The sequence below is a fragment of the Leucobacter faecis genome (genome assembly GCF_054456695.2).
In genome coordinates, this window is the sequence record NZ_JBTJER020000009.1 from 1 (window position 1) to 57,671 (window position 57,671).

Below are 57,671 nucleotides of genomic sequence, written 5' to 3' on the forward strand. Positions count from 1 at the left end.
TGTTTACCGCAAGCTAATTCAGCCGGCCCGCTCTGCGGCCCGGCTTCGTTGCGGCGACAAGAGATAACATTACGCAGATTAGCCCCCACGGTCAAGCCAGGCCCGAGCATCGGCGTGTCGCCTTGATCCCCGGGCCCAATCCCCTGCGCTTAGTAGGCGGGACGCTTGGCTATCGCGAGTTCGATCAGCTCGGTGATGAGCTCCGTGTAGCCGAGCCCCGATTCCTGCCACAGACGCGGGTACATAGAGATGGGGGTAAACCCGGGCAGCGTATTGATCTCATTCAGTACTGGGCCGTCTTCGGTCAGGAAGAAATCGATCCGGGAAAGACCTGCGCACTGAGCCACCTCAAAGGAACGAACGGCCGCCGCGCGAATCGCCTCGTATTCAGCGTCGGTCACCCGTGCCGGCAGCTCGAGCTCAATGCCCGCAGCGCCCAGGTACTTGGCTTCGAAGTCGTAGAACTCGCGGCCAGTGAACACGATCTCGCCGATCACTGAACTGGTGCGTGGGCGTGCCCCGTCGCGGCCTTCGAGCACCGCGATCTCGACCTCCCGCCCCGTCACACCCGACTCAATAAGCACGGTGCGATCCTCAGCGAAAGCCACTTCTAGCGCCGCCGCGATCTCGCCTGGCTCAGTAACTCGGCTCACACCCACCGAAGAACCTGCCCGCGCAGGCTTGACGAACAACGGGTAACTGAGACCCTCGTCGAGACGCGTAACGACAGACGCGTCGCGTTCGACCTCGTCAAGTGTCACGGTGCGCCAGGGGGCAACAGCAATGCCCGCCGCGGCGAGCACCGTCTTCACCGCGTGCTTGTCCATGCATAGCGCCGAGCCCAGCACCCCACTGCCCACATAGGGCATGTCGACAAGATCGAGCATGCCCTGCACCGTGCCGTCTTCACCGTAGGGCCCGTGAAGCATGGGCAGCACAGCGTCAACATGACCGAGCGTCTGCAGTGATCCGTCTTCAAAGATCACCGTCATGGCACGGGTGTCGAGCGATGCAGGCCACAGCACACGCGTGCCGTTATCGGTCACCTCGGGCAGCGCGCCGGCTTCGAGTGCATACGAAGCGAGGTCTTCCTCTTGCATCAGCACCGTCGCACCGCGCTTCGTTAGCCCCACGAGAACCACATCGAAGAGCGTACGATCAATCGCGCGCAGCACGCCGGCCGCGGTCACACAGCTGATGCCGTGTTCGCTCGATCGGCCACCAAACAGCAGCACCACACGGCGCTTAGACGCTGCCTGAGTCTCAGTCGAATCGCTCACTAGTGAGTTCCCTTCATACGGTTGACGAGCCGCTGCCAGCGACCCGGTGTCTGCTGGCCGAGCTTGAGCTCGGGCTGCGGCACGCTGTCTTCTGTCGCGAGGTGCGGTCCAAGATTCTTTGGCGCCATCGTGCCCTCGAGCACCATGCGCACCTGCTCGACAATGGGCATCACGATGTCGCGTTCGTGGGCGAGCTCGAGTACGGGCGCCGCGGAGGTGATTCCCTCGGCCACCTGATTCATCTGCTCGCGGGTCTCCTCCTGCGAGTACCCCTGGCCGATGAGCCGGCCGGCAGTGTTGTTGCGTGACAGCGGTGACTGGCACGTTGCGATGAGGTCGCCGAGGCCGGCGAGACCCGACATCGTTGCTGCGTCGGCGCCCGAAGCGATCGCAAATTCGGTCATCTCGGCGAGCCCGCGGGTGATGATCGCGGCCTTCGTGTTCTCGCCGTAACCCACACCATCGACAATGCCAATCGCGAGCGCAATCAAATTCTTGAGCACGCCGCCCAGCTCTGTGCCCACGACGTCGGTGTTCACATAGGTGCGAAAGTACGGCGCCGATGCTGCGGTCGCAATCTCCTGCGCGACCGAGAGATCAGCGCACGAGGCCACCGCGCCCGTGGGCTGCTCTTTGGCGATCTCGAGAGCAATATTCGGGCCAGATACGACCGCAATTCGATCCGGATCAAGATCGAGCGTGTCACTGATGACCTGAGACATGCGCATGGTGGTCGTCTTCTCGACGCCCTTCACCAGGCTCACCAGCACGCTGCGGCCGTCAAGGAACGGCTCGAGATCGAGCAGGTTTTGCCGCATCGTCTGGCTTGGCACCGCAAGAAACACGAGGCGTGCACCCCGCAGCGCCTCTGCGAGGTCGCTTGTCGCCTTGAGTGATTTGGGCAGGTTGATGCCGGGCAGGTACTGGCTATTGCGCTTGGCTACCTGGATCTCGTTTGCGACCTCGGGGCGCCTCGCCCACATGGTGACATCGCAGCCTGCGTCGCTGAGTACCTTCGCAAAGGTCGTGCCCCAGCTGCCCGATCCGATCACGGCGACCTTGCGACCGCGGTTACGCGCGGCGCGTTTGGCCACCACTGGATTCGGCTTTGTTGTCAAAATCGCCCCGTCTCGCTTTGCTGATGCTTATTTGGGTCCCAGCGTTCGGTGGGAGGTGTTTCGTCACGGAGCCCCGCGAGCAGCGCGGTGATCGCGTTCATCAGCTCGGTCGTTGCCGCGTTGACGGTCTTCTGGTCGATGGTGCCCGCGAGGTATTTGCTCAGATCGAGCGGCTCGCCGACTGCGACATGAATGGTTTTGCGCGGAAACGGGTGAATCTTCTTGCCGTATCGCGGCATCAGATTCTGTGTACCCCAGTGGGCGACGGGGATCAACGGGATGCCCGACTCGAGTGCGAGCCGCACCGCACCGCTCTTGCCGCGCATGGGCCACAGGTCTGGGTCGCGCGTGAGTGTGCCCTCGGGGTACACAATGACGCCCGAGTCGTTCTTGATCAGCGCACCTGCCCCGCCCATCGCACCGCCGCGACCGGATGCGCGCGCGGCGCCCTCGCGTTCAACGGGCACCTGCCCCGAGGCGCGCAGCAACCAGCCAAATACGGGTACCTTGAACAGGCTGGCCTTGGCCATGAAGCGGGGAAGACGGCCCAGGTGCCAGACCGCGGCGCCCATCGCGACGGGGTCGATCTCGCTGTAGTGGTTGGGCGCCAAAATGAAAGGGCCCGTCTGCGGCAGCTTCGACTGCGGCGTAAACCGGTACCGCACCATGAGCGACCACGCGGGCAGCGTGACACCCGCGAGTACCCAGAAGACTGATGGCCTTCGCTTTTCAGCTGAGGGCCGGCTGCGCAGCTTCACCGTTTCAAACATATTTCAATTATCGTGCACGAGCGCGCGCCGGTGCTGCATGCGTTCCCGGCGCGCGCGTCGCAACTAGCCCTCGTAGACGAAATCCGCGCCGAGCAGGCGCAACTTCTCGATGAAGTTCTCGTAGCCGCGGGAGATGATGCCAAGGTTCGTTACCTTGGTCTGTCCCTCGGCCGTGAGACCAGCGATGAGGTAACTAAACCCACCGCGCAGGTCGGGCACCTGAATCTCTGCCCCCTTCAACGGGGTCGGACCAGAAATCACGGCTGCCTGTTCAAACTCGCGCCGCTTCACGCGACGAGCGCCGTCGTGTAGCCCATCCTTGAACACCTCGATGTTGGCGCCCATCTGGTTGAGCGCATCGGTGAATCCAAAGCGGTTCTCGTAGACCGTCTCGTGAATCGTCGACACGCCCTCCGCCTGGGTCAGGGCAACCACGAGGGGCTGCTGCCAGTCGGTCATGAAGCCGGGGTGCACGTCGGTCTCAATGCGCACGGGCTTCAAATCGCCGCCCGGGTGCCAGAACCGAATACCGTCGTCGTGCACATCGAAGTCGCCGCCGACCTTACGGAAGACGTTGAGGAAGGTCATCATCTCTTCCTGCTGCGCGCCGCCCACAAACACGTCGCCGCGCGTAGCGAGCGCGGCAGAAGCCCAGCTCGCTGCTTCATTGCGGTCAAACAGCGCACGGTGGTCGTACCCGCGCAGCTCCTCGACGCCCTCGATGAAAATCACGCGGTTCGGCTCAACCGTGATGATCGCACCCATTTTCTGCAGAATGCAAATCAGGTCGATGATCTCGGGTTCGATGGCCGCGTTACGCAGCTCGGTCTGCCCCTTTGCGAGCACGCTCGTCAGCAGCACCTGCTCGGTCGCACCGACCGAGGGGTAAGGCAGCTCAATGTTTGCGCCGTGCAGCCCGTCGGGCGCCGTGAGGCTGATGCCGCTCGGCAGCTTCTCGACGACCGCACCAAACTTGCGCAGCGCCTCAAGGTGAAAATCGATGGGGCGATCGCCGATCCGGCAGCCGCCAAGATCGGGGATGAAAGCCTCGCCGAGCCTGTGCAGCAGCGGGCCGCAGAACAGGATCGGAATGCGTGACGAGCCAGCGTGTGCGTCGATGTCGGCGTGGTGTGCCTGCTCGACGTTCGATGGATCGAGGCGCCATTCGCCCCCGTCAGTGCCGCGCGTAATCTGCACACCGTGCAGCGCGAGCAGGCCCGCCACGACACGAATATCAGACACATTGGGCACGTTACGAAGCACACTCGCGCTCGTACCGAGCAGCGCCGCCACCATTGCCTTGGGGGCGAGGTTCTTCGCTCCTCGCACCTCGATGCGGCCCTTCAGCGGCCGCCCACCGTTGATGAGAATCTCATCAGAGGTGAGACCTACCCGGGCGCCCGCTTTCTGGGCGTCCATCTTTAGGCCTTCGGTTTCGTTGTCAGTCACGCGGCCTCCACCGGGGTTGTCGTCGGCATCCACTTCGGGCGGCGGCTCTCAAATTCTGAGATCGCGCCCTCATTGCGAAGCGTCAGAGAAATGTCGTCGAGCCCCTCTAGCAGGCGCCAGCGAGTGTACTCGTCGACCTGGAACGGCACGGAAAGATCTCCTGCCGTCACCGTGCAGTCTTCAAGACTGACGGTCAGTTTCATACCCGGATCGGCATCGATCGCGGCCCATAGCTTTTCTACGTCGGCCTCGGTGACCTCTGCGGCAAGCAGGCCTTGCTTGCCCGAGTTGCCACGGAAGATGTCTGCAAAGCGCGGCGAGATCACGACCTTGAACCCGTAGTCACGCAGCGCCCACACGGCGTGCTCACGCGACGATCCGGTACCGAAGTCGGGGCCGGCCACGAGAATCTCTGCCCCAGCGAACTGGGGCTGGTTGAGCACAAAGCTCTCGTCCTGGCGCCAGTGATAGAACAAAGCGTCATCAAAACCGGTCTTGGTGACGCGCTTCAAGAACACCGCGGGGATGATCTGGTCGGTGTCGACGTTGGAGCGCTTCAGCGGTACGGCAACGCCGGTCTGAGTCGTAAACTTTTCCATAGCCTTAGGCTCCAATCTTCTCGTCGGTAACTGACTGGGTGGCTGCGCTATTGGCTGCGGCGTCTGCCTGCAGGTCCCAGGGGCTCGACAGCGTACCCCTGATGGCGGTTGCGGCAGCAACGAGCGGCGACACGAGATGCGTGCGGCCCCCCTTGCCCTGGCGTCCCTCGAAGTTACGGTTCGAGGTCGACGCGCAGCGCTCCCCCGGCTCGAGCTGGTCGGGGTTCATGCCAAGGCACATTGAGCAGCCGGCAAAACGCCACTCGCCACCAAACTCCTCGACGATCTTGTCGATCCCCTCGGCCTCGGCTTCAAGTCGCACGCGGGCGGAGCCGGGCACCACCATGAGGCGTACGCCCTCTGCCTTCTTCTTGCCCTTGATGATCTCAGCGAACTCGCGCAGGTCATCGAGACGGCTGTTGGTGCACGAGCCCATAAACACGGCGTCGACGGGAATCTGCTTCATCGGCGTACCCGCGACGAGGTCCATGTACTCGAGCGCCCGCTCTGCCGCGGCGCGCTCGTTCGGGTCGGCAATCTGCGCCGGATCCGGCACATTCTCGCTCAGCAGCACGCCCTGGCCCGGGTTCGTGCCCCAGGTGACAAACGGCTCGAGCTCACTCGCGTCGATAAAGATCTCTTTATCGAACACGGCACCTTCGTCGGTGGGCAGTGTCTTCCAGTATTCGACCGCCGCGTCCCAGTCAGCGCCCTTGGGGGCGTGGTCGCGGCCCTTCACGTACTCGAACGTGGTCTCGTCTGGCGCGACCATACCTGCGCGCGCGCCCGCTTCGATCGACATGTTGCACATCGTCATGCGGCCATCCATCGACAGCGCGCGAATGGCCGAGCCGCGGTACTCGAGCACGTAGCCCTGGCCGCCACCGGTGCCAATCTTTGCGATCACGGCGAGAATAATGTCTTTCGCCGTGACGCCAGGGCGTAGCTCGCCCTCGACGTTAATCGCCATCGTCTTGAACGGCTTGAGCGGCAGAGTCTGGGTCGCCATGACGTGCTCGACCTCGCTCGTGCCGATACCGAACGCGAGTGCGCCAAACGCGCCGTGAGTCGAGGTGTGGCTATCGCCGCACACGACCGTGATGCCGGGCATAGAAAGTCCCAGCTGCGGACCCACCACGTGCACGATGCCCTGCTCTTTGTCACCGAGCGGGTGCGCGCGCACACCAAACTCTTTGACGTTGTTGCGCAGGGTCTCAATCTGCAGCCGGCTCGTCGGGTCTTCGATCTGCTTTGTGATGTTGAGGGTCGGAGTGTTGTGATCCTCGGTTGCGATCATCAGGTCGACGCGCCTCAGCGGGCGATCTGCCACCCGCAGGCCGTCGAAAGCCTGCGGGCTCGTAACCTCGTGAATCAGGTGCAGATCAATGTAGATCAGATCGGGCTGACCGCCTTCACCCTTCACGACGACGTGGTCATCCCACAGCTTCTCAGCGAGGGTGCGGGGGGCAGTCGTTGCCCCCATGGTCTGAACGTTTTGCTCACTCATGCGTGTCTAATCTTTCGGTTGGTGCGTTTCTTCTAACGCTGCGCTGCGCGAAATTATTTCGGCCCCGTTGCGCGGTGATATCGGCCATGAGAGAACTCCGCGACGGGTGACCGAATGGGTTAGGCCCCGTCGCGGCAGTGAAGAAGCACGAGCCACGATCGCATGGTTAGGAGTCTAGCACCGGGTGCATTCGGAGACGGTCAGGCTAGCCTTCGTCTGTCGCTTGCGTGTCGCTGTGCTTATCGCCTTGCGTTTCTGCGGCACCGAAATGCAGCCGCTCGCCACGAGCCTTCGCGTCGCGGCTCGCCTTCACAACGCTGGCAATCGTCGCGATGCCCATCGCACCCAGAATCACGCCCAGTGACATCCAGGTACTAATGTCGGGCACCCACAAGACGGGCTCGCCGCCGTTAATAAACGGCACGTCATTCTCGTGCAGCGCATGGAACACGAGCTTCACGCCAATGAACGCGAGAATGAAGGCGATGCCGTACTTGAGGTACACGAGGCGCTCAAGCAGGCCGCCGAGCAAGAAGTAGAGCTGGCGCAGCCCCATCAACGCAAACACGTTTGCGGTGAACACAATGAACGGGCTCTGCGTAATACCGAAGATCGCGGGAATCGAGTCAAGCGCAAACAGCAGGTCGGTAGTGCCCAGCGACACGAGCACGAGAAAGAAAGGGGTCCACATGCGCTTGCCATCGACGGTGGTGCGCAGCTTGCCCCCGTCGTACTCGTCGGTGATGGGCATGACCTTCTTGGCCTGACGAACCACCCAGCTATCGCCACCGTGGTCATCGCCACCGGGCTTGACCTGCTGCCAGGCCGTCCAAATCAGCCACGCGCCGAAGATAAAGAAGACCCAGATGAAGCGTTCGATCAGTGCGGCGCCAGCCAAGATAAACAGGCCCCTAAACACCAGCGCAAGCACAATACCGATCATCAGGGCACGCTGCTGGTAGGCGCTCGGCACTTTGAATGCCGCAAGAATCAGCACAAAAACGAACAGGTTGTCGATCGACAGGCTGTACTCGGTAAGCCAACCAGCGAGAAACTCTGAGCCGTGTTGTACGTCTCCAATAATGAACATCGCACCCGCGAACACGAGGGCCAGCAGCACGTAGAACCCGACCCACAGGCTGGCCTCGCGCATAGAGGGAACGTGCGGACGGCGCACAATGAGCAGCAGGTCGACGAGCAAGATGCCCACGAGCACGATCATTGAACCGATCTCGAACCAGAGCGGTAGAACTGAAGTCACTTGGAGTGTTACTTTCTCTCGGTGTGGGTACGCCACATACCGAAAGTCTCTCCCCCGGCCAGGTCGCGGCTCGATCGCGGGCCTCGTGGCCCACGCAAGATCCGGATCAGGCCGTGCCCACACCGGCAGTGCGATCGGCGCGCTGCGTATTGACGACGTGAGCAAAGACGGGATACTCCCCTTCGCGTCGCCCAGTATACGCCGCGGGGCTAGTGAGCCGCAGTGTTTTAAGAATTTTTTGGCGTGGCGCGCGATATGCTGTGACGCATCTTTTCACCACGATTCCATGGGAGACCACGTGAACCGCAATCAGCAGGCGTCAATTGAACGCAGCGCCCAGCGCGGGCCCGGGCCCGCCTCGCGCACCCTCGCCGGCTTCATTTTTGCCAGCCGATGGCTTCAAGCACCGCTCTACCTTGGCTTGATCATCGCGCAGGCAATCTATGTCGTGCTGTTCTTTGTTGAGCTCTGGCATCTGCTCGAGAACGTGGTCCTCTCTGGCAAGATCTCTGAGACGGAAGTCATGCTCAGCGTGCTCGCGCTCATTGACATCGTGATGATCGCAAACCTGCTCATCATGGTGATCATTGGCGGCTACGAGACCTTCGTCTCGAAGATTCGGGTCAGTGGGCACCATGACGAACCCGACTGGTTGTCACACGTCAACGCGAACCTGCTCAAGGTCAAGCTCGCAATTTCGATCATCTCAATCTCGTCGATTCACCTGCTCAAGACGTTTATTGAGGTGGGACGCATGGACGACGGCGTAGTGCTCGCGGCCGACGGTCGCGTGCTCTACTCGTCGACCGGCGTCTTCTGGGAGGTCATGATTCACCTCGCATTTATCGTTTCGGCGCTTGCACTCGCGTGGATCGACAAGATGAGCCACCACGGTGACGGGGGCCACAGTGACCAGGTCACGGCCGCTGCCGTCGAATCCGAGCTGATGGGGCAACCGACCACGACCGTCACGGAGTCGGCTAAGCCCGGCGAAGCAGTCGACGGTTTCGTGACGGTAAGGCTCCCGGCAGGTGCGAAACTCCCCGAGGGCGCCGAAATCGTGTCTGAGACCAAGAACCGCTAAGCTGGTTCTCGGCCGATGAAAATCGGCCGCACGCGCGAGTGGCGGAATTGGCAGACGCGCTGGATTTAGGTTCCAGTGTCTTCGGACGTGGGGGTTCAAGTCCCCCCTCGCGCACACGTTGAAAACAAAGGGCAGTAGCTTCACGGAGCTACTGCCCTTTCGCGTTGCTGCACCCTACTTTGCACCCTGCATCTGCGGAGCGCGGGGGCTGCCGCTCTCCGGTCGCGTCGGCTTCGCCGCTACTCCTACCAAACCCAGCAAACCGGCGGCTCCACCCCCCCCTCGCCCCACCGTCTCCACCCATAATTCTGCGCGACGTGCCCCCACCACCCGTCATTCCGCGCGACGGAGGACACGTGGAATCCAAGGCCGGTGCGTGGCTCGGGCTAATGTTGTACATATGCGGCACATCGATGAGGACACTCCTAGACAACAATGCGGCGACCCACAACAGGCTCGACAAGGTTCCAAGAAGAAGCTGATTACTTTAGCAGTAGCTTCAGGAGCCCTCCTCGCCATCGGAGGCATCGCTGCCGCGGCATTCGCATTTGTCGAATCGGTGAGAGCAGAACAAGCAGAGCAGACACGGGTCGCCAACGTACTTCGAGCGCACGAGTTCAACGATTTGGCCAGAAGTTGTGAGATCTCATACAGCACCTTCGAGGTAATGGACGACGGTGAATCGGTCAGATTTGCATCAGCCGGACTCCTCGGACCAGAATCTGCGGCACTGAAGGACGTCTATTGTTTCCTCGATGAGCTCGACGCCACCGAAGCGTTAATCAGCAAGCTCGAAGCCACGAGAGCGTTAGACGGCAATCGCGAGGAAGTCTGGTCAGATTTTCAAGCCTCATGGACTTATCACCCTAACGACGGGCTCACCATCCTCATAGAACGAACAGACATTCCTGACGCAGCAGAGCACTAAACGTGAACGTTCAACAGCAACCCCCCCAGGTGTCCTACCGTGATCATTAGCGCGGAACTTTCCTCGTATCGGCGCAGCCCCCACTCAGTCAGGTCCTCTGCGTCCAAGTTTGCTCGTTAACTCGTGGTCGCGCGATTGACCGTTTAGGAAGTGGTCGCCACATCGATCGAACTCGCTGCTGGTCGGTAGCTCCTCGCGGAGAAGTCGCTCGTCTCCCATGCTCCATGCACTCACACCACAGCGGTTGCGAAGAGCCAAGAGCCGAAGCGACGTGAAGCTGTGAGCTGACCTCGACAAGTAGATTCTCGAGGTCAGGACGCAGGACAAGATGGCCGAGTTTTCTATTCGAGTACAGGGCGGTACTACGTCATGGTAGCAATCTTGCGCTTTGGGTCTCGACTAGTTTCTACCTCGTGCCTAAGAAGTGTCAGCCGAAGTAGAGAACGGCGCTCCACACCGGTCACCATGTACAGTTCTTGTCTATTCTTCTAGACCTGGTAATGCGGTCGCCGTTCTGCCTGCTCTGCAGCATGCTTCCGAAGCGCAGATAGCACTGCTCCACGAATGATTGCCCACAGAACCCACAGGGTGATGATCACACCAAACAACCAGAAAGCAATTTGTCCGATGAGCGCAATGATGAAGTCGTTCATAGAATGACACTATCCTCCGCCCGTCGCACTCCGGCCGAGGATCATGCGGCTCGCACTTACGATGTGGCGTCGACATGGGATTGACGAACAAGCTCACATCTTCGCCCGAGTATTTTATGCACGCGGGATGACGTGGGCGACGCCCCACCTGTCATTCTGCGCGACGTAGGGAACGCAGATTCCAGGGACTGCGCTCGGCGCAAACCCGCCGGGTCACATAGTGTGGCCCCGCTCGAGAGCGGGGCCACATGCGCTCACACTTGGGGGGATGGCGAGCACTCGCTCAGCCTACGTCAGCTCAGGTGTTCATGTGTCAGGTCTGGTACCAAACCTTCACCCGGTAGGCTCTCGCTCGCCTGACACGACTGACACGTCTGCGGCTTGGGCTGGGGCTGGGGCTGGGGCTGGGGCGCGATCTTGATCCGGGATTGCAATTGAACGAATACGGTCGGTGAGATACGACAGCACTGTGGCGGTCGTGACGCCGATCACCAGCACTCCACCGACCATGAGACCGATCGCGATGACGCGACCGAGCAGCGTGACAGGCGCGTAGTCGCCGTAGCCTACGGTCGAGATCGTGACGAACCCCCACCACACGGCATCTTCGAAGTTCACGATCGTCGCGCCCGGTGCACCCTTCTCAACCGCCCACACGAAGTACGAGTTCACGTACACGTAGATGAATGCGAAGAGCACGGTAATGAGCCCGTATCTGACACGCATGCGCGTGGCGTTCGCGCCCGCAAACACCGGCATGCGCCAGATCGTGACCAGAATCAAGAAGGGCCGAAACGCAGGCAGCACGATGCTCAGCAGGTCGAGCCCGCGGGTCGCAAAGAACTGACGCACGTGGCCGCGCGCGAGGTACATACGAATGAAATAGTCGGCCACAAACCACACCCACAGCACGACGACCGTGGCGGCCCCAAGCTCCCGCAAACGCGGTTCAGGGTGCGGGTCGACCCAACTCATGGTGAAGCACGCGAAGAAGACGAGCGATCCCGCAAACAGCGGCCACGCGGTGCGCCGCTCCCAGCGCTGCACGCGCGCGAGACCGTTGGGCCAGGTAACAGCTGTGTCAGGCATGGGTCAACTCTATTGGTTCTACACAAACGCACCGGAGGGGCGCGCGATCTGCGCCACCCCGCGCAACAGCGCTGCCGACACTACGCCGCTCGAAGCAGGCGAGGTGGCGAGCGGCTTGTTCGTGATCGAGAAGTCGTACTCCCCCGCGGCGCCCGTGGCCGTGATGCGGTGGCTCGTGAGCTCTGCGGTCGGGTCTGCGACCAGCCGCACCCGCACCGTGTCCCACAGCCCAGTTGCCGCGGCCAACGCTACGCCCACGTTGAGCGACGCCGGAAACCGCGCGATCGCGTCTTGCACGCTGCCCTCAAACAGCGTGAAGGCCCCCTCTGCGTCACGCAGCCGCTCTGCCTCCGCCACGGTCATCCACGGCTGCACGAGCGTGCGGGCACGCTTCGTTGAGGTGAGCGTGACGGCCTCGAGCCCGCCGTCGCGAGCGGCGGCCCCCAAGAGGTCGAGCCCGCCAATCGCGCCGGCCGTGAGATAGCAGCGGCCCGGGCCTTTCTCGATGAGCCGGGCCCGCAGATCCGGATCAGCGAGCGCCCCCAGCGACGCGGGCAATAACGCGACACCGGCCGCAATGATCTGCGGCCCCGCCACGCGCAGCGCCTCGCCGGTCGCGCACTCGACGATCAGGTCGCTCTCTGCGAGCGCCTCTGTGAGATGCAGGGGCCGGATCCCGGCAGCCCAGGCGCTCGCGGGCGTGCGCACGATCGCCCCCACGAGCGTCACGCCGGGGATCTCGGCGCGCGCGATGGCCCCTGCCACGCGCGCGCCGATCGCCCCGTAACCCAACACCGAGACGCGAAGATCCTGAGCTGTCATACCCCCAGCCTAGGCTGCTTCGTGAGTCGTCTCGTTCGTCGAGCTCCCAGTACGTTAGGCGACGTCTTCGTCCACCCAGTCCATCGACTTGGTGACCGCCTTGCGCCACAGCCGCAGCTCGCGGTCGCGGTCCTCTGCCACCATCGCGGGTTCCCAGCGGCGCTCCTCTTGCCAGTTCGCGCGCAGGTCGTCGAGACCGCTCCAGAAGCCGACCGCAAGACCTGCGGCATAAGCGGCGCCGAGTGCCGTCGTCTCGGCCACGACCGGGCGCACCACGGGCACACCCAGCACGTCTGCCTGAAACTGCATCAGCGCGTCATTTGCGACCATGCCGCCATCGACCTTGAGCTCGGTGAGTTCGACGCCCGCGTCGGCGTTGACCGCGTCGAGCACGTCGCGGGTCTGAAACGCGACCGCTTCGAGCGCGGCGCGCGCGATATGGCCCTTGTTGACGTAGCGGGTGAGCCCAACGATCGCGCCGCGGGCGTCGGGTCGCCAGTACGGCGCGAAGAGCCCCGAGAATGCGGGCACGAAGTACACGCCGCCGTTGTTCTCGACCGAGCTTGCGAGCTGCTCGACCTCAGGTGCGCTGTCGATAATGCCGAGCTGGTCGCGCAACCACTGAATCAGCGACCCGGTGACGGCGATCGAACCCTCGAGCGCGTAATGCGTGGGACCGTCGCCGAGCTTGAACCCGACGGTCGTGAGCAGCCCGTTCTTTGAGTGCACAATCTCTTCACCGGTGTTGAAGATCAAGAAGCAGCCGGTGCCGTAAGTGTTCTTGCTCTCGCCCGAACGAAACGCGGCCTGCCCGAACGTGGCCGCCTGCTGGTCACCGAGAATGCCCGCGATGGGTGTCTCGCGCAAGAGCGACGTGTCTTCGGCGTGACCATACACCTCAGACGATGATTTGATCTCGGGCAGCATCGAACGCGGCACACCAAACGCCTCGAGAATATCGTCGCGCCACGTAAGCGTGGCGAGGTCCATGAACAGGGTGCGCGACGCGTTCGTCACGTCGGTGACGTGCACGCCGCCGTCGACACCGCCCGTGAGGTTCCACACTACCCAGCTGTCGGTGGTGCCAAACATGAGGTGGCCCGCATCGGCCGCCTCGCGGGCACCCTCAACATTTTCAAGAATCCACGCCACCTTGGTGCCCGAGAAGTACGTGGCGAGTGGCAACCCCACGATCTCCTTGAATCGTTCGACGCCACCGTCTGCCGCCAGGCGGTCGACGATCGCCTGGGTACGTGTGTCTTGCCACACGATCGCGTTGTACACCGGCTTGCCCGTGCGACGGTCCCACACCACAGCGGTCTCGCGCTGGTTGGTGATGCCGATCGCCTCGATGTCGTGTCGGGTGATGCCTGCGCGGCCGAGCGCGACGCCAATCACTTCTTGCACGTTCTGCCAGATCTCGACTGCGTCGTGTTCGACCCAGCCGGGCTGCGGCATGATCTGCTCGTGTTCTTTTTGCCCCACGGCAATCACGTTGCCGCTGCGGTCGAAGATCATCGCGCGCGACGATGTGGTGCCCTGATCAATTGAAATAACGTATTCAGCCACGATGCTGCTCCTTCTATGGGTGTCTAGGTAATCTACGGAATATGTTGTCGCGTGTCAGCTGCTGCAGCGACTAGATGGCCGCGGCGAAGCCCAGCAGCAAGGGGGCTGCGAATGCCGCGAGCGCGCCACCCACGAGTGGGCCGAAGACCGGAACCCACGCGTACGACCAGTCACTGCCACCCTTACCCTTGATCGGCAGGATCGCGTGCGCGATACGGGGGCCAAGGTCACGCGCCGGGTTGATGGCGTAGCCGGTCGGGCCGCCGAGCGACATACCGATCGCAACGACCAAGAACGCCACAGGAAGCGCCGTGATCGGGCCCAGGCCGCCCGGCACGCCCACCTGAATATCACCGAAGTCTGCGAAGGCAAACACAATGAACACGAGGGTGAACGTGCCGATCACCTCGGTCACGAAGTTCCACCCGTACGAGCGAATCGCGGGCCCCGTCGCAAACACGCCGAGCTTGGCGGCGGGCTCTGCGTCGGCATTGAAGTGGTCGCGGTACGTGGCCCAACACAGGATCGCACCGAGGACGGCGCCGATGAGCTCTGCGGCGACGGCCACCCAGAACATCGTCATCGTAATCTTGCCCGCGATCAACATACCGATCGCGACGGCAGGGTTGAGCAGGCCACCCGAGTAGGCCGAGCCAAGCACGCCGACAAACACGGCAAAGCCCCAGCCCCAGTTCACCATCGCGAACCCGCCGGCGTTACCCTTGGTCTTGGCGAGCGCCACGTTGGCTACAACGCCGCAGCCAAACAGCACGAGCAGCGCTGTGCCCACGAGTTCGGACGTGAAATACAGCCCGAGGTTAATTTCTGTCATGTCTTCATTGACCTTTCGGTGAAATGGGCGCACGGGTGCCCCGCCACACGCTGCCGTGGGCACCCGCGCTAGGAGTTATCCGAGCGGGGCGATCCCACTCGTTCCAAGCGTGACGCGATGCGCGTCACGCAAGATCTGTGTCGCACGTGCAACCTCGCTCGCTCGCGTAGCTTCACTCCAGCCGAGGGTGTCGGCCAAAACCTCGGCGAGCTCCTCGAGCAGTTCGCTCGTGAGGTGCCCGCAGAATGCCAGCGAGGTGCGGCGCTTGAGCAGATCGTCTAGGTGCACGATGTGTTCGGTGCGCGCGAGATACGCGAGCTCTTCGACAAAGTAACCGCGAGCGTGCGCGAGTTCGGTGGGCTGCTCGGGCAGCTCGGCGATGAGCGCGGCCGCTCGCGTGCCATAGCGCGCAAGCAGCGAAGCAACGATTGTTTGGTCGAGACCGTCACCGTGCGCGGTGACCCACAACCGTTCAGCACCCTCGGTGGTCGGAAACTCTTTGCCCCCGCCAATCGAAAGATTCGTGGTTTCGACCGTGCGCTTGCCACCGATCCGGGTCATGACCTCGGTGGCGAGGTGCTCAGCGAGCGCGCGGAACGTGGTCCACTTGCCGCCCACGAGGCTCAGCGTGGGCGTCTGGCCCATGCGGCCTTCAACAATGCGGTAGTCACGCGAGACGAAGCCAGGGGCGGTGTCGTCGTGCTTGGGCAGCGGGCGAATACCCGAGAAGGAGTACACGATGTCGGAGCGCTTGATCTCGATCTTGGGGAACACGTGGCCCACCAGATCGAAGAAGTACTCGACCTCTTCGTCGGTGCAGACACTGTCCTCGCGCGGATCAGCGTTGATGTCGGTGGTGCCGACGAGCACCCGATCCTTGAGCGGGTAGATCAAGACGATGCGGCCGTCGGAGTGCTCGAAGAAGATTTCACGGCCGCGGGTGGCGGCGAGCAGCTCGGGGTGGTCGAGCACAATGTGCGACCCCTTGGTGCCGCCCATAAACTGCGTCTCTTGCCCGAGCGCCTCGTTGGTCAGGTCGGTCCAGGGGCCGCTCGTGTTGACGACGAGATCAGCGGCGAAGTCGAACTCTGCGCCCGTTACTTCGTCGCGCAGGCGCACCCCGGCATCAGAGTGGCCCACGGCCGAGACATAGTTTGCAGCGCGTGCGTGGCTGCCCGTCTCGATGCCGTCCCACAGCACGTCGAGCGCGAGCCGCTCGGGATCGTGCATCGACGCGTCGTAGTAGGTCGCCGTGTACTTGAGGCCCGGGTTCATATCGGGCAGCTCTTGGAGCGCACGTTTCTTACCGAGAAAGCGGTGCTTCGGCACCTGCCCGCCGCCGCGAGAGAAGGTGTCGTACATCATGAGGCCGACCTTGATCAGAAACGCTCCGCGCTCGTTCGGCTTGCCGCGACCGTGGGTCACGAGCAGCCGGAACGGGGCTGAAAGGATACCCGAGAAGGTCTTGTAGATCGGGATCGTTGTCTCGAGTGGCTTGACATAGTGCGGCGCGATGCGCAGCAGTCGGTTGCGCTCGGTAACGGACTCTTTGACGAGCCGAAACTCACCGTTCTCGAGGTAGCGAATACCCCCGTGCACCATGTGACTCGAGGCCGAAGACGCCCCCGAGACATAGTCCCCCCGCTCTACAAGAGCAACGTCGACGCCCTGGAGCGCGAGGTCGCGGAACGTGGCGATGCCGTTGATACCCGCACCGATCACCAGCACGCGCGCGTTGGGTCGGCCGGTGAGCGACGCAATACGGGCGGTGGTTGCCTCTGAAAAATCTGATTGATCCTGCACGCCCCCAGCATGGGCCGCTATGGTCATGAGTGCAACTATTCTGCACAAACGTGCAAAAACCATCACCCGTGTCGCAAAGGAGTTTCGTGACTGCTAGGGAACGCGTACCCCGCGCCGAGATTGCGCTGCGTGCCGCACGGCTGTACTACCAGCAGAATCTCACCATGGAAGCGATTGCTTCAGAGCTGCGGGTGTCGAGGTCTTCAGTTTCACGTCTGCTCACGTTTGCGCGAGAAAGTGGTCTCGTTGAGATCACCATTCACTCCCCCGAGGCAGCCCAGAACGAGCTCGAAGCGTGGTTCTCAAACACCCTCGGGGTGACCGCGCACGTCGTGCGGGCCCCCGCGCGCGCCACCGAACTCGAGGTGCTTGATCGCACCGCACACACGGCGGCGGGTGTACTCACCCAGGCTGTGAGCTCTCAACTCACGATGGGTGTGGCCTGGGGATCCACGCTTTCGACCGTCGCCAGCAGGCTGCCCTCAAAGCCCACGCACGCCTCGCATGTGGTGCAGATGAATGGCGCGGTCAACCTGCAGACAACCGGTATCTCATACGCGGGTGACCTGCTGGGGCGGTTCGCGACGGCGTTCGACATGACCGTGCACGAGTTTCCCGTGCCCGCCCTGTTTGATGACCCGCTGACTAAGCAGGCGATGTGGCGCGAGCGTAGCGTGCGCGCGGTGCGCGAGCAGCAGGCGCGGGCCGGGTTGTTTGTGTTTGGGCTCGGTTCACCGCAAGCAGAGCTGCCCTCACACGTCTATTCAGGCGGGTACCTCGACCGCGAAGACCGCGCCGCCATCAAACGCTACGGCGTCGTGGGCGACTGCGCCACGGTGTTCTATCGCGCCGACGGCAGCGATGACGGGATTGATCTGAACGAGCGCTCGAGCGGCCCGTCGCTCGATGCTATTCGTGAGATTCCGCACCGGCTGTGCATTGTCACGAGCACCTCCAAACGCGATAGCCTGCGCGGCGCACTCGCGGCAGGACTCATCACCGAACTGGTCGTCGACGAGGCCCTAGCCCGGGCCGTGTATACCTGGCACACCGGCAACAAGGGGCGGTAGGGCGCCGCACCGCAATTCATGATTACAGTGAGACTTAGTGAGCCCCTGTAATCAAACCGGTAGGCCCCAAGCCATTTGGTGCACCGCGCGCCATGCTGGTAGCGTTCGACTCAGGGCGGCTTCACTGTGCCCACAAGATTTCTATTTAGGCGAGGTGAGACAGTGCCCAGCGACAGTTGCAGTTTCAAGCCGGGCTCCCCTCGCATTCTGCGCTTGTAGCATGCCCAGGGCCCGGCACCCACGAATACCCTCACACGGGAAGTTCCGTGTGAACCATTCGCCTGGCCGTTAGGCCGGCCCACCGAAAGTGGTGCCTCATGACACACATTCAGCCCACCCCCATCGACACCACGATTTCGCTCGTCGAGCGACATCTAGGCGCCCGCGATCTGCCGGCCCTCACCGAGCAGCTCGGCCTGCTGCCGGTGCCAGATGTTGTACTCGCGTTTGAGCGCGTTTCGTCGAAGGAACGCGCGGTGCTCTACCGCCTGCTCACCAAAGATCGCGCGCTCGAAGTGTTCGAGCTACTCGACCCCACGCTGCAAAGCGACCTGTTGCACGGACTGCAGGACTCAGAGGTGACGCGCCTCTTCGCAGAGCTCGACCCCGACGACCGCGCTTGGCTCGTCGACGAGGTGCCCGCCGCGCTCGCGACGAGGCTCTTGCGGGGCCTCCCCGAGAAGGAGCGCGTCAACACGGCTGCCCTGCTCGGCTACCCCCAGGGCAGCACGGGTCGGCGCATGACCCCCGAGTATGTATCGACGCGCGCAAGCTACACCGTGGCACAGAGCCTCGACCGCGTACACGCTGGCCTGCACGAGGCCGAGACGGTCTACACAATCCCCGTGCTCGATGACTCTCGTCACCTCGTGGGCATCGTCAGCCTCCGCGATCTCATGGCCGCTGACCCCGAGGCGACTATCGCATCGATTATGCAGGAGCCGCACTCGGCCGAGGCGGTTGAAGAAGCAGAGGTTGCGGCCCGCCGCATCACCGACCTCATGCTGCTCGCGATGCCCGTCGTCGACAGCGAGTCCAGGCTCGTCGGCATGTTCACGATTGACGATGCCGTGCGCATCCTCGAGCACGAAGAGAGCGAAGACGCCGCTCGCCAGGGTGGCACCGAACCGCTGCGCCGGCCCTACCTGTCGACGCCCGTGTTTACGCTCGTAAAGTCGCGCGTCGTGTGGCTGCTCGTGCTCGCGGTCGGTGCAACGCTCACGGTGCAGGTGCTCGAGGTGTTTGAGGCAACCCTCGAACAGGTCACGGTGCTCGCGTTGTTTGTGCCGCTACTCATTGGCACGGGCGGCAACACCGGTAATCAGGCCGCCACGACCGTCACGCGCGCCCTCGCGCTCGGCGATGTACGCCCGAAGGACCTCGTGCGTGTGCTCACGCGCGAGCTGCGCACGGGCGCATCACTCGGGCTGCTGCTCGGCAGCCTCGGTTTCGCCATCGCGGGACTCGTGTACTCCCCCGAGATCGGCGCGGTGATCGGCCTCACCCTGCTCGCGGTGTGCACGGTCGCCGCGGCCGTCGGCGGCGGCATGCCGCTGCTTGCTCGCGCGGTAAAGGTCGACCCGGCTGTGTTCTCGAACCCGTTCATCTCGACGTTTGTTGACGCCACCGGCCTCATCATCTACTTCATGATCGCGCGCGCGATCCTGCAGCTGTGACCCTCGCCGCCTGGGGCGGCCTCGCGCTGGCCTGGGGTGCGGCCGTCGCAATGCCCGGCCCCGATGTACTGCTCGTGCTCCGCCTCGGCGTGCGCGAGCGCCGGGCCGCGGTGCTGTCTGCGCTCGGCATCATGGCTGGCAACGTCGTGTGGATCACGGCATCGGTGCTCGGCATGGGCGCGCTGCTGGCGGCCGCCCCGGCGCTGCTGCCCGCGATCCAGCTCGTAGGCTCCGCCGTACTGGCCTGGCTCGGTGTGCAAAGCGCGCGCGGCGGCATCGCCCAGCTGCGACAGGCGCGATCCGGATCGAGCGAAGCCGCCCCCGCCCACACCCGCAGGCCGTTTGTGTTGGGGGTCACGACGAACCTCGCGAACCCGAAGGCGCTCGTGTTTTTCACGGCCCTGCTCAGCCAGTTTCTGCCCGCTCAGGCGAGCGTCAGCACGCAGGGGGCGATCATCGGCGCGATGATCGTGTCGGGCGTGGCCTGGTTTGTGGGTATCGCGCTCGCCTCGTCTGGCGCCGGGTTTCGCGCGCGGTTTGCCCGCCTCGCCCCGTGGATCGATGTGGTCGCGGGCGCGCTCTTCGTGGTGATCGCGGCGGTGATCGCCGCGCAGGCCACGCTGCTGCTCACATAAGCTACGCGAACGGCCCCGAGTGCAAGCACCCGGGGCCGTTACGCTGTACGCGCGGTGCGCGCCTCGCGGGCTAGGCGCCCAGGCGCGCGATGATTTCGGGCGCGAGCGCCGTGAACGCGCGCGTGCGGTGCGAGTGCTGATCTTTCTCGGTCGAGGTCAGTTCGGCCGCCGAACGGTTCATGCCCTCGGGTTCAAACACCGGATCATAGCCGAAGCCGTTCTCGCCGGTCGCTTCGCGCAGCAGCGTTCCCTGCCACACCCCCAGCTCGCACACCTCGGTGGCGGGCTGACCCGGCACCGCCGGGTCACCAGGAATCACGAGCGCGGCCGCGCACACAAAGCCCGCCTGCCGGTGCGCGTCAGCCACATCGGTGAGCTGCCACAGCAGCAGGTCAACGTTGGCCTTATCGTCGCGCGACGGGCCGCTCCAGCGCGCCGAGAAGATGCCGGGCATGCCGCCGAGCACATCGACGGTGATGCCCGAGTCATCGGCGATCGCGGGCAGCCCGGTGTGTGCGGCCGCCGCGCGCGCCTTGATCAGCGCGTTCTCTTCGAAGCTGAGGCCGTTTTCGACGGGCTCGGGCCCGTCGTAGCCTACGAGTTCGATGCCGGGGATCTGCGGGCCGAGAATGCGGCGCAGCTCCTCGAGCTTGTGCGCGTTGTGCGAGGCGAGAACAATCTTCAGGGTCATGCGGCACCTCCGTTGTCGGCCGACAGCACTTCGCGCTGCAGCAGGGTCAGCTCTTCGGCACTCGCGAGCGCCAGGTCAAGCAGCGCATTGAGTTCATCGCGCTTAAACGGCACGCCCTCGGCCGTGCCCTGCACCTCAATGAAGTCGCCCGAGCCTGTCACAACCACGTTCATGTCGGTCTCGGCCGCCGAATCCTCGGTGTACGCGAGATCGCTCATCGCAGTGTCGCCCACGATACCCACCGACACGGCAGCCACCGAGTCCTTGAGCGGCTGCGCCTTCTTCGAGATGTGCCCGTTCGCGCGCGCCCACTCGATCGCGTCAGCGAGCGCCACGTAGGCGCCTGTGATCGACGCAGTGCGGGTACCGCCGTCGGCCTGCAGCACGTCGCAGTCGATGACGATCGTGTTCTCGCCGAGCGCCTTCGTGTCGATCACAGCGCGTAGGCTACGCCCAATGAGACGTGAGATCTCGTGGGTGCGGCCACCGATCTTGCCCCGCACCGACTCGCGCTGCATGCGCTCGTTCGTCGACCGCGGCAGCATCGAATACTCTGCGGTCACCCACCCGGTGCCCTCGCCCTTGAGCCAGCGCGGCACTCCCGGAGTGAACGACGCGGTGCACAGCACGCGCGTGTTGCCAAAAGAGATGAGAGCACTGCCCTCGGCCTGCGCGCTCCAGCCGCGTTCGATCGTGACGGGGCGCATCTCGCCGACCAAACGGCCGTCGACGCGGGTGTACTCAGACATGGGTCTCCTTGGGTGGTATTGAAAATACGATACGACGAGCGCGGGGCGACATGCTAGCCCCGCGCTGTGGTCTACGAGAGTGGGCTTTAGCGGGGCACGGTGATGGCCCCCGTGTGCACGAGGTCGACGGCGTCGATCTGGGTGCCGAGCATGCGGCGTGCGAGATCTACAAACCCGGCGGTGTCGGGGCCCGTCGCCTCGTACCTCAGCTCTGGTTCTTGGGTGCTGGGTGGGCGCAGCAGGTTCATCTCGGTGAGCACCTGAAACACCTCGTTCGCGGTCTCGATGTCGCTCGATACGAGCGCCACATCTGGGCCCACGACCTGCCTGAGGGCACCGCGCAAGAACGGGTAGTGCGTGCAACCGAGCACGAGCGTATCGATGCCCTCGGCGATGAGCGGTGCGAGGTATCCCTCGGCCACGCGGTGCACCTCGGGACCGCTCGTCTCACCGGCCTCGACGAGCTCAACGAATCTGGGGCACGCGGCTGCTGTGAGCCGGATCTCGGGCCGCATCGCAAACAGGTCGTCGTACGCGCGTGACTGGATCGTGCCCTGCGTGCCGATCAGCCCAACCCTGCCGTTGCGTGTGATCGAGGCGGCGCTACGCACGGTCGGTCCGATCACTTCGACGACGGGCACGTCGTAGCGCTCGCGCGCATCGCGCAGCACCGCCGCCGAGGCCGTATTGCAGGCGATCACGAGCATTTTGACGCCCTGGGCGACTAGGTCGTCAAGGATTTCAAGAGCAAACCTACGCACCTCAGCGATGGGGCGCGGGCCGTAGGGAGTGCGTTCAGTGTCACCGACGTAAATCATTGATTCGCCGGGCAGTTGGTCACGAATCGCGCGAGCGACCGTGAGCCCGCCCACTCCCGAGTCGAAGACTCCAATGGGGGAATCGGCAGATATGGCGTGCTTACTCACTCGACCAGCCTACCGCCCGGGCCTGGCGAGCTGCGCCGCCCGGGCCCCTCACGCCTTGATCCAGGTGTGGCGATGCAGTTCGGTGAGGCCGTGGGCCTTGATGCCGGCGTAGTGCGCGGCAGCACCGTACCCCTTGTTTGACGCCCAGGCATACTCTGGGTGCGCTTCGGCGGCGTCACACATGAGCAAGTCGCGTGCGACCTTGGCTCCCACTGACGCCGCGGCGACGCTGGCACAGAGCCGGTCGGCTCCCACGCGCGTGCGCACGTTGAGCGGGCTCTTCAGCACGGGCGACAGCCAGTCCTGTGACCCGTCGAGGATGATCGCGGCCTGCGTCACGTCGATGCCCTGCTCGTGCAGTGCGAGGAGGGCGCGGCGCGCCGCTTCCCCGAGCATCTGCGTGATCCCGTGCTCATCAATTTCAGCGGCACTCGCGTAGCCGACGGCGCCGACTCCCCAGGTGGCGACGAGCGGGGCGACGACGACGCGGCGCTTCTCACTCAGCAGCTTCGAGTCGCGCAGCCCCTCAGGAAACGTGTCTGACCCCGCGAGCACGGCGTGCGCGCCGACGGCCACGGGCCCCGCGATCGCTCCACGCCCGACCTCGTCGAGCCCGATCACGAGCGGAGCTCCTGCGGCCCACAGCTCACGTTCGAAATCGAGCGTGGGGTCTTTCTCAGCGTCAGGTTTCAGCGGCCGCATTATTGATCCGGAGCAGACTGCTGAGCCTGGTCAGCTTGCTTGGCTTGCTCAACGCCAGTGAAGGTCCCCTCTGGGGTGCCGAGCCAGGTGAAGTGGTTGAGTGGCCAGTTGATAACGAAGGCGCGGCCCACGATCTCATCTTCGGGCACGAACCCCTTACCGGGCTGGTCCTGGTTATAGCGCGAGTCCTTGCTCTGGTAGCGGTTATCGCCCATCACCCATACCGACCCCTCGGGCACGGTCACGTCGAAGTCGAGCTTTGACGCGGCCGTCTCGCCCGGCGGTATCACGATGTAGGGTTCGTCGAGTGGCACTCCGTTGACGGTCACGCGGCCCTGTGCGTCGCAGCAGGCGACACGGTCGCCGCCCACACCAATGACGCGTTTGACGACGTACTCGTGACTCGTATCAGCGGCAAGCCCAACAGACTGCAGTACTTTCTCGAACCCCCGAGGCGGTTGCGTGCCGCGCGGGTAGAGCCAGCCCCCCGGGTCTTTGAACACGACCACGTCGCCGCGTTTCACATCGATAATGTCGGGCACAAGCTGGTTCACGAGAATGCGGTCGTCGACTTTGAGTGTCTGCTCCATCGACACTGATGGAATATAGAAGCTGCGCACGAGAAACGTCTTAAGCAAAAAAGAAACGAGAAACGCGACCACGAGAATGACGAGCAGGTCACGTATGAAGCCGAGAAACCCACCACCCCGCGCTTTGTTAGCGGGCTGCGCTGCGGTTTCGCTCATGGCGGCTCCTTGAAAATGAGAGAGGGCATGCGACGCTGTCACGGCGCACAGTGGCGGGCCCGCACAGAAAGCGGGCAGACACCTCAGGCTCCCACCTTTTGGGGGTGGGAGCCTGAGAATGACACAGGCGTGTCGTAAACAGCCTGCAGGAAGAGCGTGACTTAGCGGTCGCGCTTCTCCTTGATCTTCGCCTTCTTGCCCGTGAGCTCGCGCAGGTAGTAGAGCTTCGCACGACGAACGTCACCGCGGGTGACGACCTCAATCTTGTCGATTGCGGGCGAGTGCACGGGGAACTTACGCTCCACGCCAATCTGGAAGCTGATCTTACGTACGGTGAAGGTCTCGCGGATGCCCTCGCCGTGGCGCGAGATTACGACGCCCTGGAACACCTGGACACGCGAACGGTTGCCCTCAACGATGTTGACGTGCACCTTGACGGTGTCGCCGGCGCGGAACTCGGGAATGTCGCTCTTGAGCGACGCGGCATCGACGTGGTCGAGCTTCTGCATGATTGTCTCTCTCTGCGCCCGCCGTAAGTCGGGATCGCGGATTTCTAAAAGTACTAAGGTGTTTGGCTCACGGTGTGTGCGGACCCTCACGGCAGTGCCGCACCGTGGCACAAGGATCAATTATGCCACATGCCCGGCCCGCATACGACACGAGACACGATGTCGGTAGCACCTGGCATGATCATAGGCATGAACGCAGGCATGAACGAGCAGCAAGCCTCCCCCGCTCTCACCGACACGCGCGCCGCTGCGACAGCGCTCCTACGCAGCCTGACGGGCCGTGCAGACGCCCAGTTTCACCCCGGCCAGTTCGAGGCGATCAGCGCACTCGTCGACGACCGTCGCCGCGCGCTCGTCGTGCAGCGCACCGGCTGGGGCAAGTCGGCAGTGTACTTTGTGGCGACGGGGCTCCTGCGGGCTCGCGGGGCGGGGCCGACCCTGCTCGTATCGCCCCTGCTCGCGCTGATGCGCGACCAGGTAGAGGCTGCCGAGCGTGCCGGAGTGCGCGCCGCCGCTATCAACTCGGCCACGGCCGACGAGTGGAGCGATATCTCGGCGAAGCTCGCGGCCGATGAGATTGACGTGCTGTTGGTGTCGCCCGAGAGACTCAACAACCCAGCGTTTCGCGAGGCGCAGCTGCCGGGTCTCCTCGCCCGCATGGGACTGCTGGTGATCGACGAGGCGCACTGTATATCTGATTGGGGCCACGATTTTCGCCCAGACTACCGCCGCATTGCGACGCTGATTAATCAGATTGACCGGTCCATTCCCGTGCTCGCGACGACCGCAACAGCAAATGGCCGGGTGGTCGCCGATGTCGCAGAGCAGCTCGGCAGCGATGTACTCACACTGCGGGGTTCGCTCTCACGCGCCTCGCTGCGGCTCGGGGTGCTAAACCTCCCGTCGGCGCGCGACCGGCTCGCGTGGCTGATCTCGCACCTGGGCTCGCTGCCCGGCAGCGGCATCGTGTACGCCCTCACTGTGTCGGCCGCCGAAGACACGGCGGCGCTGCTGCGCGACGCAGGCATGCAGGTCGCTTCATACACCGGCCGCACCGACCCAGAGGAGCGCGCCCGGCTCGAGCAGGCGCTCAAGGCGAACGAGGTGAAGGCGCTCGTGGCGACGAGCGCGCTCGGCATGGGGTTCGACAAACCCGACCTTGGCTTCGTAGTGCATCTCGGAGCCCCTTCCTCGCCCGTCGCCTACTACCAGCAGGTGGGGCGCGCGGGGCGCGCCACCGATCACGCCGACGTGCTGCTCTTGCCAGGCCGCGAAGATATCGAGATCTGGCGCTACTTTGCGACCGCGTCAATGCCGGATCCGGAGAGGGCCGCGGCCGTCATCGCCGCGCTCGGTGACGAGCCGCTGTCGACGCCCGCGCTTGAGGCGCGCGTGGACCTAAAGCGCACCCAGCTCGAGCTGCTGCTCAAAGTGCTCGACGTCGACGGCGCGGTGCGCCGCGTGAAGGGCGGATGGGTGGCGACTGGCACCCCCTGGCATTACGACGCCGAGCGCTACGCCCGCATCGCTGCAGCCCGCGTGCAAGAACAAGAAGCGATGCTCGCCTACGAGCACGGTGAGACCTGCCGCATGGAACTGCTGCAGCGGGAGCTCGATGATCCGGCGGCGGCAGCGTGCGGCAGGTGCGACGTGTGCGCAGGGCCCTGGTACCCGACAGACCTGTCGGGTGAGGCGGCATCGCGGGCGGCGAGCCAACTCGATGGCACTGGGGTGCCGATCGAGCCGCGCGGTATGTGGCCAACGGGCGCAGACAAGCGCGGTCTGCCGGTGCGCGGGCGCATCACCCCGGCAGAGAAGGCACTGACCGGCCGCGCGGTGGCGCGGCTCACCGACCTCGGGTGGGGCGGCACGCTGCGCGAACGGTTTGCGGTTGGGGCACCCGATACACCGATCGATGCGCGCCTACTGGAGGGCGTGATCGCGACGCTGCGCGACTGGCCGTGGGCCGAGCGGCCCGTAGGAGTGGTCGCGATGCCGTCCATGACCCGGCCGCAGCTGGTGGCGTCGACGGCCGCCGCGATTGCCGAGCGCGGGCGGCTACCCTACCTGGGTGCGCTCGAGGCCGACCCGACTCGGCCCATCGCGGGCCCCGGCGGTAACAGCGCGTTTCGCCTCGCATCGGTGTGGGGCAGGTTCTCGGTACCCGAGCAGCTCCAGGCGGTGCTCGCGAACGCTCCCGGCCCCATCCTGCTCGTCGACGACCTCGTCGACAGTCGCTGGAGCTTCACGGTAGCTGCACGCGAGCTGCTGCGCGCGGGGGCCCCGGCGGTGCTCCCCTTCGCGCTCGCCAGCGTGGGGTAGCCGTGAGGCAGCAGCGGGGTGGGCGGCGGGCGGGCGTGGGGCGTGCGGGCGTGCGGGCGTGCGGCGGGCGTGTTCGATCGGCGCTTAGCCTGCGACGTCGATCACGTCGCGGTAGAGCAGCCCCGTGTCAGCCATGGCGGTTCCATCAGCCGCTCCGGTGCTGCCCGAGGCGTTCGTCTCGCACGAAATCGCTTGCTCCATGCATGCCATCAGATTGTCATTCGTCACCGTTCCCACCAGGGTAAAGCTGTCGATTAGAAAGGGCAGGCCGTTCGAGCCGAGCGGTGACGGCGAGCTCATCACGTGAAAGTGCAGGTGCGGCATATCGGTGTTGCCCGAGTTGCCGAGCTGCCCGATCACGTCGCCGCGCTTCAGCTCTTGCCCTACTTTGAGGCCCTGGGGGTTCGCGCCCTGTAAATGCGCGTAAAAGGCGTAGCGCCCATCACCGATGTCTTGCACAATGTTGTTGCCGCCGTACTGCGAGAGCTCCAGCCCGCCCGGGTGTGCGCCGGGCTGCGCCTCGGGCAGGCTCCACTCCATCGAGACGATTGGCCCGTCTGCAACAGCAACGAGGTCGGCCCCGTAGTAGGCGTAGCTGCTCAGGTCGTCAATGGCTCCATCAAAGATGCGGCCTTCTTCGTCGAGTTGCACAAAGTCAATCGCAAACCGCTCTGGCGCGTAGAGCCCGCCGTTGATCGGGTTCACCGCCGACCTGTGCGGCGTGACCTCGCAGCAGCTATTGCCGTCGAGCCAGCCTGCACCCTGCACCGGTGACCCGATAACAACGGGCTGCTGCTCGCTCACATCGACGGGCGCAATCTGCTGCGTCATCGTGGATTCGATCATCGGTGGCATCGCTTCTGCTGGCGAGAGCGTCACCGCGTGTGTCAGCGCGCGCGGCACCGCATCGGGTGACGCGACTTTCACGTCGAGTGTGATGATCGCTTGCTGCCCGGGTGCGAGTGTACGCGTGGGAGCCGCGGCCCCGAGAGGCCGAACCCACGGCGTGAGTGCATCACCCTGTAATGCCAGGAGTTCGTCGCCATCACCCACGACCGTGAGCGCATCGACGGTGAGCTGCTGCCCCAGCACGTTCGTGAGCAGCAGCTCGTACGCGAGGTGCATCTTACTGTCGGTTGACGGCACAGCCTCAGGCGCAGCGAGCACCTCCCCCACGAGCGGAGTGAATGCGTCTTTGTCTGACGCTCCTGCGGGCGACGCTGCAGACGATTGCGCCGACTCATCGACGGGGGCTCCGGTCATACTGGGATCGCCTGCCCCCGCGCAGCCCCCCAGCAGAACAATTGTTAATGCCGCAAACGCGGCAACCGCGATCTTGAACATGGTCCAGCATAACATTCGCACACTCGCAGCGTGCAGAAATCTAGTGCTGGCAGCCGGCGCACCAGTAGAGTTTGCGCGCCGCCATCTCCTCAAGAATGATGTTGGCGCCGCACCGCTTACACGGGGTGCCCTCAAGCTTGTACACCCAGTGCCGCTCATCGCGTTCCACGAGCGCCCGCTCATAGTCGGCGCCGGTGAGTCCGTCTATCGTGATCATCTGCCCGACGGTGATGCCAATCTCGAGCAGGTGCACCCAGTCATCCCAGAGCGCCTCGAGCACGGCGCGGTCGAGCGTATTTGCAGGCGTGTGCGGGTTGAGCTCGGCGCGAAACAGCATCTCTGCTCGGTACACATTACCGATGCCCGCGACCACCGACTGGTCCATGAGCACCACACCAATGGCCGTCTTCTTCTTGCCCGCGCGCTCCACGAAGCGGCGCTTTTCAGCGGGGGTGTTGGCGTTTGCCGGGTCGGGCCCGAGCCGCTGAATGACCGCGTCGATTTCGGCGGGAGTCTGCACCTCGCACACCGTCGGCCCGCGCAGGTCTGCGCACACGGTGTCGTTCAAGAGCCGCACACGCACCTGACCCACCGGCTCGGGCGGAAACGCGAGCGACGCCGCGCTCTCACGGTCTTCTTCTGCCATACGCACGCGGGTGCGCCTGGGCGCTCCAATCGAGGTAACCGAGTCTTCGGCGTCGGCGTCGAGCGGGGCAATGCCCGATCCGCTCGGTCGCGAGTGCTCCCCCGTCTGGCCGAGCTTCGAGTGGCCGGGTGTGTACCCGTGAATCATGATCGACGGGTCGACCCGCACTTCGCCCGCGAAGTCCCAGGCGCCGTAGATGCCCAGGTGTACGCGCAGCCAGTGCCCGCCCTCGAACTCGAGAAACATTTGCTTGCCGACGGCACGCGCGTCGAGCATTTTGCGCCCGCTAATCAGCGCGGCACCCTGGGCAAAGCGCCCCTGTGGGCTCGTCACCTCTGGTGACGAGCCCACGAAGTTTGCCGCGAACTGGCGGGCAATGCGGTGTACGGAATGCCCCTCAGGCACGGAACTCCCTTAGTTTGAGTCTGGATCCTGCGACTCCTCCGTCGCGCAGGATGACGTGGGAAGGGTGCAGGATGACGAACGGACCCGCTACGCTCCCGCAGGCCCTACCCTGTCATTCTGCGGGAGCTTGCGACTCGCAGAATCCACACGCATGGATCCTGCGACTCCTCCGTCGCGCAGGATGACATGGGAAGGGTGCAGCAGGATGACGAACGCAGTATTACAGCGTGTCGACCTGCTTACCGGCGATCGCACCGGTGGTCTCGTACTCGCCCAGCTGGTTAATGCGGCGCACGTGGCGCTCGTCACCGGGGAACGGGGTCGCCACGAACAGGTCGATGAACTTGATCGCGTCTTCGACCGGGTGCTGGCGCGCGCCGATCGAGATCACATTGGCGTTATTGTGCTCGCGCGCGAGCTCAGCGGTCGACTCGTTCCACACGAGGGCGGCACGAATGCCCGCCACCTTGTTGGCCGCGATCTGCTCGCCGTTACCCGAGCCACCGAACACAACGCCCAGCGCTTCGACGCCGTCGCGTTCGTCGCGGGCAACGCCCAGTGCGGCGTTAATGCAAAACGAGGGGTAGTCATCGAGCGCGTCGTACTCGGCGGGGCCGTGATCGATCACCTCGTGTCCCTGATCACGCAGATGCTGCTGCAGCTGCTGACTAAATTCGAGGCCGGCATGGTCGGTCGCAACGTGAATACGCATGAGCCGATCATACCGCCCTGACCGGTCAGGATCCGGCCAGAGCGTTGCCGACGCGCGCGTCATTGCCGAGGACCTCAGCAATATGCGCGATCGCGGCCTGAATGCCCTCGTCATCTGCCGGGGCCCAGTCGTCGAGGAGCTCGACCAGGTGCGCACGCACCGCGGTTCGAAGCCTGAGCGCAACGGCCTCCCCCTCATCGCTCAGTCGCGCGCTGTCGCCGACGCTTCTTGGCTCCGGATCGACCGAGACCGCGAGCTTCTTCTGCGTCAGTTCGCTCAGCACGCGAGCCAGTTTCGCAGGCTCAATCTTCGTCTCGGCCGCCATCTGGGTCACGCTGCTCTCTCCGTGCACGTGGAGTCGCCACACCATCCAGGCAGCGCCCGGGCCCAAATCGACCTCGGCGGTCTGCGCCAGCCGCTGGTACACCCGCTTGCGGTCCTCGCCGGTCATGACGCGGGCGATCGCCAGCGTCAGCTCTTGCAGCGACGATGTCTGCTGTGGCATGGCGAATGTGGCGGCAAGATTCGCGTCTTTCGTGGCGGTGCGCAGTTTCACTTCAGGGAGCAACCAGGCGAGGGCAAAAGCAACCACCGCAATGGGCACCGCCGCAAGAAACACCACCTGGATCGCGCCGGCGTAGGCGTCAACGTACCAGGTCTCGACTCCCGCCGGGCAGTGCGATAGCCCGAGCGAAGATTCACCGAGCACCTTGCCGCTGCATTTACCCGTGGCACCGCTCGGAGCATCTGTGGCCAGGCGGCTGGCCAGCTGCCCGGCGAACACTGCTCCGAACACCGAAACTCCCACCGAGCTACCGATCGACCGAAAGAAGGTCGCCCCGCTCGTCGCGGCCCCCAGGTCGCGGTAATCGACGGCATTTTGCACCGCGAGCACGAGCACCTGCATCACGAGCCCCAGCCCGAAGCCGAGCACGAACATGAAGAGGCTCGACGCCACCAAGCCCGTGTGCGGGGTCATCGTCGAGAGTAGGTACAGCCCCACCGCAAAAATGCCGCACCCGAGAATGGGAAAGAGCTTGTACTTGCCAGTCTTCGAGATGATCTGGCCACTGCCCATCGAGGTGAGCAAGAGGCCGACCATCATCGGAAGCATGCGCAGGCCCGAGTCAGTTGCACTGGCGCCCAATACCTGTTGCAGAAATAGTGGCAGGTAGGTGATCGCACCAAACATCGAGAAGCCGACGACGAACCCGATGAGAGACGCCGTGGTGAACACGCGGTTCTTGAACATGCGCAATGGCATCACCGGTTCGGCCGCACGTCGCTCTACGAAAATAAAAGCCACAACCAGTGCCGCACACAACACGATCATGCCAATTGCCTGGGGTGAATCCCACTTCCAGGCGTTGCCCCCAAAGCTGCTGAGCAGCACCACACAGCTTGCGGCTGCGGCGAGAATCATGATGCCGGCGTAGTCGATCTTCTGACGGGTGGACACCTGGGTGCGCGGCAGCACGGACGTCACGACCACCAACGCCACTACACCGATCGGCAGGTTGACGAAGAACACCCAGTGCCACGAGAGGTTGTCGACGAAGTAGCCACCGAGCAACGGCCCCGCCACGCTCGAGACGCCATACACCGCCCCGAACGCACCCTGATACTTGCCCCGATCGCGCGGGGAGACCACATCTCCGATAATGGCCTGCGAGAGCACCATGAGCCCGCCACCGCCAACGCCCTGGAGCGCACGAAACGAGATGAGCTCCGTCATGTTTTGGGAGAAGCCGCACAGCGCAGATCCCACCAAGAAGATGACGATGCAGGCGAGAAACAGTATCTTGCGCCCGTACATGTCGCCGAGCTTGCCCCACGCTGGCGTCGTCACCGTCGACGCCAGCAGATACGCAGTGACGACCCACGCCAGGTGCATGGCACCGCCCAGGTCTTTCACGATCGTCGGGAGCGCGGTAGAGACGATGGTCTGATCGAGCGAGGCAAGCAGCATGCCGAGCATCAGCCCAGAAAATATGATCCAGATACGTTTCTGGTTCAGCTGCCCCTGCGGCTGAGTACTCGGCAGTGTGCTTGATTTGCTCACGGATCCCCCGTTGGATGCCAATGTATTAGTGGTGTGCGCGCACCATGCGCTAGAACTGGGGGCCGGCGCTGCGACCGCGCTTGAGTTCGTAGAACCCGGGCACGCTCGCGGCGGCGTAAATGCCGTCCCACAGCTTCAGGGCGGTTTCGCCCGTGGGGGCGGGGGTGACGACGGGCCCAAAGAACGCGACCCCGTCGATCGAGATGATCGGCACTCCCACGTTGGGGCCCGCGATCTCCATCGCGTGGTCTGTGTTCTCACGCAGCTCGGCGTCGATGGAGTCGTCGTCTGCGGCCTGCGCAAGCTCGGCCAGCAGCCCGAGCGCCGCGAGCGCCTCGGCGATGATCGCGTCGTAGTCGTCGCGGCCACCCGGGTGAATGCGGGTGCCAAACTCTGTGTACAGCGCCCCCACCGATTCGGCGCCGTGCGCGCGCCCGGCTGCGACCGCGACACGGCCCATGCGCAGCCCCTGGTGGTGCCCGTCTGAGTGGCGGCCGCCCTTGTGCCCCTCGTTCAAAATCGCGAGGCTGATCGGGTGCCAGGCGACAGGGAACCCGCGCACCTCAGACACCTCGGTCGCCCACCGGCTGGTCATCCAGCACCAGGGGCAAATCGGGTCGAACCAGAACTCTACGTTGGGCACATTCGCGGTCATGCGTTCACACTATCGCGACCGCGCTCGGCGCCGCAGCTATTACTGCAGCGATCGCTGCAGTCGCTGCTGCAGTGCTACGCCCACGGCACGGGAAACAGCGCCTCGATCTGTGCGTTCTGCGCCACGGAAGGCACAAATACGCTCCCGGCAGCTGCGTTCTGCCGCACCTGTTCGGGGGTGGTGGCCCCCGCGATCACGCTCGCGATCGGCTTGTGCGCAAGCAGCCACCCAAGCGTCGCCTCGAGCATGGTCACGCCCCACTCTTCACACAGTGCGCGATACGCCTCAAGCGCATCCCAGTCTGCAAGCTCGGCGACCTGCGGCCGCTGCCGCATAATGCGGCTGTCAGCTGGAAAGTGATCGCGCGTGAACTTGCCGGTGAGTAACCCGTTGGCGAGTGGAAAGAAGGGCAGCAGCCCGAGCCCCAGGCGCGCGGCCTCGGGCGTCACCGACACATCGGTTTCACGGCGCAGCAGACTGAGCTCGTTCTGCGCTGACACAAACGAGGTGACCCCGTTATCGTCAGCCACGCGCGCGGCCTCCGCCATCTGTTCGGCCGTAAAGTTTGAATGCCCGATGTACCGCACCTTGCCCTCCCCCACGAGCTCGTGGAGCGCCCCAAGGGTCTCTGCGATGGGCACATCGGGATCCGGAACATGCATTTGATACAGATCAATGTGATCGGTCTGCAGCCTGCCTAGCGACCCCTCAATCGACGCGCGAATAAATTCGCGCGAACCGCGGCTTCCCCGGTACGAGGCGGGGGTGTCAGAGTCAGGGTGACCGAACTTCGTGGCGAGCACAATCTCGTCGCGGCGCCCCTTGAGCGCGTGGCCCATGAGCTGCTCACTGCGACCGAAGGCGTAGCCGTAGAGGTCGGCGGTGTCGAAGAACGTCACCCCAGCGTCGATCGCGGCGTGGATCACGGCGTCGGTGCCGGGCTGATCTTCGGTGCGCGAGCCGGGGCGCCCAAAGTTGTTGCAGCCGAGGCCGACGGGTGAGACGACGAGATCACTGGATCCGAGGGTGCGAGTCATGGTTCTACTGTAGTGAGCCACTCGGCGCATCGATAGGGTTCAGGCATAGTCTTAGACCATCACCTTTCACCCTTCGACAGGAGCAGCTGTGCCAGGAACGAACCTCACCCGTGTTGAAGCGCAGGAGCGCGCCGCCGTCGTTACGACCGAGAGCTACGAGATTGCCCTCGACCTGATGACCGGCCCCGACACGTTCGTCGCCGACACGACGGTGCGGTTCACCGGCACGCCGGGCGCTTCGACGTTCATCGACCTCATCGCGGACTCAGTGCAGCTGATCGATCTGAACGGCACCGAGCTCGACCCGGCGACCGTGTTTGCCGACTCGCGCATCGCGCTGCCGGGCCTCGCGGCCGAAAACGTGCTGCACATCGTGTCGACTCAGCGCTATATGAACACCGGCGAGGGCCTGCACCGTTTCGTCGACCCCGCCGACGGTGAGGTCTACCTGTACTCGCAGTTTGAGGTGCCCGACTCGCGCCGCATGTACCCGGTGTTTGAGCAGCCCGACCTCAAGGCTTCGTTTCAGTTCACGATCACGGCCCCCGCACGCTGGCAGGTCGTGAGCAACCAGCCCACACCCGAGCCCTTTGCCGTGGGCGAGCGCCACGGCGAGCAGCTCGCAACGTGGGAGTTTGAGCCCACCCCCGTCATGTCGAGCTACATCACCGCGCTCATCGCGGGCCCCTACCGCGTCGTACGCTCAGAGCTCACGAGCCGCGACGGGCGCACGATTCCGCTTGGCGCCTTCTGCCGCGAATCGCTGGGCGAGTTTCTCGACGCCGACTACATCTTCGAAAAGACCCGCGAGGGCTTCGCGTTCTTCGAGGAACAGTTCGACTACCCGTACCCCTTCGATAAGTACGACCAGCTGTTTGTGCCCGAGTACAACATGGGCGCGATGGAGAACGCGGGCGCCGTCACGTTCACCGAGGCGTACGTGTTTCGCAGCCAGGTCACCGATGCGATGCGTGAGCGCCGCGTCGTGACGATCTTGCACGAGCTCGCGCACATGTGGTTTGGCGATCTCGTAACGATGCGCTGGTGGAACGACCTGTGGCTCAACGAGTCGTTTGCCGAGTACATGTCGACCCTGGGGGTGGCCGAGGCGACCGAGTGGTCTGAATGCTGGACCACGTTTGCCGCGTCTGAAAAGTCGTGGGCGTACCGCCAAGACCAGCTGCCGTCGACTCACCCGATCGTCGCCCCCATTCGCGATCTCGAAGACGTAATGGTGAACTTCGACGGCATCACCTACGCCAAGGGCGCGTCGGTGCTCAAGCAGCTGGTGGCGTGGGTGGGCCGTGAGCCGTTTATGCGCGGCGTGCACGACTACTTTGTGAAGCACCAGTACTCAAACACCGAGCTGCCTGACCTGCTGCAGGAGCTTACGGCGCAAAGCGGCCGCGACCTCACCGAGTGGTCGAAACTGTGGCTCGAAACCGCGGGCGTCAACACGCTGCGTGCTTCGTTTACGCAGGGCAGTGACGGCGCGTTTGAGAGCTTTGCCATCGATCAGACCGCTGCAAGTGAGTACCCCACGATTCGCCCGCACCGCGTCGCGATCGGCCTGTACCGCATCTCGGAGGGTGCTCTCACTCGCGCGCACCGCGTTGAGGTCGACATTGACGGCCCGCGTACCGAAATCGCCGAGCTCGTGGGCCTCGCCCAGCCCGATCTGCTGCTGATCAACGACGACGACCTGACATACGCCAAGATTCGACTCGACGAGCGTTCGCTCGAGACAGTCGAGGGCCATCTGGGCACCATGCCAGATTCGCTTGCGCGCGCACTCGTGTGGGGCACGCTGTGGGATGCGACGCGTGACGGCGAGCTGCCCGCCTCGCGGTTCATCGATACCGTGCTCGCGCACATCGCACGCGAAGACGCTTCGACGACGCTGCGCACGCTCTTGAACCAGCTCGTACTCGCTGCGTCAAGCTACGTTGCACCGTCGCGTCGCGCGGCCACCCTCACGCGCGTGGCCGACGCGCTCTGGCAGCTCGCGGGCAACGCAGATGCTGCGTCAGACCGCCAGTTTCAGTTCGTGAAGACGTTCGCTCACCTCGCACATACGCCCGAACAGCTGGGCCACGTCGCGGCCCTGTTCGACGGGTCGGCGACGCTGCCCGGCCTCACCCTCGACACCGACCTCGGGTGGGAGCTGCTGTTTGCGCTCGTTGCGGGTGGGCGCGCGGGCGAGGAAGAGATCGCCGCCCGCCAGGCGGCCGACCTGACCGCAACTGGCAACCAGGCCGCTGCACACGCCCGTGCGGCGCTGCCGACCCTTGCGGGTAAGGAAGCGGCCTGGGCCTCGGTGTTTGACGAGAGCGACAAGCCCAACGCGATTGTGCGCGCGACCGGACTCGGGTTCTCTCGCGCCCACGACCTCGCACTGCTCGAACCGTTCGTAGACCGTTTCTTTGCGGCGCTCGTGCCGGTCTGGGAGTCGCGCAGCCACGCGATCGTCGAAGAGCTCGTCGAGGGCTTCTACCCGTCGGCACTCGCGGGTGCGCCGCTCGCGGCCGCCTCGCGCGCGTGGCTTGACGCCAACGAGGAGGCGGCGCCTGCTCTGCGTCGCCTCGTAGTTGAGCTGCTCGCAGGGGTTGACCGCGCGATCGCTGCTCAGCAGGTTGACGCGGGGGCGTAAATGGATGGGCTAGCCAACGGTGTCACCGAGGCGGCGGGTAACGCGTTCGCCGATTTTTTGGTGACGTTCAAAGTGCCGCTGAGCATTGTGATCATTGTCATCGCAGCGGGCGTCGTGAACTGGCTGTTGCGGATGCTGCTCACGCGCACCGTAAACCAGATCGTGCGCGGCGTGAAGAAAGCGCAAGACGTCGATGTGACGAGCGAGATTCAAACCTCGCCGTACATTAACGCGCGTGCGGTGCAGCGCACGCGCACCCTCGGCACCGTTGGCCGCGCCGTCATCACCTGGACGATCGCTACGATCGCCCTGTTTCTGATTCTCGGCCAGCTACAGGTCAACGTCGGCGCGATTCTCACCTCGGCGGGTATCGTCGCCGCCGGTCTCGCGTTTGGCGCCCAGAACATCGTGAAAGACATCTTGAACGGCGTGTTCATGGTGTTTGAAGACCAGCTGGGGGTGGGCGATGTGGTCACCGTGGGTGAGATCAGTGGCACCGTTGAAGACGTAGGCATTCGCGTGACGCAGGTGCGCGCACTCGACGGCACACTATGGTTTGTGCGTAACGGCGAGATCCTCACCCTCGGTAACTCATCGCAGGGCTGGGGACGCGCCGTCATCGATGTGACCGTCGACACCGACAACGATATGAACGAGGTCGAACGGGTAGCGATGCTGTCGGCACACTCCCTGCTCACCGACCCCGAGGTCGCCCGCAAGGTGACGGGTGAGCCCGAGGTGTGGGGTATCGAGAGCGCATTCGGTGACCGCGCCACGCTGCGACTCGCGCTGCGCACACGACCCGAGTCACAGTGGGCAGTGCAGCGCGCACTTCGCGCTGCACTGCTGCGCGAGTTTCACAAGGCCGGCATCAAGCTGGCCGCCGAGCTGCCCAAGTATCCGGGCGCACAGCCCTGACTCGGCGCACAGCCCTCAGAAGCCCACACAACCACGATTTCAGGAGGCCACCGCTTTGACCGAACTTCCCATCATTCCCGCAACTTCCGACACTTCAAACGCTGTCGCGCCAGCGCGCACCCTCGGCGCGGGCGAGGCGGGCGGCGCCGTGACCGAGTCGTTCTGGGCGCAGGTCGGCGGCACCGACACCTTTGAGAAGATCACGCGCAAATTCTATGAGGGGGTGCGCCAGGATCCCATCATGGCCCCGATGTACCCCGAAGACGACTGGGAGGGGGCGATCTGGCGGTTGCGCACCTTCCTCGAACAGTACTGGGGCGGCCCCACGACCTACTCAGACAACCGCGGGCACCCCAGGTTGCGCATGCGCCATCAGCCGTACCCCATCACTCCGGCCGCGCGCGACCGGTGGCTGCACCACATGTACGCGGCACTCGACGAGGTGGCGCTCCCGCCCATCTATGACGAGCCGTTTCGCGACTACATTGACCGCGCGGCGCACTCGCTCGTGAACCGCTTCGAATAGCCGCTGGCCAATCTTTGGGCGTGTCTGATTTGACCGCTACCGGCAGCAGTTATTAAGCATTTCGGCTACGGCGCGTCGCCAGTGGTGCACTGGCGTGCAGCGGTGACCGCCCGACCGGCCATTTTCGACACTTGTTAGGGTGAAACGGTACGAGCTGTTGGCCGGTGTACGCCGGTACAGTACTCATCAGTACTCGACGGCGCCGACACTTCTAACGAAGGATCGAAGCTTTTGCCCGTGGCATCCGACCAACCACCCATCGATCTAGACCCAGACGCCGGCCGGGCGGCCGCGGCGCCGCCGCCGCCCCGCTGGCCCGTGCTCATCGGCTCAGCCGCGGTGATCCTCGCCATCGCACTCTGGGCGATCTTCGCGCGAGATCAAGCCGACTCAGTCATTAACACCCTCGTCGGGTGGACCGCCGAGAACTTCGGCTGGTACTACATTCTTACCGCGGGGCTCGTCGTCTTCTTCGTCGTTGTCGTCGCGTTCTCCCCCGCCGGCCGCACCCGGCTCGGCCCAGACCACGCGAAGCCCCAGTTCAGCATGTTCACGTGGGCGTCGATGCTGTTCGCGGCGGGCATTGGTATCGACCTGATGTTCTTCTCGGTGTCAGAGCCCGTGGCACAGTATGTCGCGCCGCCCGAGGGTGACGGCGGCACCATCGCCGCCGCCCGCCAGGCGATCGTGTGGACCTTCTTTCACTACGGCCCCGTCGGCTGGGCGATGTATGCGCTCATGGGCGGCGCGTTCGCCTACTTCGCGTACCGCCGCAACCTGCCGCTCAACATTCGTTCACTACTGACCCCCATCTTCGGTAAACGCGTCGACGGCTGGGGTGGACACACGATCGACATTCTCGCCGTGCTCGGCACCGTCTTTGGCATCGCCACGACGCTCGGCATCGGCGTCGTGCAGCTCAGCTACGGCATGCACGTGCTGTTTGGCACGCCCGACGGCGTCGCCGCGCAGATCGCCCTCATCATCTTGGCGGTCGCGATGGCCACCCTCTCGACCGTATCGGGCGTCGAGAAGGGGATCCGGCGCCTGTCAGAAGCGAACGTGATCTTAGCGATCGCGCTGCTTTTGTGGATCACCATTACGGGTGACTCGCGCCGCATTCTCGAGGGCCTCGTGATGAACGTGGGAGACTTCATGACCGGGTTTACGGGCATGCTGTTTGACACGTTTGCGTGGGAGCGGCCCGACGACTGGATGCAGGGCTGGACCCTGTTCTTCTGGGCGTGGTGGGTCGCCTGGGCGCCGTTTGTGGGCCTGTTTCTGGCGCGCATTTCACGCGGCCGCAGCCTGCGGCAGTTCATCTTCGGCGTGCTCATTATTCCGTTCGCGTTCATCGCGATCTTCATCTCGATCTTTGGTAACTCGGCCCTCGAGATTGTGCTCGGCGGTGATGGCGCGTTCGCCGACACGGCGATGAATCTGCCCGAGCGGGCGTTCTTCGACCTGCTGCAGCAGTACCCCGCCGCCCCCGTCGTGATCGCGGTCGCGCTGCTCACGGGCCTGCTGTTCTACGTCACCTCGGCCGACTCGGGTGCCCTCGTGCTCTCGAACCTCACCTCGAAGGTGGAAGACCCGAAGCAAGACGGCAGCAAGCCGCTGCGCATCTTCTGGTCGGTCGCGACCGGGCTGCTCACGCTCGGCATGCTGCTCGTGGGCGGCGTGCCCACCCTGCAGCAAGCGACACTGATCATCGGGTTGCCCGTATCGCTGCTGCTCTATCTCGTGATGATCTCACTGTTTCGAGCGCTGCGCACCGAGGCCCAGCACCTCGAGGGGTACGAGGCTACGATGCCGGTGCGCTACGCGCCCGCCGAGACCAGCTGGCGCAGGCGGCTGCGCCGCTCGACCACGTTTCCGCACCGGGCGCAGGCCGAGCGCTATATCGACTCGGTCGCAGAGCCCGCCCTCATCGACGTCACCGACGAGCTGCGCAAGTCTGGCGTTGAGGTCGACTTCGAGCGCGCCAACGTCGAGGGCCTCGACGTGCCGTCGCTGCTCGTCACCGCGAAGTTTCCTGAGCAGCAGGACTTCACGTACCAGATCTACCCGGTCGCGCACGAGCTGCCCACCTTCGCCTACCGAAATGTGGGCGGCGCTGAATACTACTTCAGGCTCGAGGTGTTTACTGTCACCGGATCACACGGTTACGACGTTTACGGATTCGACAGCGACCAGATCATCGCAGATGTGCTGGGCCACTACGAGTCGCACCTCGAGTACCTGCGCATTTCGGCGGGCGGCAGCGACGCCTCCATCGGCGAGAGTGAACTCGTGATCACCGACTGGAGCGACGACTTCGAGCATCCCGACTCAGCTACCTAACCCACTTGATTGTCGCAGCGTTTCGCTGCAGAGCAGGAGAACCCCATGACCGCAACACTCTTCATTGACGGGGCCTGGTGCTCCGCGACCGCGGGCGGCAAGCGCCAGATCCACTGCCCCGCCGACGGCGCGTTCGTCGCCGAGGTTGACGAGGCAGGGCCCGAAGACACGATCGCGGCGATTCGTGCCGCACGCACCTCGTTCGATGCGGGCGTGTGGGCGCAGACCCCGGCATCTGAGCGCGGCGACTTTTTGCTGCGCGTGGCCGCCCTGCTGCGCGAACGCAAGGAAGAATTTGCGCGCGCAGAGGCCCTCGACACCGGTAAGCGCATCGTCGAAGCCCGCATGGACATGGACGATATTGCCGCCTGCTTCGATTACTTTGGCAAGCTCGCCGCGCAAAACACCGGCCGCATCGTGGACGCGGGCGACCCCAACGTGAACAGCCGCATCGAGGTCGAGCCGATCGGTGTCTGCGCGCTCATCACGCCCTGGAACTACCCGCTGCTGCAGGCCGCGTGGAAGATCGCCCCGGCGCTTGCCGCGGGCTGCTCGTTCGTGCTCAAGCCCGCCGAGCTCACCCCGCACACCGCTATTCTCATGATCAAGCTGCTCGATGATCTCGGGCTGCCCGCGGGTGTTGCGAACCTCGTGCTCGGCGCCGGATCAACGGCGGGCGCTCCCCTGTCAACGCACCCCGACGTTGACCTCGTATCGTTTACGGGCGGGCTCGAGACCGGCAAGTTGCTCGCCGCGAACGCGGCGGGCAGCGTGAAGAAGATTGCGCTCGAGCTTGGCGGCAAGAACCCCAACATTGTGTTCGCCGACGCTGATTTCGACGCGGCGCTCGACAATGCGCTCAATGCTGTGTTTGTGCACTCGGGTCAGGTGTGCTCGGCGGGCACGCGGCTGATCGTCGAGGAGAGCATCGCCGAGCGTTTCGTGGACGAGCTCGTGCGCAGGGCCGAGGGGATCCGTTTGGGCGGCCCATTCGACGACACCGCCGAGACGGGCACCCTGATCTCGGCAGCGCACCGCGACAAGGTGCACGCGTACGTCGAGGCCGGTATCGCCGAGGGCGCACGCCTGCGCACCGGCGGCAAATTTGGCGAGGGCGACCTTGAGGGCGGCTTCTACTACCTGCCGACCGTGCTCGACCGCGTCGTGCGCGGCATGAGCGTGGTGCGTGACGAAGCATTTGGCCCCGTTGTGACGGTCGAGACGTTTACGACCGAAGACGAGGCCATCGCCATCGCCAACGACACGATCTACGGGCTCGCGGGCGCCGTCTGGTCGAGCGAGGCGGGCCGCGGCGAACGCGTCGCGAAGCAGCTGCGCCACGGCACCATTTGGATCAACGACTTTCACCCCTACCTGCCGCAGGCCGAGTGGGGCGGGTTCAAGCAGTCGGGCTTTGGCCGCGAGCTCGGCCCCACTGGCCTCGCCGAATATCAAGAGATGAAGCACGTTTACCACAACCTCGCTCCGGCCGTCACCGGCTGGTTCCCCGAGCACTAGAAAGGCGCATCAATTGAAGACCACACACTCATTTGACTACGTAATCGTGGGCGGCGGCTCGGCCGGCGCCGCCGTCGCCGCTCGCCTGAGCGAAGACCCGAGCGTCACCGTGGGCCTGCTCGAGGCGGGCGTGCACGACGCCGACGAACAGGTAGTGCTGCAGCTTGACCGCTGGATGGAGCTGCTCGAGTCGGGCTACGACTGGGACTACCCCATCGAGCCGCAAGAAACCGGCAACTCGTTCATGCGCCACTCGCGGGCGAAGGTGCTGGGTGGCTGCTCGTCACACAACTCGTGCATCGCATTTTGGGCGCCGCGCGAAGACCTCGACGAGTGGGCGAACAAGTACGGTGCCACGGGCTGGGAGTCTGACAAGACGTACGCGCTCTACACGAAACTCGAAACGAACGAGGACGACGGCCCACTGCACGGCAAGACCGGTCCCGTCAACATCATGAACGTGCCTCATGCAGACGAGTGCGGGGTCGCGCTGCTCGATGCGTGTGAGCAGGTGGGGATCCCCCGCGCCCAGTTCAACACCGGCAACACCGTGATCAACGGTGCGAACTTTTTTCAGGTGAACCGGCTGCCGGACGGCACGCGAGGATCGTCATCGGTGTCGTACCTCCACCCGATCCGGAGCCGCGAGAATCTTACGGTCTTGACCGGAGTGCACGTGCGCGAACTCGAGTTCGATGCCGAGAACCGCGTGACGGGCGTGCAGTACGTCGATAACGCGTTTGGGCGTGCGAGCCGCATTGCGGCGGAGCGCGAGGTGATCGTCTCGGCCGGCGCGATTAACACGCCGCAGCTGCTGATGCTCTCGGGCATCGGGCCGCGCGAACACCTCGAAGAGGTGGGCATCGAGGTGCGGGTCGACAGCCCCGGCGTGGGGTCGAACCTGCAAGATCACCCCGAGGGCGTCGTGCAGTGGGAGGCGAAGCGCGAGATGGTGCGCGAGTCGACGCAGTGGTGGGAGATCGGCATCTTTGCGCCGACCGAGGAGGGGCTCGATCGCCCCGACCTGATGATGCACTACGGTTCGGTGCCATTCGACATGCACACGTACCGCGCCGGCTACCCCACCGCCGATGACATGATCTGCCTCACCCCCAATGTGACGCACGCGCGCTCGCGCGGCACGGTGCGGCTGCGGTCGATTGACTACCGAGACAAGCCGAAGGTCGATCCGAAGTACTTCTCGGACCCCGAGGGGCACGACCTGCGCGTGATGATCGCCGGTATTCGTAAGGCACGCGAGATCATGGCGCAGCCCGCGATGGCCGATTGGGCGGGCCGCGAGCTCGCCCCCGGCGCCGCAGCGACCACCGACGAAGAGCTGACCGAGTACATCTACAAGACCCACAACACGGTCTACCACCCGGTGGGCACGGTGCGTATGGGCCCCGTCGATGATGCGATGTCGCCGCTCGACCCGCAGCTGCGCGTGAAGGGCGTGCAGGGTCTGCGCGTCGTCGACGCCTCGGCGATGCCCGAGATCGTCACCGTGAACCCCAACATCACGGTCATGATGATGGGCGAGAAGTGTGCTGAGCTGATTCGCTCGGGAAACTAGCGCACGTTTTGTTACACCGCGGGGAGCCGAGTTCTCTCGGCTCCCCCGGCTGCGCTACGCTAGTGAAGTCGCCTCCGTAGCTCAGTGGATAGAGCAACAGCCTTCTAATCTGTCGGTCGCTGGTTCGAGTCCAGCCGGGGGCACTTATTATTTGATGCGTGAACCTCAGTTGATGAAGACGAAAGGGGCGCTCTTTGGCTCAGCGTTTTTCTTTCTCCTCTACCCGAGAATCTTTGACGCTCGCGCGGCGCGCGCTCCGCTCGTGGACGCGGCGGCAATACCTCGTCGCGGTATCGATCGCGCTCGGGTTCGCAGTGCTTGTGGGAGTGGTCACCGTGCTGATTCCCAACCCGCTATTTGCACGCGAGATCGCGACTGTGTGGTGGAACTACCCGGTGTTGCTCGTCAACTCAGTGGGCGTCGGAATGCTCGCCGCCACCTACGTGTCTCCCAGCGCAACGGGTGCGCGTGATACGACTGAAGCCACTCCCGCAGACCGTCGCACAGCACGATTTGGGCTCGCGGGGAGCCTTCTCACGTGGTTCGCCGTTGGCTGCCCAGTCTGCAACAAGATCGCGCTGCTCGCACTCGGCTACGCCGGTGCCATCACCTGGTTTGCGCCACTGCAGCCCATTCTTGCGCTCGCGGCGGTGTTACTTACCGGCATAGCGCTCGTCTGGCGTTTGAAGGGTCAAGTTGCCTGCTCAGTCACTCTGCCCGCCACTTTCGCGAGGGGCGAAGAACCACACCCCTTAACCGAGATGGAGACCAATCGATGACGTTACGGCCAGCCCCGAAGTCGCTCATGAACGCACGTAAGGGCGAAGTTACGTTTCTGATATTCGGTGCGAGTGTCTTCGCGCTGGGCATTGCTGCCGCCAGCGCGGTCTGTGTTGTCTGCGCCTACCCGGCAATCGTCGCGGTGGGCGGATAGTGCAGCACGCGCATAAACGAAGACGCTGGGCACTGCGACCCTGCCGAGTGACCCCATAACTTGATGACGAGCGGGCATTGGTGAGTGAACCGCCCGCTGGCCTGCCTGATCCACATGAGTCAGGTAATGAGGTTCTCGTAACGCCCCGGGACTATTCGAGCTTTTTGGCTCGGACTGCCGGGGCAACAGTCCTTCTCCAGAAGGATCTTCGTGGATGCAGGTTTTGGCCCGACTGCGCTCGACGGGTGTCGGGGTCGCGCATCACACGTCGATCTATCAGCCACAGTGGGCAGGCGCGCCGCGCGTTGATAGCCTGGTGGAGTGTCAGAGCGGCCTGAACCAGTGGATGCGCGGGTCAAGTTACTGGAGCGCATAACCGCGTTGGAGAACCAGCTCTCCCAGGCGAGAAATGAACTTCGACTGCTCGACAGTGTCTCAACACCGAGCAGGAACCTCACATCAGAGACTGAGAACGGCATCCCCTCCCCCGCCCACGTCCACGCCGGATCGAGTCCTGCAGAAAAAATGGCGCTGTTCAGCGCGCGCTTCATTGGGCGAAGCGATGTCTACGCAAACCGGTGGCTCAGCAAGAAAACCGGCAAGTCCGGATGGAGTCCGGCAATTCGCTACGGCAGTGACTACCGCAATCCAAGGCCGTCAGATTACCTTCCGCTCACAGCTTCTGTACTCGAACGCCACCTTCGGCGCGATCCCGATATTGAATGGCACGCAGGTTTGTACCCGCTGCTTGAGAATGACCAGTGCCGCCTGCTCGCCTGTGACTTCGATGACGGTGACTGGCGCCGCGATGCGGCCGCATATGCGGCGGCATGTAAGGAAGCGGGGTTCGACGTACTCGCCGAGATCTCGCGTTCGGGGGAAGGCGCCCACGTGTGGATGTTCTTCGACTCAGCGGTTCCCGCTGCGACAGCACGCGCCGCAGGCGCGCAGCTGTTGCGGCGCGCGATGGCGTCGTGCCCGAGCATGAGTTTCGAAAGCTACGACCGCTTCTTTCCGTCCCAAGACAAACTCCCTACCCAGTCCACCGGACGAGCGCGGTTTGGCAACCTAATCGCGTTGCCTTTGAGCGGCAATTGCCGGGCCCGATCCACCTCTGTATTCGCCGACCCCACAACGTGGGTTCCGTTCAAGGATCAATTCGCTGAGCTTGCAAAAGTTCGGCTCGCTGACGCTGAATCGTTGACCAAAATCATCGGAGCGGGGGCAACTAACCCGCTTGGGCCGGCAGGGAACCTTCCACTCCGGCCCCAGCGTGCGGCAATTCGCGCTGCGGCCAAGGAACACCTTGCCGCACCGGGTGCAGAACAGAATGTTCGACTGCGACTCGACTCGGTCTTGCATGTGCCGACCGCATCGCTGCCGGGCACCGTCATCATCGACCTCAAACATCTGGCTTCTATTCCGAATCCAGAGTTCTACCTCAGACAGGCACAACGTCGCAGCACTTATGGAACACCGCGCTTGGTCACCTGTTTTGAGCATGACGGTGAAGAATTACGGATCCCGCGCGGATTGCTTGATGAGACCAGTCTGCGGCTTGAAGATGCCGGCTTCAAAGTCAGTGTCACGAAAACACGTCGCAAACGAACTTCGATCGAAGTCAAATTCAGCGGAACGCTCCACAAAGATCAGCGGGCTGCAGTTAGCGCGATGGACAAACACGAAACCGGTGTACTCGTTGCACCCCCAGGGGCGGGCAAGACCGTGATCGCCTGCGCGCTCATTGCGAAACGACAAAAGCCAACCGCGATCCTCGTCGGCAATCGCGAGCTACTGGCACAGTGGCGCACGCGACTACAGGAGTTTCTATCGCTTACTGAAAACCAAATCGGTCAGCTCGGAGCTGGTCGCCGTAAGCGGCGCGGGTTGGTCGACCTCATCATGTGGGAATCGATCGCCCACCGTGAAGGTGACCCCACCATTTTGAACGAGTACGGGCAGATCATTATTGATGAGTGCCACGGGATCGCGGCGCCTGCGATCGAGGCTGCGCTGCGCCAAGTTGATGCGCCCAGGTGGCTGGGCCTGACTGCTACTCCGTACCGTGCCGACAAAATGGACGGGCTGATCACCATGCAGTGTGGGCCGATACGCCACACCATGATGCAGGAAACCGTAGTAAAGCGAGAGCTCCGAATTCACGACACGCAGTTCGCCACAGATGAGACGGGCAGTGATGGGCCGTCGATACAAGCTATCTACACGGAGCTTGCCCATGACGAAGCGCGGAACACACTCGTGGTAGATAGCGTCCTTGATGCCGCTGCTGACGGACGCTGCTCACTAGTTCTCACTAACCGGATCGATCACCTCGACACACTCATGGAGAGCATTCGTCAGCGCTCGAGCACACCCACATTCTCCCTGCATGGCAGGCTTTCACCGGCTGAACGCCGTGAAGTCCGAGACGCCCTCACCGCACTCGTCGATAGGCGCGAGCCATTCACGCTCGTTGCGATTGACAAGGTTGCGGGCGAAGGGTTGGATCTACCAACGCTTGACACACTGTTTCTCGCTGTGCCGATTTCCTTTAAGGGGAGGGTCATACAGCAGCTCGGGCGAATTACCCGCGGCGTGGCGGCGACGTCGGGAAAGGTTGCGCTTGTGCATGATTTTCGGGACGGTAACGTGCCTCTGTTTGAGGCGATGCATGCCCGACGCCGTAGGGTGATACTAAAAGATGGATTCACCCCCGCACCCTGAGCCGCAACAGGAAGCCGCGCTCACCCAAACATGCGCGCGCGTAGACGGCGCATGAACAAGCTGGTATCTTAGAGGTGCAGCGCAGGTAACCCGCCAGGCATTTTATGCACCGCCGGTGAAGCGTATGACCCCCAGGCTCGCTACGGCGTCCTGGGGGTCGCATCTTTGCAGGAGGATCGTGGACATTCAGCTACACCGTCTTTATGCAGAGAACAGAGCGCCCATAGCGTTCCTCGATGAGTCCTACGAGCTGCGCGAAGGCAAGACTTTCTATATCATCGCATCGGCCATCGTTTACCCGGACGATCTCGACCGCAGTCGAACAGCACTGCTTGAGTTTTATGGTGGCGACACAATGCATGCTTCTCCGATGTACCGTCGGAATGAACTCACTTCCCTCCGCAGCGCCCTATCGCTCGCAGCCAGCCAGCACGATGGTATGGATGTTGTCGTACAGACGGCCATCGATCTAGATGATGATCATGGGCATAGTGCACGCCGGCGATGCCTTTCATTTATCGCGCCGCTACTTCATAAGGAGGAAGGAACGACGCTTCTCGTGCTTGACTCGCTAGAGACTCCGGCCGCCAACCGTCATGACCGGTTCACGTTCGGCGATCTCCGTCGGGCCGGGACGCTTCACCGTGACGCAACTGAATACCATGCGCGCCCATCAGCTGAGCCGTTGCTCGGCCTACCTGATTTGCTTGCTTGGGCGTACCGTCAACAAATCACTCGCAACGATGCAAGCTGGTTTGCACCGTTGGCGCGCGATACCCGTGTTCACGAGCTCGAAGGCGGCTAATTTTTCATCCCAAGCACGGCTACCTGATCCGGGTCGAGACCCAGGCCCGCGCCACAGCCCCGGTGTCGCGGCTGAGGCCCGTGCCCACGACCATGCCGATCGCGATGGCGAAGATGCCCGCGACCGTTTGCAGTAGGGCGCTGCCTCCCCCGGCCGTGCCCGAAACGGTCTCGGTGAGGCCGATGAACCCCATGGTGCCGGGCACCATCATCCAGTACGCGCAGGTGAGCATCACCGCTGGTTGCGGGGCCCGCGGCAGGTGCGACACCAGATAGATCGCGGGCACCGAGATCACGGCACCAATGAGCCCCGAGAGCGCCGCACCGAGCAGCACATGGCCGAGCAGCTGGCCCGCGTAGGCCACGCTGAGCGCAAACAAGATCCAGATCAGCGACCCCTTGGGGGCGACCGAGTACAGGTAGTAGCCGATCGCGACGAACACGATGCCCAGCCAGGGCGCCCACGCGCCCAGCCGGTCACCGCTTGAGGTGTGCGGGTGCGACATACCCGAAACGACCATGCCCAGGTATAGCCCAAATGCGAGCAGCGCCAGCGAGGCGAAGCCGTACAGCATGCGACTGGCGCCCGCGATGATCTGGCCGTTCGTCAGCTCGACCGTCGCGATCGTGAGCGTCAGACCGGGCAGCATGCTTGCGATCGCGGGCGTGACCAGGCTGAGCACGCTCTGGCTTGCGAGCTCTGGGGCAATAAGCCCGGCAATCGCCGTCGCGGTGAAGGCTGCCACAACTGGCAGCACCAGCGCGAGCGTCTGTACGCGCGAGCCCAGCAGCACAATGAGCCCCACGAGCAGCCCGAGGGCCGCGTAGACCGGCAGCGCGGCCAGCGTGGGGCTCAGCACAAGCCCAAAGCCGAGCGTCAGCAGCACATGCCCGGCGAGCGACGCCCAGAACCCAAAGCGCGGCGGCGCCGCACTGATGCGCTTCACGCGCGCCGAGACGTCGGCGGGGTCGAGCTGCGCCGCGGCCGACTTGTGCATGAGGCGCTCGATCGCATCAACCTGGTCGAGCCGTAACGGAGCGTGATTGGCGTCGAACACCGACGTTTTGACCGGGTCGTGCGACGGATCCTCGATCAGAATGAACGTGGGCAGCACGATGATGCGCAGATTGAGGCTGCCGTAGGTGCGCGCGAGCGACAGTAGTGACCCCGCCACCTCGTTGGTGGGTTGCGAGCCAGCAAGCAGCACGCGCCCGAGCAGCCCGAGCATGCCCACCAACTCGGTAGAGCGGGCATAGGCCAGCGTCGTCGGGTCGTCTTTTTCGAGCACCGACAGAGCGCGTTGCAAACGCGTGCGGCGAAGTTTCACTGTGACCCAAATTTCACTGTGCTGCAGAATTCACGAGCACGTTCAACCCCCCCTGGCTGGCGCCGCTACTTCTTCTTCTTACGAAACCAGGGAAAAATCGAGCCGATCACCACGCCGGCCGCCAGGAGCACTAGGAACCACGCCCACCCGGGAGCCACAAACTGAAAGCTCAGAAAGTGCAGGGTCGCGGTGCCGCGATTCGAGAAGATGAAGATCAGCGCGGCTGCCAGTATGACGAGAGAGACCACCAACTTAGTGATGTTGATGCTTTTCTCTGTCCCGTTGCCGGTGTTGTCGCTTGCACGTCCCATGTGGCTCCCTCGCCATCCAGGTATTCATTGGATTGCCTATCGCGATTGATCCTATAGGAAAGCTACCCGGCGAGGACTCACCCCACAAAACTTGCGCACTGCATCGACAACCGTCAATATAGACACATGTCTATTCAAGCGCCTGTGCGGGTCGCCCCCAAACGAATGTCTACGCTCGACAAGTGGCTCGCCCTGTGGATCGGCATCGCCATGATCGCGGGGCTGCTGCTGGGGCGTTTCGTTCCCGGCCTGTCTGAGCTGCTCACGCGCCTCGAGGTGGGCGGGATCTCGGTACCGATCGCACTGGGTCTACTCGTCATGATGTACCCGGTGCTCGCGAAGGTGCGCTACAGCAAGGTCGCCGCGATCACCGGCGACAAGAAGCTGCTCGTCTCGTCGTTCGTGCTGAACTGGCTACTCGGCCCCGCCCTCATGTTCACGCTCGCCTGGATCTTCTTGGCCGACCTGCCCGAGTACCGCACCGGCGTGATCATCGTGGGGCTCGCCCGCTGCATCGCGATGATCGTGATTTGGAACGATCTCGCCTGCGGTGATGGCGAGGCCACCGCGGTGCTGATCGCCATGAACTCGGTGTTTCAGGTCGTCGCCTTCTCATTTCTGGGCTGGTTCTACCTCACCGTGTTGCCGGGCTGGCTGGGCCTCGATTCGCAGGGGCTCGATGTCTCGGTGTGGCAGATCGCACTCAACGTGCTCGTGTTCTTGGGCGTGCCGCTCATCGCCGGCTTCATGTCACGCTGGCTGGGCGAGAAGCGTCGCGGCCGCGAATGGTACGAGGGCACCTTTCTGCCCCGGATCGGGCCGTGGGCGCTCTACGGTCTGCTGTTCACCATCGTGCTGCTCTTCGCTTTTCAGGGCGAGGCCATCACTAAGAATCCGTTCGACGTGGCCCGTATCGCGGCCCCGCTTCTCGCGTACTTCGGTCTGATGTGGTTCATTGGCATGGCGCTCGGCAAAGCAATCGGGCTGGGCTATGCGCGCACCACGTCGCTTGCGTTCACGGCCGCGGGCAACAACTTTGAGCTCGCAATTGCCGTCGCGATCGGCACCTTTGGGGCGACCTCGGGGCAGGCGCTTGCCGGTGTCGTGGGCCCGCTCATCGAGGTGCCCGTGCTGGTGGGGCTGGTGTATGTCTCACTCTGGCTGGCGAAGACCTGGTTTAAAACCGACCCCTACGCGACCGGAACGAGGGCATCATGACCGCACTCACTGACGTAACCGAGGCCGCTTCAGAGGTGTCTTCGTGCGCTCCCGTCACAGACCACGCCATCGGCACGGAGGCCGCGCAGAGCGTTGCGAGCACGCTGAAGGCGCTCGCCGAGCCCCTCAGGCTGCGCATCCTCTCGGCGATCGCCACCGACCCGCGCGGCGAGTCGTGCGTGTGCGATCTGGCGGCCCTCGCAGACGTCGCCCAGCCCACCATCTCCCACCACCTCAAGGTGCTCAAAACCGCTGGCCTCGTCACTTCGACGAGGCGGGGCACGTGGGTTTGGTACAGATTTGTACCCACTAGTACCGCCGCGGCGACCGCGCTGCTCGGCTCATTTCAGCATTCCCCAAAGGAACCAGCATGACCCTCACCACCCCTTCTGTCTTATTCGTCTGCGTACACAACGCGGGCCGGTCACAAATGGCCGCGGGTTACCTGCGGCACCTCGCGGGCGACCGCATCGAGGTCTTTTCTGCCGGATCAATTCCCGCTGACCACATCAACCCCACCGCGGTCGCCGCGATGCTCGAAGAGGGCATTGATATTACCGCCGAGGCCCCCAAGGTCCTCACCGACGCGGCTGTGCAGGCCGCCGATGCTGTGATTACGATGGGCTGTGGTGACGCCTGTCCGTTCTACCCCGGTAAGCGTTATGAAGACTGGCAGCTCGAAGACCCCGCGGGGCAGAGCATCGAGGCTGTGCGCCCCATCCGTGACGCCATTAAAGCGCGGGTCGAGCGCCTCATTGCAGAGCTGCTGTAGCTAGGACATTCCACTAGACGCACGGCGCCGGGCAACAGAAAGGGGGTTCAGTGTTCTCATGAACACTGAACCCCCTCATTCTTCGGCAGATGCTACTGCTTACCGAGGATCCCGTCGCCGCCCTCTACGTTCAAGAGCGTGCCGGTGACGTAGCTCGATGCCGCAGAGCACAGCCACACGGCAGCGGCAGCCTGCTCTTCGACACCCGCCATGCGCTTCATCGGAATGCTTGCCGCGACAGCGTCATAGGCCTCGGGTGACGACTGCTTCCAGTTGAGCAGCGAAGTGGTGAGCGTCGCACCGGGGCAGAACGCGTTGACGCGAATACCCTTCGAAGCGTATTCGAGGGCCGCGGTCTGCGTGATGCCGTTGACGGCCCACTTCGACGCGTTGTACGGCGACAGGCCGGGCGAGCCCTGCTTGCCCGACATCGACGAGGTGTTGACGATCGCGCCCGAGCCCTGCTTTTCCATCTGGCGCAGCTCGTGCTTCATGAACTGCATCGTGCCAAACACGTTGAGCGAGAAGATGCGCTCCCAGGTGGCGCGCTCCTGCTCGGTGAAGGGAGTCGTGGGCGCCCCGATACCGGCGTTGTTGTGCGCGAAGTCGAGTGCACCCCACTTCTCTACGACGATTGCGACGGCGCGCTCAGCGAGCGTCTCGTCTGAGGCGTCGCCCACGAGAATCTCGGCTTCGGCGCCCGCCTCGCGCACGAGGCGCGCGGTCTCTTCGAGTCGCTCTGCGCTGATGTCGCACAGCAGCACGTTGGCGCCAGCCTGCGCGAAGGCCACGGCGCTGGCGCGGCCGATCCCGTCGCCCGCACCGGTCACGAGGCCCGCTTTGCCTGCGAGTCCAAGGTAATCGTTCATGTTCTCCCTGCTTTCGTTCGAGGTGCCCGCGGGCCTAGTACAGCTTCTGCGTGCCGCCGTCGGCCATGAGTGTCTGCCCGGTCATGTACTGCGACTCCTTCGAGAGCAGAAACGCGATGATCGGGGCAACATCTGACTCCGGATCGCCAAAGCGGCCGAGCGGGGTCGACTTGAGCACCTGCTGGTACTGCTCGGGCGCAGCCTTCGACCATGCCTCGACCCCCGCGGTGAGCGCGAGCGGCGACACCACGTTGACGCGAATGCCGTCGGCGGCCCACTCGTTCGCGGCCACACGCGAGAGCCCACGGATGGCCTCTTTCGCGGCGGCGTAGGCGGCCTGCGTCGGCTGGCCGCTCATCGCGGCCCCCGAACCGAAGTTCACGATCGCACCATTCGTCTTGGCGAGTTCAGCGTGCGCTGCCTTCATGAAGTTGAGCGTCGCTTGGAACCCCGTGTTGAACGAGAGGTCCCAGTCGCTCTGCTCGAGTTCGAGCAGCGGCTTCTGCCGCGAAGCGTGGGCGTTATTGACGAGCCCGGTGAGCTTGCCAAAGCGCTCGACAGCCAGCGCGACCGCCTGCTTTGCGGTCTCGGGGTCAGACACATCGCCCGCGAAGAACGCGACCTGCTCGGGCAGCTCGGCTACGAGCGCCTGGCCTGCCTCTTCGTTAATGTCAACTGCTACGACCTGTGCACCACGAGCAACGAGAGCGCGGCTGGTGGCTCCGCCGATTCCCGAGGCACCGCCGGTGACAATGATTACGCCCCCGGCGAGCTGATCCTGCGACATAGATGAGTCCTTTCGTTGACTTATGGCCGGGATTTGTGTCCGTCGCCGGCCCTCGGCGGAGTCAAATTTGCGCGACCAAAAGCCGCGTGGCGGTTAGCCCGCGTGCTGCCACAGCCCCTTTGCCACCATACGCTTCTGCGCGGCGAATGCGACGAGCACGATCACGATGTTGAGCGCGAGCATCACAATGATTGCGAAGAGTACGGGCTGGTAGGTCTTCGTCGCGTCGTACACGAACCCGTATGCGGGTAGCGCCACGATCGAGGCCAGTGCGAGGCCAGTGGAGGCGGTCGCGTAGATCTGCGCGTAATCACGCTTGCCAAACAGCGAGGTCACCATGGCGGGGGCGATGATGCCAATCGATGCGCTAATGAGACCGAACAGGGCGACTGCGACGCAGATCACGATTGGGTTGTTCGTCACAATCAGCAGGCCGATCGCAATGATACCGACGATCATCGTGAGCACGGCCGTGAATTTCGAGCTGAGCATGTCGACAAGCGCGCCGAGGATCAGGGATCCGACGAGCACGCCAAGCATGTAGATACTCATGACTGTGCCGCTGAAGGACTGCTCAAACCCGAGCTGCTCGAGGTGGTTCGGAATGTGCTGCGAGAACGAGGCCACCGAGGTGATGAAGAAGAAGAACAGTGCCAGCATCAAGAACGGTACAGACTTGCGCGCGACGGCAATCTCGATGCCCTCAGCCGAGACCGGCTTGGCTGCCACGGGCGCGCTTGCGTCAAACTCGGCCTCGGGTGAGGCTTCGGCGCCCAGCGGGCGCAGACCCATCGACTCGGGTGACTTGCGCAGAAGGAGCAGGGTGGCAGCCACCACGATGGCCAGCGAGAACCCGCCAAGCACCATGTAGGCAATGCGCCAGCCGTACGCACCGATAAGGAACGACGTAACGGGCTGCGCAATCGCACCGATCAGGCCGCCAGCTGCCGAGAGCACACCCAGCGCGAGACCGTTGCGTGTCTTAAACCACTGGTTGATGAGCACGGGGCCCACGATGACCGTGATGATCGTGCCGCCCATGCTCAGCGGCACCGCGAGGAGGTACCAGCCCCACACCGCACTCATCAGACCGAACAGCATGATCGCGCCGGCCTGCAGTGTGATGGCTCCGAGCACCACCTGGCGCACATCGTACTTGGCGAGCAGCTTGCCGCCGATGGGCAAGAACACCATGGTCACGATCGCCGCCACCGAGAAGTACAGTGTGAACTGCCCCACACCAAACCCGAGGTCCTTCGTCACCGGAGCGATAAACAACCCCGAGGTGTTGTTCAGCGCCCCCTTGCCCAGACCGACGATGATACTAACTGCGACGAGGATCCACCATGCGTAGTGAATCCGCTTCGCGCTCTTGGGTGCGCTCACGGCTCTCCAATATTCTGCGATAAAACGAATAAAGGCCTGTTCGAGAACCGGTTTTTAACGCGTGTAGCGCAAAACTCCGGGCATGAAACAGACCAGTGTAACTCTAAGTAATATTAGCCGATCGGCGGCGCCACATTTCACCACGGTGTCGCGAAGGTTTCAAGCAGGTTACGCGACGCGGCGGGTGTCCCAGGCTTTGCCGCGCTCACCAAGCAGGTGAACGTGCAGGTGCGGCAGCACCTGCTTCGTTGATTCCTTCAGCTTTTGTTTGACGTTGGCGAGAAACAGTTCTGGTGACATCAGCTTTCGCCGCCGATCAGGCAGCCCGATTGAGACCACCAGATGAATTGAACGACTCTTCAGCACCCTCGCTGCGATAGTTGATTCTGGTCCGCCCTTTTCTCGAGCCGACACAAGCCCAGCAAGTGTATCTAGCGCCTTGAGTGCGATCTTGCCCGGCAACTCTTCAGGTAGCGTCGTCCCTGGGTATGCGTAGTCCTTCACTTCGACGAGGTACGCCCGAAACCCGTCTGTCGCTACGAAGTCACAGCCCGAGAGCTCATCTTTGCCCGCCTTGATGCGCACCTGCTGCAAATTCTCACGATAGTGACGCCACTCGTCATACTGCTCGGCCACCCACCCCGCATCGAAGATGAATTCATAGCGCTGTTCGGTAAGCTTCACGCGTGTCATGTGAGTTCCAAATATCTCACTGACTGAGCGAGCTCTGCATCGAGTGCCGAAATATCACCAATGCCTTCGACGCTGCTATCCGACTCCGCTACTACAAAACCCTGATCGTCGCGCTGGAGGCCAACGAAGACGCTCTCAAGCGCTCGCTGCTCGGTGAGCATCTCAATTTCTCGCAGCAGAAACAAGCTGTGGGTAGCAATAAATACCTGCACGCCGGACTGCGCAAGCTCGACAATAGTTTCTGCGACTTGCTTCAATGTTTTGGGGTTGAGATTGGCCTCTGGCTCATCCCAAAACAGATAGCCACCTTCAAGCAAAGTACCTGACGCCACGAGCCGTGCAATCATGCCAAGCTTGCGAAACCCCTCAGCCACTAGGTGCATCTCAATTTTGCCAAGGCCTGGCTGCGACAGATAAAAGCGGCCGCTCTCTTCAACAACAGCACCGCCCAAGGCCTCCTGAATCGGCGCAAGTACCCGTTGAACGGTCTGCTCCCTGGGGCCGCGCCTTACACCCCGCCCAAGCAACACAGCAGTGTCACGCCACGTTTCGTCGAACTCCATCACGCGCTCGTCATAGAGCGCCGCAAGGCCCGGGTAGATAGACAGCAGCTCACGTGTTGGGATGAACGCGGGGGTCTCACTGAGGTACCGATCTGGCACCTCGGCAGTCTGCACTTCAGTTGCAGAGCGCGTTGAGAACCCGAAGTCAAGCGCCCCTATGTGGTTAAACTGCAGACGAATTTCACTTCGAGTGTGCCCCTGCTGTCGGTTTGTGAGTCGCCCAAGAGAGTCCGGTCTAAATACGCCCCGCAGCTTAGAGGCAAGTGCCCGGTTAAACCTAGCTTTTGTCGGGCGCTCATCTTCCACCTGACTCAACGGCGCCGTTGCTGAATACAACAACTTAATGAGTTGTGACTTTCCAGCCCCGTTCTCGCCGACGATCACGTTGAGGTGGGGTGAAAACGTTACATCGAGTGACGCGAAGGGCCCAAAGTTTGTCACTTGAGCGCGTGCAATCGGATTTACCGCCATCGGGCGCACTCCTCACTAATCATTCCCTAATACGCAAGCCTGCTGTCAGACTATCGCCTGCACTTTCGCTACACACCCACCTATATCAACAAATTGCACTCCCAGGCAGATCGTGCATAATTGCACTTTGTGACCCAGAGTGCAGCGAACCAAAGCCGTGAGGCCAAGATGCGGCGCACCCGCATCGCGATCACCGAGCACGCGCGCAAACTCACCGCCGCCCACGGACTCGCCGGGTTCACCGTTGAAGACGTCTGTGAACCCGCAGGTATCTCGCGGCGCACCTTCTTCAACTATTTTGCGTCGAAGGAAGCCGCCGTCATCGGTACTCCCCCCGACGCGCTTGAGAGCGATGCCATACACCGCTTCATGGCGAACGGCACCGCCGACGGCACGATCAGCCCCACGCTACTCGACGACCTCGTCGAGGCGACCATCGAGTCACTGGATGAGGTCTTCGATATCGCTGGCACGATTACCCACGTGCACGAGATCGTCAGGCGGGAGCCCGCGTTTCTCGAGAAATTCATTAGTGAATCAGAAGAACTACACGCCCGGTTTGCCGCGCTGATCGCTGAGCGCGAGGGCCTCCCCCTGAGCGATCCACGCCCGCGGCTCGCAATCCAGCTCGTCGGCGGGCTCTTGCACTCAACAGTGCACGAGTTCTTTCACGCTGGCGGCACCGGCAGCATCGGGCCGGCGCTGCGCGAGGCGCTCGCGCTCAGCCGCGAACTGTTCGCGCAGCCCCCGGCACCGACACCCGCCTAAAACTGCACGCCACACACCACACCCACCACGCCCCGAAAGGGACCTCTTCTATGCCCGCTTCCGCCCCACGGAGCACCGCGCACACCGCGCACACCGCGCACACCGCGCACACCGCGCACACCGCAGACACCGCAAACACCGCCAGCCCCGCCCCGCTGCTGCTCACCCAGCGCCGCATCTGGATCATCTTCTCGGCGCTCATCGCCGGCATGATGCTCTCGAGCCTCGACCAGACCATCGTGTCAACCGCCATGCCCACGATCGTCGGCCAGCTCGGCGGTGTCGAACACCAGGCGTGGATCACGACTGCCTACCTGCTCGCGACCACCATCGTGATGCCGATCTACGGCAAATTCGGTGACGTGCTCGGCCGTCGCACCCTATTTTTGATCGCGATTGCCACGTTCACGATCGCGTCGGCGGGCGCCGCGCTCGCCCCCGATTTCACCTGGCTCGTAGCGTTTCGCGCGATGCAGGGCCTCGGAGGCGGCGGGCTTATGATCCTGTCACAGGCGATCATCGCCGATATCGTGCCCGCTTCAGAACGCGGCAAGTACATGGGCCCGCTCGGCGCGGTCTTTGGCCTCTCGGCTGTCGCGGGCCCGCTGCTCGGTGGCTTCTTCGTCGACCACATGACCTGGCAGTGGGCGTTCTACATCAACATTCCCGTCGGCATCGCGGCCTTCGCGATCGCCTGGTTCGCGCTGCGCCTGCCCAGCAAGAAGGCCACCAAGAAGATCGACATTGCGGGCGTCGTCACGCTTTCGATCGCCACGACCTGCCTCATCTTCTTCACCGACTTTGGCGGCAACCGCGCCTACGGCTGGGGCGCCCTCGAGACCTGGATGTGGGGTATCGGTC

General features: G+C 63.6%; 53 protein-coding genes and 2 tRNA genes (1 of these 55 running past the window's edge). 23 read left to right on the forward strand and 32 right to left on the reverse strand.

The window, feature by feature from the left end:
• Positions 1–149: 149 nt before the first annotated feature.
• The 7 genes from ACXR2W_RS10525 to ACXR2W_RS10555 all read right to left on the reverse strand — a co-directional run bounded on the left by ACXR2W_RS10525 (position 150) and on the right by ACXR2W_RS10555 (position 7,984).
• Complete coding sequence (locus ACXR2W_RS10525; RefSeq protein WP_458815804.1) at positions 150–1,280, reverse strand: D-alanine--D-alanine ligase family protein; 1,131 nt, start codon at positions 1,278–1,280, stop codon at positions 150–152.
• Positions 1,280–2,377, reverse strand: a complete 1,098-nt coding sequence (locus tag ACXR2W_RS10530; protein WP_458815802.1) for an NAD(P)H-dependent glycerol-3-phosphate dehydrogenase — start codon at positions 2,375–2,377, stop codon at positions 1,280–1,282. Before ACXR2W_RS10530 ends, ACXR2W_RS10525 begins: the two co-directional genes overlap by 1 nt.
• Before the next feature lie 17 nt (positions 2,378–2,394).
• Positions 2,395–3,168: a lysophospholipid acyltransferase family protein gene (locus ACXR2W_RS10535; RefSeq protein WP_458815800.1), complete on the reverse strand. Its 774-nt coding sequence runs from the start codon at positions 3,166–3,168 to the stop codon at positions 2,395–2,397.
• A gap of 63 nt (positions 3,169–3,231) precedes the next feature.
• Positions 3,232–4,587: a UDP-N-acetylglucosamine 1-carboxyvinyltransferase gene (gene murA / locus ACXR2W_RS10540; RefSeq protein ID WP_458815814.1), complete on the reverse strand. Its 1,356-nt coding sequence runs from the start codon at positions 4,585–4,587 to the stop codon at positions 3,232–3,234.
• 26 nt (positions 4,588–4,613) lie between these two features.
• On the reverse strand, positions 4,614–5,216 hold the full coding sequence (leuD, locus tag ACXR2W_RS10545; protein ID WP_458815798.1) for a 3-isopropylmalate dehydratase small subunit: 603 nt from the start codon (positions 5,214–5,216) through the stop codon (positions 4,614–4,616).
• Positions 5,217–5,220: 4 nt separating this feature from the next.
• Positions 5,221–6,699, reverse strand: coding sequence for a 3-isopropylmalate dehydratase large subunit (gene leuC / locus ACXR2W_RS10550; protein ID WP_458815812.1), 1,479 nt, complete (start codon positions 6,697–6,699; stop codon positions 5,221–5,223).
• 229 nt (positions 6,700–6,928) lie between these two features.
• A complete protein-coding gene (locus tag ACXR2W_RS10555) occupies positions 6,929–7,984 on the reverse strand; it encodes a TerC family protein (protein WP_458815796.1) in 1,056 nt (351 codons plus the stop codon).
• A 298-nt stretch (positions 7,985–8,282) separates the two neighbouring features.
• On the opposite strand from ACXR2W_RS10555, the gene ACXR2W_RS10560 reads away from it, so the two are divergent.
• The 3 genes from ACXR2W_RS10560 to ACXR2W_RS10570 all read left to right on the forward strand — a co-directional run bounded on the left by ACXR2W_RS10560 (position 8,283) and on the right by ACXR2W_RS10570 (position 9,996).
• On the forward strand, positions 8,283–9,068 hold the full coding sequence (locus ACXR2W_RS10560; protein ID WP_458815794.1) for a TIGR00645 family protein: 786 nt from the start codon (positions 8,283–8,285) through the stop codon (positions 9,066–9,068).
• Positions 9,069–9,100: 32 nt separating this feature from the next.
• A tRNA-Leu gene (locus tag ACXR2W_RS10565) sits at positions 9,101–9,182 on the forward strand.
• Positions 9,183–9,468: 286 nt separating this feature from the next.
• Positions 9,469–9,996 (forward strand): hypothetical protein, encoded by a 528-nt coding sequence (locus ACXR2W_RS10570; RefSeq protein WP_458815792.1) that lies wholly within the window; start codon positions 9,469–9,471, stop codon positions 9,994–9,996.
• Between the two features lie 488 nt (positions 9,997–10,484).
• On the opposite strand, the gene ACXR2W_RS10575 is transcribed toward ACXR2W_RS10570, so the two are convergent.
• The 6 genes from ACXR2W_RS10575 to ACXR2W_RS10600 all read right to left on the reverse strand — a co-directional run bounded on the left by ACXR2W_RS10575 (position 10,485) and on the right by ACXR2W_RS10600 (position 16,791).
• Positions 10,485–10,649: a hypothetical protein gene (locus ACXR2W_RS10575; RefSeq protein ID WP_458815790.1), complete on the reverse strand. Its 165-nt coding sequence runs from the start codon at positions 10,647–10,649 to the stop codon at positions 10,485–10,487.
• A gap of 333 nt (positions 10,650–10,982) precedes the next feature.
• Positions 10,983–11,738: a potassium channel family protein gene (locus ACXR2W_RS10580; RefSeq protein WP_458815788.1), complete on the reverse strand. Its 756-nt coding sequence runs from the start codon at positions 11,736–11,738 to the stop codon at positions 10,983–10,985.
• 18 nt (positions 11,739–11,756) lie between these two features.
• On the reverse strand, positions 11,757–12,560 hold the full coding sequence (locus ACXR2W_RS10585) for an aspartate dehydrogenase domain-containing protein (protein ID WP_489948848.1): 804 nt from the start codon (positions 12,558–12,560) through the stop codon (positions 11,757–11,759).
• A 54-nt stretch (positions 12,561–12,614) separates the two neighbouring features.
• A complete protein-coding gene (gene glpK, locus ACXR2W_RS10590; protein ID WP_458815784.1) occupies positions 12,615–14,129 on the reverse strand; it encodes a glycerol kinase GlpK in 1,515 nt (504 codons plus the stop codon).
• A gap of 70 nt (positions 14,130–14,199) precedes the next feature.
• On the reverse strand, positions 14,200–14,961 hold the full coding sequence (locus ACXR2W_RS10595) for an MIP/aquaporin family protein (RefSeq protein WP_458815782.1): 762 nt from the start codon (positions 14,959–14,961) through the stop codon (positions 14,200–14,202).
• A gap of 75 nt (positions 14,962–15,036) precedes the next feature.
• Positions 15,037–16,791 carry a glycerol-3-phosphate dehydrogenase/oxidase gene (locus ACXR2W_RS10600; RefSeq protein ID WP_458815780.1) on the reverse strand — a complete coding sequence of 585 codons (1,755 nt, stop codon included), beginning with the start codon at positions 16,789–16,791 and terminating at the stop codon, positions 15,037–15,039.
• 59 nt (positions 16,792–16,850) lie between these two features.
• Between ACXR2W_RS10600 and ACXR2W_RS10605 the strand changes: the two genes are divergently transcribed.
• The 3 genes from ACXR2W_RS10605 to ACXR2W_RS10615 all read left to right on the forward strand — a co-directional run bounded on the left by ACXR2W_RS10605 (position 16,851) and on the right by ACXR2W_RS10615 (position 20,145).
• Complete coding sequence (locus ACXR2W_RS10605) at positions 16,851–17,834, forward strand: sugar-binding transcriptional regulator (protein ID WP_458815778.1); 984 nt, start codon at positions 16,851–16,853, stop codon at positions 17,832–17,834.
• Positions 17,835–18,151: 317 nt separating this feature from the next.
• Positions 18,152–19,510, forward strand: a complete 1,359-nt coding sequence (mgtE, locus tag ACXR2W_RS10610) for a magnesium transporter (RefSeq protein ID WP_458815776.1) — start codon at positions 18,152–18,154, stop codon at positions 19,508–19,510.
• Positions 19,507–20,145 (forward strand): LysE family translocator, encoded by a 639-nt coding sequence (locus ACXR2W_RS10615; protein ID WP_458815774.1) that lies wholly within the window; start codon positions 19,507–19,509, stop codon positions 20,143–20,145. The genes mgtE and ACXR2W_RS10615 overlap by 4 nt, the downstream gene beginning before the upstream one ends.
• 70 nt (positions 20,146–20,215) lie before the next feature.
• Here the strand turns inward: ACXR2W_RS10615 and rdgB are convergent, their stop codons facing one another.
• The 6 genes from rdgB to rplS all read right to left on the reverse strand — a co-directional run bounded on the left by rdgB (position 20,216) and on the right by rplS (position 24,468).
• A complete protein-coding gene (gene rdgB, locus ACXR2W_RS10620; RefSeq protein ID WP_458815772.1) occupies positions 20,216–20,836 on the reverse strand; it encodes an RdgB/HAM1 family non-canonical purine NTP pyrophosphatase in 621 nt (206 codons plus the stop codon).
• Positions 20,833–21,585, reverse strand: coding sequence for a ribonuclease PH (gene rph / locus ACXR2W_RS10625; RefSeq protein WP_458815770.1), 753 nt, complete (start codon positions 21,583–21,585; stop codon positions 20,833–20,835). The genes rdgB and rph overlap by 4 nt, the downstream gene beginning before the upstream one ends.
• A gap of 86 nt (positions 21,586–21,671) precedes the next feature.
• On the reverse strand, positions 21,672–22,511 hold the full coding sequence (gene murI, locus ACXR2W_RS10630; RefSeq protein WP_458815768.1) for a glutamate racemase: 840 nt from the start codon (positions 22,509–22,511) through the stop codon (positions 21,672–21,674).
• Between the two features lie 48 nt (positions 22,512–22,559).
• A complete protein-coding gene (rnhB, locus tag ACXR2W_RS10635; protein ID WP_458815766.1) occupies positions 22,560–23,213 on the reverse strand; it encodes a ribonuclease HII in 654 nt (217 codons plus the stop codon).
• Positions 23,213–23,959, reverse strand: a complete 747-nt coding sequence (gene lepB / locus ACXR2W_RS10640; protein WP_458815764.1) for a signal peptidase I — start codon at positions 23,957–23,959, stop codon at positions 23,213–23,215. The genes rnhB and lepB overlap by 1 nt, the downstream gene beginning before the upstream one ends.
• Before the next feature lie 161 nt (positions 23,960–24,120).
• Positions 24,121–24,468: a 50S ribosomal protein L19 gene (rplS, locus tag ACXR2W_RS10645; RefSeq protein ID WP_458815762.1), complete on the reverse strand. Its 348-nt coding sequence runs from the start codon at positions 24,466–24,468 to the stop codon at positions 24,121–24,123.
• Positions 24,469–24,669: 201 nt separating this feature from the next.
• On the opposite strand from rplS, the gene ACXR2W_RS10650 reads away from it, so the two are divergent.
• Positions 24,670–26,790, forward strand: a complete 2,121-nt coding sequence (locus tag ACXR2W_RS10650; protein WP_458815810.1) for a RecQ family ATP-dependent DNA helicase — start codon at positions 24,670–24,672, stop codon at positions 26,788–26,790.
• Positions 26,791–26,874: 84 nt separating this feature from the next.
• Here the strand turns inward: ACXR2W_RS10650 and ACXR2W_RS10655 are convergent, their stop codons facing one another.
• The 6 genes from ACXR2W_RS10655 to ACXR2W_RS10680 form a co-directional block, all read right to left on the reverse strand.
• Positions 26,875–28,053: a M23 family metallopeptidase gene (locus tag ACXR2W_RS10655; protein WP_458815760.1), complete on the reverse strand. Its 1,179-nt coding sequence runs from the start codon at positions 28,051–28,053 to the stop codon at positions 26,875–26,877.
• A 121-nt stretch (positions 28,054–28,174) separates the two neighbouring features.
• The gene (locus tag ACXR2W_RS10660; RefSeq protein ID WP_458815758.1) at positions 28,175–29,185 is read right to left on the reverse strand and encodes an Fpg/Nei family DNA glycosylase; all 1,011 of its coding nucleotides are present in this window, start codon (positions 29,183–29,185) and stop codon (positions 28,175–28,177) included.
• A gap of 220 nt (positions 29,186–29,405) precedes the next feature.
• Positions 29,406–29,897: a ribose-5-phosphate isomerase gene (locus ACXR2W_RS10665; RefSeq protein ID WP_458815756.1), complete on the reverse strand. Its 492-nt coding sequence runs from the start codon at positions 29,895–29,897 to the stop codon at positions 29,406–29,408.
• Positions 29,898–29,922: 25 nt separating this feature from the next.
• A complete protein-coding gene (locus tag ACXR2W_RS10670) occupies positions 29,923–31,959 on the reverse strand; it encodes a DHA2 family efflux MFS transporter permease subunit (protein WP_458815754.1) in 2,037 nt (678 codons plus the stop codon).
• A gap of 49 nt (positions 31,960–32,008) precedes the next feature.
• Positions 32,009–32,614: a mycothiol-dependent nitroreductase Rv2466c family protein gene (locus ACXR2W_RS10675; RefSeq protein WP_458815752.1), complete on the reverse strand. Its 606-nt coding sequence runs from the start codon at positions 32,612–32,614 to the stop codon at positions 32,009–32,011.
• A 74-nt stretch (positions 32,615–32,688) separates the two neighbouring features.
• Positions 32,689–33,651, reverse strand: coding sequence for an aldo/keto reductase (locus ACXR2W_RS10680; RefSeq protein WP_458815749.1), 963 nt, complete (start codon positions 33,649–33,651; stop codon positions 32,689–32,691).
• A gap of 88 nt (positions 33,652–33,739) precedes the next feature.
• Between ACXR2W_RS10680 and pepN the strand changes: the two genes are divergently transcribed.
• From pepN to ACXR2W_RS10735, 11 genes are all read left to right on the forward strand, one after another.
• Positions 33,740–36,301 (forward strand): aminopeptidase N, encoded by a 2,562-nt coding sequence (gene pepN, locus ACXR2W_RS10685; RefSeq protein ID WP_458815747.1) that lies wholly within the window; start codon positions 33,740–33,742, stop codon positions 36,299–36,301.
• Positions 36,302–37,219: a mechanosensitive ion channel family protein gene (locus ACXR2W_RS10690; protein ID WP_458815745.1), complete on the forward strand. Its 918-nt coding sequence runs from the start codon at positions 36,302–36,304 to the stop codon at positions 37,217–37,219.
• Positions 37,220–37,274: 55 nt separating this feature from the next.
• Positions 37,275–37,745, forward strand: a complete 471-nt coding sequence (locus ACXR2W_RS10695) for a globin (RefSeq protein ID WP_458815743.1) — start codon at positions 37,275–37,277, stop codon at positions 37,743–37,745.
• Positions 37,746–37,982: 237 nt separating this feature from the next.
• A complete protein-coding gene (betT, locus tag ACXR2W_RS10700; protein ID WP_458815741.1) occupies positions 37,983–40,088 on the forward strand; it encodes a choline BCCT transporter BetT in 2,106 nt (701 codons plus the stop codon).
• 45 nt (positions 40,089–40,133) lie between these two features.
• Positions 40,134–41,606, forward strand: a complete 1,473-nt coding sequence (locus tag ACXR2W_RS10705) for an aldehyde dehydrogenase family protein (protein ID WP_458815739.1) — start codon at positions 40,134–40,136, stop codon at positions 41,604–41,606.
• 13 nt (positions 41,607–41,619) lie between these two features.
• Positions 41,620–43,182, forward strand: a complete 1,563-nt coding sequence (locus ACXR2W_RS10710; RefSeq protein WP_458815737.1) for a GMC family oxidoreductase — start codon at positions 41,620–41,622, stop codon at positions 43,180–43,182.
• 70 nt (positions 43,183–43,252) lie between these two features.
• Positions 43,253–43,325, forward strand: a tRNA-Arg gene (locus ACXR2W_RS10715).
• A 51-nt stretch (positions 43,326–43,376) separates the two neighbouring features.
• On the forward strand, positions 43,377–43,961 hold the full coding sequence (locus tag ACXR2W_RS10720) for a hypothetical protein (RefSeq protein ID WP_458815735.1): 585 nt from the start codon (positions 43,377–43,379) through the stop codon (positions 43,959–43,961).
• A complete protein-coding gene (locus ACXR2W_RS10725; protein ID WP_458815733.1) occupies positions 43,958–44,116 on the forward strand; it encodes a hypothetical protein in 159 nt (52 codons plus the stop codon). Before ACXR2W_RS10720 ends, ACXR2W_RS10725 begins: the two co-directional genes overlap by 4 nt.
• Before the next feature lie 321 nt (positions 44,117–44,437).
• Positions 44,438–46,840: a TOTE conflict system archaeo-eukaryotic primase domain-containing protein gene (locus ACXR2W_RS10730; protein ID WP_458815731.1), complete on the forward strand. Its 2,403-nt coding sequence runs from the start codon at positions 44,438–44,440 to the stop codon at positions 46,838–46,840.
• Positions 46,841–47,018: 178 nt separating this feature from the next.
• On the forward strand, positions 47,019–47,645 hold the full coding sequence (locus ACXR2W_RS10735; protein WP_458815729.1) for a hypothetical protein: 627 nt from the start codon (positions 47,019–47,021) through the stop codon (positions 47,643–47,645).
• Between the two features lie 19 nt (positions 47,646–47,664).
• On the opposite strand, the gene ACXR2W_RS10740 is transcribed toward ACXR2W_RS10735, so the two are convergent.
• Positions 47,665–48,951 (reverse strand): threonine/serine exporter family protein, encoded by a 1,287-nt coding sequence (locus ACXR2W_RS10740; RefSeq protein ID WP_458815727.1) that lies wholly within the window; start codon positions 48,949–48,951, stop codon positions 47,665–47,667.
• 86 nt (positions 48,952–49,037) lie between these two features.
• The gene (locus ACXR2W_RS10745; RefSeq protein ID WP_458815725.1) at positions 49,038–49,283 is read right to left on the reverse strand and encodes a LapA family protein; all 246 of its coding nucleotides are present in this window, start codon (positions 49,281–49,283) and stop codon (positions 49,038–49,040) included.
• A 126-nt stretch (positions 49,284–49,409) separates the two neighbouring features.
• On the opposite strand from ACXR2W_RS10745, the gene arsB reads away from it, so the two are divergent.
• Genes arsB through ACXR2W_RS10760 form a run of 3 tightly spaced genes read left to right on the forward strand, consistent with a single transcriptional unit; the run spans position 49,410 to position 51,273 of the window.
• Positions 49,410–50,501 carry an ACR3 family arsenite efflux transporter gene (arsB, locus tag ACXR2W_RS10750; RefSeq protein WP_458815723.1) on the forward strand — a complete coding sequence of 364 codons (1,092 nt, stop codon included), beginning with the start codon at positions 49,410–49,412 and terminating at the stop codon, positions 50,499–50,501.
• Positions 50,498–50,875 carry an ArsR/SmtB family transcription factor gene (locus tag ACXR2W_RS10755; protein WP_458815721.1) on the forward strand — a complete coding sequence of 126 codons (378 nt, stop codon included), beginning with the start codon at positions 50,498–50,500 and terminating at the stop codon, positions 50,873–50,875. The genes arsB and ACXR2W_RS10755 overlap by 4 nt, the downstream gene beginning before the upstream one ends.
• On the forward strand, positions 50,872–51,273 hold the full coding sequence (locus ACXR2W_RS10760; RefSeq protein WP_458815719.1) for an arsenate reductase ArsC: 402 nt from the start codon (positions 50,872–50,874) through the stop codon (positions 51,271–51,273). The genes ACXR2W_RS10755 and ACXR2W_RS10760 overlap by 4 nt, the downstream gene beginning before the upstream one ends.
• 92 nt (positions 51,274–51,365) lie before the next feature.
• Here ACXR2W_RS10760 and ACXR2W_RS10765 read toward each other — a convergent pair whose 3' ends face one another.
• From ACXR2W_RS10765 to ACXR2W_RS10785, 5 genes are all read right to left on the reverse strand, one after another.
• Positions 51,366–52,142, reverse strand: a complete 777-nt coding sequence (locus ACXR2W_RS10765; RefSeq protein WP_458815717.1) for an SDR family NAD(P)-dependent oxidoreductase — start codon at positions 52,140–52,142, stop codon at positions 51,366–51,368.
• Positions 52,143–52,176: 34 nt separating this feature from the next.
• Complete coding sequence (locus ACXR2W_RS10770) at positions 52,177–52,929, reverse strand: SDR family NAD(P)-dependent oxidoreductase (RefSeq protein ID WP_458815715.1); 753 nt, start codon at positions 52,927–52,929, stop codon at positions 52,177–52,179.
• Between the two features lie 93 nt (positions 52,930–53,022).
• The gene (locus tag ACXR2W_RS10775; RefSeq protein ID WP_458815713.1) at positions 53,023–54,315 is read right to left on the reverse strand and encodes an MFS transporter; all 1,293 of its coding nucleotides are present in this window, start codon (positions 54,313–54,315) and stop codon (positions 53,023–53,025) included.
• A 168-nt stretch (positions 54,316–54,483) separates the two neighbouring features.
• The gene (locus ACXR2W_RS10780) at positions 54,484–55,008 is read right to left on the reverse strand and encodes a cysteine--tRNA ligase (protein ID WP_458815711.1); all 525 of its coding nucleotides are present in this window, start codon (positions 55,006–55,008) and stop codon (positions 54,484–54,486) included.
• Positions 55,005–56,042, reverse strand: a complete 1,038-nt coding sequence (locus ACXR2W_RS10785) for an AAA family ATPase (protein WP_458815709.1) — start codon at positions 56,040–56,042, stop codon at positions 55,005–55,007. Before ACXR2W_RS10785 ends, ACXR2W_RS10780 begins: the two co-directional genes overlap by 4 nt.
• 129 nt (positions 56,043–56,171) lie before the next feature.
• Here ACXR2W_RS10785 and ACXR2W_RS10790 point away from each other — a divergent pair, with 129 nt between their 5' ends.
• Positions 56,172–56,810: a TetR/AcrR family transcriptional regulator gene (locus ACXR2W_RS10790; RefSeq protein WP_458815707.1), complete on the forward strand. Its 639-nt coding sequence runs from the start codon at positions 56,172–56,174 to the stop codon at positions 56,808–56,810.
• A gap of 50 nt (positions 56,811–56,860) precedes the next feature.
• Positions 56,861–57,671, forward strand: the 5' portion of a protein-coding gene (locus tag ACXR2W_RS10795) for an MDR family MFS transporter (protein ID WP_458815705.1). The gene runs 977 nt beyond the window's last position; 811 of the gene's 1,788 nt are visible here — the first part of the coding sequence; it begins with the start codon at positions 56,861–56,863; its stop codon lies beyond the right edge, outside the window.

What these genes read in the sequence shown, in the direction of transcription:
- ACXR2W_RS10600 (WP_458815780.1), bottom strand. Translation starts at nt 16,791, where the DNA reads ATGACCATAGCGGCCCATGCTGGGGGCGTGCAGGATCAATCAGATTTT.
- rnhB (WP_458815766.1), bottom strand. Translation starts at nt 23,213, where the DNA reads ATGCGGCCGCTGAAACCTGACGCTGAGAAAGACCCCACGCTCGATTTC.
- rplS (WP_458815762.1), bottom strand. Translation starts at nt 24,468, where the DNA reads ATGCAGAAGCTCGACCACGTCGATGCCGCGTCGCTCAAGAGCGACATT.
- ACXR2W_RS10785 (WP_458815709.1), bottom strand. Translation starts at nt 56,042, where the DNA reads ATGGCGGTAAATCCGATTGCACGCGCTCAAGTGACAAACTTTGGGCCC.
- ACXR2W_RS10650 (WP_458815810.1), top strand. Translation starts at nt 24,670, where the DNA reads ATGAACGAGCAGCAAGCCTCCCCCGCTCTCACCGACACGCGCGCCGCT.
- murA (WP_458815814.1), bottom strand. Translation starts at nt 4,587, where the DNA reads ATGGACGCCCAGAAAGCGGGCGCCCGGGTAGGTCTCACCTCTGATGAG.
- ACXR2W_RS10770 (WP_458815715.1), bottom strand. Translation starts at nt 52,929, where the DNA reads ATGTCGCAGGATCAGCTCGCCGGGGGCGTAATCATTGTCACCGGCGGT.
- rph (WP_458815770.1), bottom strand. Translation starts at nt 21,585, where the DNA reads ATGTCTGAGTACACCCGCGTCGACGGCCGTTTGGTCGGCGAGATGCGC.
- ACXR2W_RS10665 (WP_458815756.1), bottom strand. Translation starts at nt 29,897, where the DNA reads ATGCGTATTCACGTTGCGACCGACCATGCCGGCCTCGAATTTAGTCAG.
- ACXR2W_RS10690 (WP_458815745.1), top strand. Translation starts at nt 36,302, where the DNA reads ATGGATGGGCTAGCCAACGGTGTCACCGAGGCGGCGGGTAACGCGTTC.
- lepB (WP_458815764.1), bottom strand. Translation starts at nt 23,959, where the DNA reads ATGAGCGAAACCGCAGCGCAGCCCGCTAACAAAGCGCGGGGTGGTGGG.
- ACXR2W_RS10755 (WP_458815721.1), top strand. Translation starts at nt 50,498, where the DNA reads ATGACCGCACTCACTGACGTAACCGAGGCCGCTTCAGAGGTGTCTTCG.
- arsB (WP_458815723.1), top strand. Translation starts at nt 49,410, where the DNA reads ATGTCTATTCAAGCGCCTGTGCGGGTCGCCCCCAAACGAATGTCTACG.
- ACXR2W_RS10570 (WP_458815792.1), top strand. Translation starts at nt 9,469, where the DNA reads ATGCGGCACATCGATGAGGACACTCCTAGACAACAATGCGGCGACCCA.
- ACXR2W_RS10580 (WP_458815788.1), bottom strand. Translation starts at nt 11,738, where the DNA reads ATGCCTGACACAGCTGTTACCTGGCCCAACGGTCTCGCGCGCGTGCAG.
- ACXR2W_RS10675 (WP_458815752.1), bottom strand. Translation starts at nt 32,614, where the DNA reads ATGACCGCGAATGTGCCCAACGTAGAGTTCTGGTTCGACCCGATTTGC.
- ACXR2W_RS10535 (WP_458815800.1), bottom strand. Translation starts at nt 3,168, where the DNA reads ATGTTTGAAACGGTGAAGCTGCGCAGCCGGCCCTCAGCTGAAAAGCGA.
- ACXR2W_RS10585 (WP_489948848.1), bottom strand. Translation starts at nt 12,560, where the DNA reads ATGACAGCTCAGGATCTTCGCGTCTCGGTGTTGGGTTACGGGGCGATC.
- ACXR2W_RS10575 (WP_458815790.1), bottom strand. Translation starts at nt 10,649, where the DNA reads ATGAACGACTTCATCATTGCGCTCATCGGACAAATTGCTTTCTGGTTG.
- ACXR2W_RS10765 (WP_458815717.1), bottom strand. Translation starts at nt 52,142, where the DNA reads ATGAACGATTACCTTGGACTCGCAGGCAAAGCGGGCCTCGTGACCGGT.
- ACXR2W_RS10595 (WP_458815782.1), bottom strand. Translation starts at nt 14,961, where the DNA reads ATGACAGAAATTAACCTCGGGCTGTATTTCACGTCCGAACTCGTGGGC.
- ACXR2W_RS10680 (WP_458815749.1), bottom strand. Translation starts at nt 33,651, where the DNA reads ATGACTCGCACCCTCGGATCCAGTGATCTCGTCGTCTCACCCGTCGGC.
- ACXR2W_RS10760 (WP_458815719.1), top strand. Translation starts at nt 50,872, where the DNA reads ATGACCCTCACCACCCCTTCTGTCTTATTCGTCTGCGTACACAACGCG.
- rdgB (WP_458815772.1), bottom strand. Translation starts at nt 20,836, where the DNA reads ATGACCCTGAAGATTGTTCTCGCCTCGCACAACGCGCACAAGCTCGAG.
- leuC (WP_458815812.1), bottom strand. Translation starts at nt 6,699, where the DNA reads ATGGGGGCAACGACTGCCCCCCGCACCCTCGCTGAGAAGCTGTGGGAT.
- leuD (WP_458815798.1), bottom strand. Translation starts at nt 5,216, where the DNA reads ATGGAAAAGTTTACGACTCAGACCGGCGTTGCCGTACCGCTGAAGCGC.
- ACXR2W_RS10745 (WP_458815725.1), bottom strand. Translation starts at nt 49,283, where the DNA reads ATGGGACGTGCAAGCGACAACACCGGCAACGGGACAGAGAAAAGCATC.
- ACXR2W_RS10655 (WP_458815760.1), bottom strand. Translation starts at nt 28,053, where the DNA reads ATGACCGGAGCCCCCGTCGATGAGTCGGCGCAATCGTCTGCAGCGTCG.
- ACXR2W_RS10780 (WP_458815711.1), bottom strand. Translation starts at nt 55,008, where the DNA reads ATGACACGCGTGAAGCTTACCGAACAGCGCTATGAATTCATCTTCGAT.
- ACXR2W_RS10705 (WP_458815739.1), top strand. Translation starts at nt 40,134, where the DNA reads ATGACCGCAACACTCTTCATTGACGGGGCCTGGTGCTCCGCGACCGCG.
- ACXR2W_RS10725 (WP_458815733.1), top strand. Translation starts at nt 43,958, where the DNA reads ATGACGTTACGGCCAGCCCCGAAGTCGCTCATGAACGCACGTAAGGGC.
- mgtE (WP_458815776.1), top strand. Translation starts at nt 18,152, where the DNA reads ATGACACACATTCAGCCCACCCCCATCGACACCACGATTTCGCTCGTC.